Source organism: Flavobacterium defluvii, from assembly GCF_900129555.1.
Classification (GTDB): domain Bacteria; phylum Bacteroidota; class Bacteroidia; order Flavobacteriales; family Flavobacteriaceae; genus Flavobacterium; species Flavobacterium defluvii.
The window spans coordinates 1-57,671 of sequence record NZ_FQWC01000001.1; the positions used below are offsets into that span (position 1 = coordinate 1).

Sequence of the window (57,671 nt, forward strand, 5' to 3'; positions counted from 1 at the left end):
GATTTTAGATTTTAGATTTTAGATTTTAGATTTTAGATTTTAGATTTTAGATTTTAGATTTTAGATTTTAGATTTTAGATTTTAGATTTTAGATTTTAGAAAAAAACCTCGATCAAATTAAAAATTTGATCGAGGTTTTTTTCTATTTCTTTGAACCTTTGTCTCTTTGTCCCTTTGCCCCTCTGAACCTTAAAAAAACTATTCTCTCGGCCTTCTCTTCCCTCCTTTTTCAGATCCTGTAAAGTTTCCGATTTTATAAGCTACAGAAAACATTACATAACGTCTTAAAACTGTGTTTTCTTCATCGCGAATAGCCGTTGCGGAAATGGTTCTAGTGGCACTTAAATTTTGGTTTAAAACATCATACACTTTAACTTTTGCGTAAAGCTTTTTATCTAAAAATCCATAGGATATACTAGTATTCCATAAGTAAAAATCTTTTTTAAAATCACCCGATCTATTAGAATTATAAATATATCCAAAATCATTTCCGAAAATTAAATTTTCCGGCCAATAAGTTGTAGTCTGTAAATTAATTCGGTGAACCACATTTGAAGTGGCATCTCTTGAATAATTTTCGTATTTAGACTGATTGTATGATAAATTATAAGATGGCGCAATAGTTAATATTTCTCCATAATCATAAGACAAATAAACTTTTGGCGTAATTGAAGTTGATTTTGCATTATATAAAACTCCATTTGTAAATCCTTTATCAAAAGAATAACCGGCATTTAATCCTAATCCATATCGTAAAGTATGTGCACCGGATTTTACAGATTGGTTCCAGTTTGCACCAACAGAAGCATTATAAACTCCGGAAATATTGACATAAGTTGTAGTTCTTTTTCCGTTTTCATCATAAATTGAAGTCGAAACAATATCATTATCATAATAATCTCCTTTTAAATACACACTATAACCGGAACGCGAACGAAAATCGTAATTTTTAAAATTGAAATTAATGCTGTTTTTTTCAACCGGATGTAAATCCGGATTTCCCACAATTGTATTCAACGGATTATTCAGGTTTACAACTGGCATTAACTGCGCTGCAGATGGCAGTGCATTTGAATAATCATATTTAAAAGATAAATTTTTAGAACGGTTGAATTTATATCTCAATATAGCAGTCGCAAAAGGCAATACGTATTTTTTACTTAAATCTGTCGCATTATTTAAGTATAATGAATGATTATCAAAATTTACAATCGAAGTCCGGCTGTCTAGATTTAATGTAAATTTATTTTTTTGAAGCGTAATCCCAACTTTTGGTGTAACCGAATTTTGAACTGAACTTGTGTAATTACTCAAAGCCAAATTCAAATCGCTATATTCCTGTGTAGCGGGATCAAAATTAAAAGTCTTTTCGTCATTTATTGTTGTATTCCAATCAAAATCAGATCCAAATCTTACTCTTAAAGAATCTGTAATGGGTTCGGTATATTCGATATCTGCCGAATAAGCATCACTACTATTTCTCTTTTTTGTAGTTTGATTTCTTTCGTCATTTGGCTGATTGCCCTGATAGAAAATAGTTTCAGACAGATTCAAACCATTCGAATCGCTATTTGTGTTATTATTGGTAAAAACAAAACTTAAATTTCGGGATTTCTTTTCAAATGTTTTATTGAAGTTGATTGTGTTTCCAAAATTCAGATTATCACTTTCAGCATACGATTTAGAATTACTTTCGTTTAAAGCATTTCCGTTTTCATCTTCAGAAAAACTATTTGAAGTCGAATTACTGTTTGTTCTGGACTGGTTTAACTTTGGCGCAATCACAATTCTCATACTCGGATCAATTTTGTATTCTAATTCAAAATTGACATTGTTTCCTGTACTTTCATTTCTCGTTTTAGATTCTGCCTGAGTAATAATATTTCCCGTTGGCAGGAAACTAAGCTGATTTGATTTGCTGTCGTTATTATTAATTGTATTCGAAAAATTATAACTTCCCATAGCCAGCAGGTCTTTAGTCCAATCATCAGAATAGTTAACTCCGACTAAATTGGATTGTGTTATTCCTTTTCCGCTTCCTCCAGAATTCGAATTTCCTCCTCTTCCGCTGCTGTTTCTACCGCCTCCCATATTATCAAAAACGTCATCCATAGAAAATCCGGTCGAATTGATATTATTTGAAGAAGCCAGCAGGCTAATTTTCTGTTTATTATTAAAGTAATTTAGGTTAACATTGGCTTCATAGCGGTCATCAGTTCCGTAACCGCCCATTACTTTACCAAAATAACCTTTGTTTTTCTTTTCATCAATAGTAATATTAATGCTCGAAAAATCTGATGTCGATTCTTGTTTGGCCAATTCTTCTTTCTTGGTTTTAAAATCAGAAACCTGAACTTTTTTAATAATATCTGCCGGTAAATTTTTGATGGCAATTGCTCCGTCTTTGTCAAAAAACGTTTTTCCGTTTACCAAAACCTGATTGACTTCTCGACCATTTACAGTAATTTTTCCATCATTGTCGACATCAAATCCCGGTAATTGTTTTAATAAAGTTTCGACGTTTGAATCCGGGCGGACTTTATAAGAAGCGGCATTAAATTCTAACGTATCCTTTTTAATCGTTATTGGTGCAGCTTCCGTTTTAATAACAACATCGTTTAAGGCATTTACATTCTCCAGCATGTAAATTTTACCAAAATCTTTGCTTTCTGTAAGTCCTTTATATTCCTCAAAATAGGTTTGATATCCCATATAACTCACCTTCAAAAAAACAGATTTTTCATATTTTTTGATATCCATTCTAAAAGCACCGTTTTTGTCTGTAGTGGCATATTCGATAACGGTAGAATCTTTTATAGTAGTAAAATAAACTGTTGCCATTTCCAGTGGCAACTGGGTATTGACATCTAAAATAGTGCCTTTTAAAGTAATATCATTTTGTGCACTGGCAGCAAAGACGAAAAGGAAGAAAAATGATAAAAATGAATAAATTCTGGTCATAAATATTTGGTTAGTTAGGTAGTTAGACTGCAAAAAACCAAAAAGGTTTAATTGTGTTTTTAACATTTATCCAGATAATATGCCATTTAAACATCGAATAAAAAGAAAGCCCTCAAAAATGAGGGCTTTCTTTTTATTTTTCTCTGATATAAATATCAATTGGAACTCCTGCGAAATCCCAATTGTCACGAATTTTATTTTCCAGATATCTTTTATATGGTTCTTTAACGTATTGCGGCATATTGGCAAAAAATACAAACTGAGGGGTCTGCGTTGGCAATTGCATGCAATATTTAATTTTTACATATTTTCCTTTTGTCGCCGGCGGCGGATAAGCTTCAATAACTTTCAACATATATTCGTTGAATTTTGAAGTTGGAATTCTTTGTTTTCTGTTTTCAAAAACCTGAACAGTTGCTTCTAATGCTTTTAATAAACGCTGCTTAGTTAAAGCCGAAACGAATAAAATTGGCACATCTGTAAATGGCATTAATTCTTTACGGATTTTTTCTTCGTAATCGCGGCTTGACATAGTATCTTTTTCTACCAAATCCCATTTGTTTACCAAGATTACAACCCCTTTACGGTTTTTCTCAGCAAGCCAGAAAATACTCTGATCCTGACCTTCAAAACCACGAGTAGCATCGATTACCAATATACAAACATCTGCATGCTCAATTGCTCTTACAGAACGCATTACAGAGTAAAATTCTAAATCTTCTTTAACTTTTGCTTTACGACGAATTCCGGCAGTATCAACCAAATTAAATTCAAACCCAAAACGATCAAATTTTGTATCGATCGCATCACGAGTTGTTCCTGCAATATCGGTTACAATATAACGATCCTGTCCAATTAATGCGTTGATAAAACTAGATTTTCCAGCATTCGGACGACCTACAACCGCAAAACGTGGTAATTCTTCTGCAACTTGTACTGGTTCTGGTTTTTCAGGAAATGCTTCAATTAAAGCGTCTAATAAATCTCCTGTTCCGCTTCCAGAAATACTCGCGAAAGTATAATAATCTCCTAAACCAAGATTATAAAACTCCACAGCATCTTTTTCGCGCATTGCGTTATCTACCTTATTTACAGCCAATAAAACTGGTTTTGTTACTTTACGAAGTAATTTTGCAACCGTTTCATCCATTGGTGTAATACCTTCTTCAACATCTACAACAAAAATAATAACATCGGCTTCGTCGATAGCAAGTTCTACTTGTTTACGAATTTCACCTTCAAATACGTCATCAGATCCGCGAACGTATCCTCCGGTATCAATGACAGAAAACTCTTTTCCGTTCCACTCGCTTTTACCATAGTTTCTATCACGGGTAACCCCAGATACTGAATCTACAATAGCTTCTCTTCTTTGTATCAGCCTATTAAAAAGGGTTGATTTCCCTACATTAGGTCTTCCTACTATCGCAACAATGTTATTCATTTTTTTTGAATTTTAGACTTTAGAGTTTAGATTTCAGATTTTTAGCTTCCTAAAAATCTAATCACTTGTAACCCAAATGCCTTATTTAAATTTTTTGCAAAGGTAGTTAAAAAAAGTTGCTAAGATGCTACGTTTCTAAGTACCTCTATTTTTGTTTCAAATTTCAGGTTTAAAGTGTCAAGTTTTAGGCTCTGGAGTTCAACTTGAAACCTGAAACTTGAAACATTTATAAACTATTGATTATAACCAAATCGTTTCAGCATATTAGCATTGCTTCTCCAGTTTTTATTCACTTTTACATACAGTTCAATATGAATTTGTTTTCCGAAGAATTTCTCTAAATCGGCACGTGCATCGGTTCCTACTTTTTTAAGAGCAGCGCCTTTATGTCCGATGATAATTCCTTTTTGAGTATCGCGTTCTACCATAATTACAGAACGAATTCTGATAATATTATCGTCTTCAAGGAATTCTTCTGTTACGATTTCTACTGCATATGGAATTTCTTTGGCGTAATTTAAAAGGATTTTTTCACGAATGGTTTCGTTTACAAAGAAACGTTCAGGTTTGTCTGTTAACTGATCTTTAGGATAATAAGCCGGAGATTCTGGAAGTAATTGGATAATTCTGTCAAAAACTTCCGGAACATTAAAATTTTGAAGTGCCGAAATTGGGAAAATTTCTGCATTTGGCACTTTTTCCTTCCAAAAAGCAACCTGTTCTTCTAATTGTTCCTGATTTGAATTGTCGATTTTGTTTAGTAATAACAGAACGGGAATTTTGGCATAAAAGATTTTTTTAAAGAAATCTTCATCTTTTAAGTTCTGCTCTCCTATTTCGACCATGTAGATTAAAATATCAGCATCTTCAAAAGCCGATTTTACGAAGTTCATCATCGATTCCTGCATTTCGTAGGCCGGTTTAATAATTCCGGGAGTATCTGAAAGTACCAGTTGAAAATCTTCGCCATTTACGATTCCTAAGATTCTATGACGTGTTGTTTGCGCTTTTGAAGTGATGATTGATAACCTTTCTCCAACAAAGGCGTTCATTAGTGTCGATTTTCCAACATTTGGATTTCCGATGATGTTTACAAAACCTGCTTTATGTGACATTTGCGTAATATTTATTTTGCAAAGGTAGTCATATCAAGTTAATACGGAAAATAAAACTTTTTTTTAAATTTTCGTTGGAATTCTCAAAAATCGGCGTATCTTTGCACCCGAAACATCGCGGGATAGAGCAGTAGGCAGCTCGTCGGGCTCATAACCCGAAGGTCACAGGTTCGAGTCCTGTTCCCGCTACTAAGACAAAGCTTCAGAGAAATCTGGAGCTTTTTTGTTTATGGTTTCTGTTTTGCTGATAGCATTATAATTCGTATTTGACAAATCATTCAAAATACAAAAACAACTTCCCTTCAAAGCAATTATCTAAATCAGTTGCAGTATTTTTTAACTGTCACTATTTGTTAATTAATAATTCTCTTCTTTTAACCTTTTGTTTCTATCTTTCTTTTGGGAAATATAAATTCGATTACTGATTAACGATACAATTAAAATGAGTATTCCAAAAAACAAAGCCCCATTACCATCAATTGATTCCGCATTCATATTAGTTCCTAAACGAGTTTTGTAAGGCTGACCTGTTGACAAAATATTATTTAAATTCATATAAATACCAACTGCAAAAAGTATGAGGCCGATAAAAAAACATAAACCAGAAAATATCTTAGTTGAGTACATTGCAATTGATTTAATTTGTTGGGAATTTGTTAACTTATATATGACAAAATCACACAAAACCACCCACTTTTAATTGATAAGAATGACATGCGTCATAATTTACTTTAACCAAATATATTGATAATTCTTTAGGTAAATTATTCTTGTCGATTTTTTAATTCAAAATTTAATGCTATGAAAAGAGAAAAATATCTAAAAACAGGAATTGAAGAGAGTTTATTAAAAATCTAATTCTTAACATTTAACTCGTTGGGTTCATATCCGCAGCGGCGGACACAGGTTCGAGTTCTGTTCACGCTATAACAAAGAGAATCAGGAAATTGGTTTTCTTTTTTATTTTCTAAATATATTCGTTGAGACAATGAAGGTAGTAATTTAGATAAGGATTACTTTTCCCCTGTTGGTGTGCGAGTCCCGCTGGTGCCACAATTTTTATTTTTTCAGGGCGAAACATACACAGAATTTTTCAACATACAAAATACAACCATCACAAAACATTTTTTCTCTATCTTCCCAAAATAAAATTCTCCAAAAATGAACCACCTGTTTTCAATAAAAAAATCATTTTTATTCAGCTTTGTTATACTGATAAGTTATTTTTTAGTTTCTTTCCACTTAAAAAATACAGAACCAACCACTGCTGACAAAATCAAAAAAGTGCTTGTTTTTTCTAAAACTAACGGTTTCAGACATGAAAGTATTCCTGCCGGAATCGCAGCGATAAAAAAACTGGGACAGGAAAATCATTTTACGGTAGATGCTACCGAAGACTCTCTGGCAATTAATCCTAAAAACTTAAAGCAATACCAAGCCGTTATATTTTTAAGCGCCTCAGGTCATGTTTTAGGCGAAAATCAAAAGTTGGCTTTGCAAAAATTTATAGAAAAAGGAAATGGTTTTGTAGGTATACATTCGGCTACAAACTGCGAACCAGACTGGTCTTGGTATACACAAATGATTGGCGGAATTTTCGAAGGACATCCTGAACCGCAAAATGCTAAACTCATTGTTGTGAATCACGAACATCCATCTACAAAACATCTTCCGGAAATTTGGGAACGAAAAGACGAATGGTATAATTTCAAATATTTAAATCCAGACGTAAATGTGCTTATAAAAATTGATGAATCTTCATATAAAGGTGGTAAACACGGCGATAATCATCCTTTGGCGTGGTATCACGAATATGATGGCGGCAGAGCATTTTATACTGCTTTAGGACACAGTCCTGAAAGTTATAGTGATCCTCTTTTTGCACAGCATTTGCTTGGTGGAATCATGTATGCTATAGGTAAATAAAGTTCATACTTTTGTTTTATTCAAATTCTGTTTACGCTCACAATAAAAGAACGTTGAATGAAACGTATCAATTACATCAATGAGAAAATACTCCATCCGCAAAGAATTGAAGAAATTATCATTAAAACTTTAGATGTACTTTTTAAATATCCTGCATTTTTAAATTTCAAAAAGATAATTACTGCTATTCCTGATGCAATTATATCCATACTAGTTAAGAAAAAAGCATTAGCAATAAACTTAGGAAATAAACTAAGATAAGCTGTTTTGGTTTCTTCAAATTCAGTGTATTTCGTGCACATGTATATCCACCAAATTTTATTTAAGATGCTAATTATTAGCAACACTACGCCAACAATATAAATAACCGATTTGTATCTAAAATTCATATCTATCTATTTTAAAATTAGAAAACCTCAAAACTGCACAATTGTGTGACAGTAATGAGGCCCGCTAAATACTATATGTTAGTCGATTCAAATTGTTTAAGATCTCGGGTGTTTTTTTGTACAGCAAGAGCAGAAAACAATCCTAATACAAACGACATTCCGAAAAATCCTCTTTCACTTAGTAATAAACTGGCGTTCCAAAGTCCAATTATTAATAATACTATCGAGGCTATGGTACTAAACCAGCTTATACTGTAATATAAATCGGTTACGGGTATGCCTTCAAGTCTGTCTCTTACACTTTTTTGTACTGATATTACAGAGAAAAGACCAAAAAGGAGAATCGTAAAATAGTATCCTTTTTCATTGTAAGCCATAGCTGAATTATAAAGACCAATACAATACGAGGTCATACCTATAAGTAATGTCATCCAGGATGCTCCTACGAAAGCAGCACTTGGTTTTAATGGACTTGATCCATTATTTAATCTTGCATTTTTTAATTCTGAATTGTTGTTTAATTCATTTGATTTTAGCGGTTCCATATTTTTTATGTTTTTTATAATTATGAAGCAAATGTCAGAATCAAACAGGAGTTGTGAAAATCAATTTATTTAAAAAACTGACGATATAAATTTTTAATTAATTATTTTTACCCTCATAAAACCCTAACTTATGAATGCTTTACAGGAAATATCAAACATGATGAATGAATCAGAAAAAAAGGCATTTACACAATATCTTTCAAAAAAAAATAAGCGCAAAGATACAGGTAATATAGAATTATTTAATTCTTTAAAAACTGATGATATAAAAATTAAAAAATATATTTCAAAGGATAAAAAAAGTTCTGATGCCTATCATGCTCTCAGGAAAAGACTTTATGACAATATGATTGATTTCATGGCAAATCGAAGTTTTGAAAATGATACCTCACAAGAAAACACAATTCTTCGCCTTATAGTTGTAAGTCGTTTATTTTTTGAACATAAATTGATAAAAACAGCTTTTAAATGTCTTGCGAAAGCAGAAGAAACCGCATTAAATATTGAGCACTTTAGTCTTCTTAATGAAATCTATCTGACCCAGATACAATTTGCCCATTTTAATTTATCAGAACCAATCGAAAAAATAATAGAGAAATTTAAAGCCAATAAAAAACAGCTTGAATATGAGCAACAGCTTAATTTAGGTTATGCAGTTTTGCGTCGCGAACTTGCTGCTATTTATCACGAAAGCCGGATAGTAGATTTTCAGGCACTTATAAAAAATACAATTGAAACACATGGAATATCTTTAAAAGAAGGATTAACTTTTAAATCTCTATATCAAATTCTGTTTATTGCAAACGAATATGCTTCTATAAACAACAATTTCTCACTTATTCAGCCTTTTGTCATTAAAAGCTATCGATTTATTAGTAAAAAAAACGATTTGATTGATAGACATTTATACTATCATATATACATCTTATACTTTATTGCTAACTTTTATTTTCGAAATGGTCAGTTTACAAAATCTTTGCACTATCTTAATTTAATGTTTTCAGAGCTTCAGAAACAATCAGGAAAGTATTATGAACGTTTTTGTCTTCGATATTTTTTATTATTAGCCTTCAATGAAAATTATCTTGGTAATGCTCAAAAAGCAATAGAAATTGCAGAGAAAGCTCTTTCTTCAAACAAAAAAGCAGATCCTAATGATAGTAACGATATTCGTCTTATGCTGATCGTTTTTTATTTACAGCAAAATTCCGGTCGCAATTCTATAAAAGAAATGGCAAAATTAAACCATACCGACAATTGGTATGAAAAAAAAATGGGTATGGACTGGACTATCAAAAAGTGTCTTGTCGAAATCCTTTTACATGTAGAACAAGAAAACATCGAACTGGCTATCTCCCGAATAAAAAGTTTTAAACGACGATATAAAAAATACCTTTTGACGGTAAATGAAGAACGTGTTGTTCAATATCTTTTATTTGTAGAACAATATGCCATGAAACCTGAAATTATACAAACACAAAAATTTCAAAAAGCAATAGAAGATTTTATAATTACTTCTCAAAACGGTCCTAAAGATATTTTAATCATGAGTTTTTTAGCCTGGTTATTGGCAAAAGTGAGACGAAAAACGATTTATCAAACAACCTTAAATCTCCTTACGACCTACTTCCCTACTGCATAGTCTAATAAAAAATTAAGAATTGAGACTCTATTTTCTCCTTAACAAATTAAAGCTTTTAAGAAATATCTGAAGTTTTTTTAACCATACTGAAATATTTTTTATTTATAAACCATTAATTTTTAACTTCTTAAAAACAACCACAAAAATTTTTAAAAATTCTTTTTGCACATTCCAAAAATAATTGCACTTTTGCACCCGCATTAGAAAAGCAGGTCCGTTCGTCTATCGGTTAGGACGCCAGGTTTTCATCCTGGTAAGGGGGGTTCGATTCCCCCACGGACTACTTATCAGAGAAAAGCTTCAGAGAAATCTGGAGCTTTTTTTATTTTCTTAAAATCACTTTTGTAAGGTTAACCAGTCAAAAACCTACTTATAGCATTAAATACTATTTTCTTAGTCGCTTTACTTTCTAATTAGAATATGTTTTTTATAAATTTGCAGCAAAATCCGCAGCAGTATTATTCGCAAAAATCACAATTACAACAAGCGAAAATCTCTCATTTTTTCATTAAAAAGAATAATTTAACGACACAATGCTAAAAAAACACAACCCCCTTATTTTAATTTTTACCTTTTTAAGTTTATTTTTTTCCACCAATTCATTTTCTCAAAAAAGCCTTTATGCCGGAATTGAAATTGGACGCAGAGCTATCAAAGTCTCTGTTCTGGATGTAAACAACATCAGAAAAGCTGATTATAAAATTCTTTCGTTCTGGACAGAAAGAATTCCTTTTGCAGATCATATTGCTGCTAACGGCGAATTGACTCAGGAAGATATTGACAGAACTACTGTAATTGTTACTGATCAATTGAATAAAATAAGAGCCGAACACAAAATTCTTGAGGAGAACATCTTTATCGTAGCCGCTCCAGTTTTTTCATCTGCACGCAACGTTGATGTTTTAAAAAATAAAATTACAACTCTTACAAATAAAGATCTTGAAATCCTTAATGTAAACACAGAAGCTAAAACACTGGTAAAAGGTGCTATGCCTCCGGTTGATTATGCTAATGCTTTCTTACTTGATATTGGTGCACAAACTACTAAAGGCGGTTATATTGATGAACTTGAAGACAATAAATTAGAGTTTATACCTCTTGAGCTTGATTTCGGTACAATGACTCTTACTGATGCCGTAAAGAAAACAGTTGTAAATCCGTCTCAGGCAAATGATATGTCAACTTATCAGGAAAAATCTTTTGATTTTAACTCGATTCTGCGCAAAAAAGTTCAGGAAATGCTGGACAAAAATCCTCCTTTGGTAAAAAAAGATAAAATATACTTATCTGGTGGAGCAGTTTGGGCTTTTGCAACTTTATACTATAACGAAAATGTAAAAGAACATTACGTTTCTTTAAGCCTGCAGGATGTTATCGATTATGATGCTATTTTGAAAAATAATTTTGTCAAGTTTACTAACCTTGCAAAAACAAATAAAGAAGCTGCGAGAGTTTTGAGTACATACGATCAAAAATATCTTATTTCTGCAAATAATATCCTTGTAGCCTGTTTAGAAAGTATTCCGAATTTAGAAAACAAAAAAGTTTTCTTTGTTAAAGAAGGACAAACAATCTGGCTTATCTCATTTATTGCAGATCGCTCTAAAAAAGTAAATACAAATTTTTAAATATCATTTCTTCAATCATAATTATCAAAGAGAACTTATTAAGTTCTCTTTTTTTATGCCGTAAAATCAACGTTTTTGAGCTTTTTTACCACAAAGAACAAACATCAAACAACTAACTGAATTTCAGTAATTTAAAAAGTAAAAATACGCTAAAAAAAGGGGAAAATTCCCCTTTTTTTATAGCTTCTCATTGTTCTAATTTAGCCAAACTATAAGCCTTGTTTCTATTACAAGTTTTAACCAAAGCCAGAAACCCCCATCTCTCGTTTTTTAATCTGCGCCGTGAAACTGATTTCTTTCGGTAAACTTTCATATAGTATTATTATAAAATATTACAAGATGATTTATGAAGTTATTCAAATAATTGCAGAACAAGTAAACAACTATCTCGACGAAATTGGGCTAGAAAAAAGTGTTGTACCTGAAAACATTGCTTTTTTAGAATCCCACAATGATGATATGGAGAATCCGTTAGAAGACAGTGTTATACTTACGCTAATAAATATAGATGAAGAATCAACTTTAAAAAACTTCCCAAATCATACTGTCAAAAACGATAAAACAATTTACCAAAACAGTATTATCAATTTAAATCTGTATTTGCTATTTAGCGCTAATAGAGACAAATACATCAATTCTCTTAATGATATTTCAAAAATAATAGCCTTTTTTCAGGGTAAAAAACTCTTTACACAAGCCAATACTATTTTCAACAGAAATAATGTCGCAATGTCTAATATTGACAACTTCAAATTTACTGTCGAACTCTACACTCCCACTTTTGAAGAACTAAATTATATCTGGGGAACACTTGGCGGCAAGCAGCTTCCGTCGGCTTTATATAAAGTTAGTATGATCCAGATTGAACGCAATATCGCTCAGGGCGAAGGACAGCTTATAAGCAAAGTTAAAGGTGTAACCAAAACAAAAGACCAGTCATGAGTTTTTCTATTACATACGGATTGTTGTTTGAAGTAACGCTGTTTCACAATTATTTTCTGAACAGCGGCGAAGAAACTTTTGCAGGCATGTCTGCTGCAAATAAAGAAAAAATGCTGCAAAACTTTGGTATTAGTGCATTTACAACAATAGAACCAACACTTGAAACCAATGCTATACTGAAAAACTACAAAATGATATTCAAAAAAACCAAAACCGGTTTTAGAGTATACATCAAAGTTAAAGAAACAGATGAAACCGATCCGTTTATAAAAACTCCTTTAAGTCTAAATTTGAAATTTTTAATTGCAATCAACGATTATCAATTTGAAAATTACACCAATCTAGACTTTGTTCCAAATCAGGTATTCTTATTTAGTAATGCTAAACCGGCAACAGAACCCGCTTCATTCGAATATCTTCCAAAAATAAACGACAACAAATTAATTTCAGATGCCTTTTTAGTATCCGAAGAAACTACTGCCAATTTAATTTCGGCACTGCATACATCAGAACAGCAAGATATCTTCGGAATTGTTTCCTTAAACCTCAAAGGCGACAATGTTCCCGGAAATATTGTAACGAATGCAGGCAAAATACTGAGTCCAAATTTCAAAATCCATTTTGATAACCGAAAAACACTTTGGAAATACATCAATACAAAAACCGCTGCCGAAATTGAGACCAATGCACCAAAACCATTAACACGTTCTGGTTTTGTCGAACTCGACCCTCTTACCGATTTTACTCCGGCAGAACCGGCAGACAGCCATTATCCAAATCCATCGGTAAAATCAATTACAAAAATCAATGGTGATTACTACTCTGAAATATTTATTTAATAATTAAAAACAATTAATCATGGCAACAACTTACAAAACACCCGGGGTATATGTTGAGGAAATCGTAAAGTTCCCTCCTTCCGTTGCCCAGGTAGAAACAGCAATTCCGGCCTTTATTGGCTATACCGAAAAAGCTGTTAAAAAAGTAGATAACGATTTGAAAAACATTCCTACCCGAATTACTTCTTTACTGGATTACGAAACGTATTTTGGATTTGCCTATCCAGAAGATACCATAACAGTAAATGTTACCGATGTTGTAACCGACAATGTTATAACCGAAAGAAATATAGTGGTAAATCAGCCAAGTGCTCCAAAACCATTTTTAATGTATTATTCGCTTCAAATGTATTTTGCAAACGGCGGAGGCCCATGCTATATCATTTCTGTAAATAGCTATGAAAATAATACCGGAAATCAAAACACTGTTCTTTTTGATGATTTAAATGATGGATTGGATTTATTAAAAGCTGAAGACGAACCAACTTTAATATTGTTTCCAGATGCAAAAGCATTAAGTGCCGATGAATTTTATGCCTTATATTCAAATGCCTTAATGCAGTGCCACGATCTTCAGGACAGATTCACTATTATTGATACTTATACCTCAACTGATGTTGGAGCAGATTCTCTAACATTAAGAGGCAAAATTTCTCTTGAAAAAGATTATCTGAAATACGGAGCTGCTTATTATCCTTATCTCGATACTATTCTTGATTATCGATATAATGAAGATGATATTTTAATTACACACATTACCAATGTTCCTGATGCTATTTCTACAGCTTTGAGCGAAGTTCAGGGTATCCTGACAACTATTCCGCTTACTGTTACTAATTTAATTGAAGTAACTGATGATGACACAGATGGTACAAACGATTTAATTGAAGGAAGCATTGCAAATGTCCTAAAGTATATTGACGATGCCACAGGATATGATAACACAGGAGCCGGAACATTTACGGTGGCAAAAACAGTCGCTTTCGTTCCTCTTTTAGAAACGTTAACAGGACATTTGGGTACTTTAATTTCGGCTAAAGAAAAAATTCAAAATGCTGCGAATTCCGCCATTGCATCTGTAGAAGAAGTTGCCGGAGCAGGAAATGATCTTCAAACTGCATTGAATACATTTGTTGGTTTATTCGAAGGCAGCAACAAAATAGAAAAAGTAAGAGACAACCTTGTTGATTTAACTGCAAAATTAAAGGCCGCAAATACCCCTTTAAAAGTACAGCAAAATGTAAAAACCAATACTACAAACGTAATTTCAGAAATTGCAAAACTTCTTGCTTTTAGTGCACCTGCATCAATTACAGACTTACCGGATAATACTTTAGCTATTACAACTGATGTATTAAATCTTTCTTCAGGAACAGATGATATTGTAACCTTAATTGAAAACATTAAAGATGAAATTACACTTCTTAATAATACTGATATCAATAATGGCGCGATGAACGGCCGTTACCTTGGCGATATTGAAGGTCTAGATAATAAATCATACAATGCTATAAAAGCAGAGATTTTAGCACTTCCGCTTACACTTCCTCCAAGCAGCGCTGTTGCCGGTATTTATGCCCGTGTAGATTCTAACAGAGGTGTTTGGAAAGCGCCTGCAAACGTGGGCATAAACTATGTAGTAAAACCAGCTTTAAAAATAACTAATGTCGATCAGGACAATCTTAATGTAGATACCGTAGGCGGTAAATCCATTAATGCTATCAGAAGTTTTACAGGCAAAGGAACCTTGATTTGGGGATCAAGAACGCTGGCTGGTAATGACAACGAATGGCGCTATGTTCCTGTTCGACGTTTCTTTAACATGGCCGAAGAATCCATCAAAAAAGCAACAGAGCAGTTCGTATTTGAACCTAACGATGCCAATACCTGGATTAGAGTAAGAGCCATGATCGAGAATTTCTTAATTCTTCAATGGAGAGCCGGAGCACTAGCCGGAGCAAAACCAGAACAGGCTTTTTATGTGAGAATTGGTTTAGGGCAAACAATGTCTGCTTTGGACATTCTGGAAGGCCGAATGATTGTTGAAATCGGAATGGCAGTAGTTCGTCCGGCTGAATTTATCATTTTGCGTTTCTCTCACAAAATGCAGGAATCTTAATTAAAATATCAACATTAAAAATATAAATCATGAGCTATCCGCTACCAAAGTTTCATTTCTCAGTTGACTGGGGTGGAACAAAAATAGGGTTCACAGAAGTTTCCGGATTAGACGTAGAAACTGAAGTAATCGAATACCGTCAGGGAGCAAGTCCTGAATACAGTAAGATTAAAATGCCAGGCATGCAGAAATTCTCAAACATAACATTAAAAAGAGGAACTTTTGCAAGCGACAATGAATATTACAACTGGTGGAATACAGTAAAACTAAACACCATAGAAAGAAGAGACATTACAATAAAACTTCTAAACGAAGAGCACGAACCCGTAATTACATGGAAAGTAAAAAATGCATGGCCTACAAAAATTCAATCGACTGATTTGAAAGCCGATGGAAATGAAGTTGCTATCGAATCTATGGAATTGGTTCACGAAGGTTTATCTATTCAAAATGACTAGTCATGGCTAATTATTATCCACCTGTTGGTTTTCATTTTTTAGTTGAATTTGAAGGTCTTGGTTCGAAAGAAAAAGATCATCAGTTTCAATCGGTTTCCGGTTTGTCTGTCGACATAGAAACCGAAGAAATTGCCGAAGGTGGAGAAAACAGATTCAAACACAAGCTTCCGGTAAAGACAAAATATCCAAACCTGACTTTAAAAAGAGGAATTCTGATTGATTCTGTAGTTATTGACTGGTGCAGAGATGCCATAGAAAACTTCTCTTTCAAACCCGTAAACCTGACAATCAAACTGCTGAATGAAGAACATCAGCCTTTGATTTCATGGAACGTTGTCCATGCTTATCCTGTAAAATGGGCCGTCGAAGATTTTAATGCCGAAGAAAGCAAGCTCGTTGTCGAAAGCTTTGAGCTTACCTACAATTATTTCACCTTAATTAAAAGTTAGTTATGCCAATAGAAATAAAAGAGCTTCACATTAAAATTAACGTGAACGAAGGATCAAAACAAGCGCCTCCGCCCAATGCTCCAAAAAGCAAAGACGAAGACCCTGTAGCTGAATGTGTAGAACAAGTAATGAAAATCATCGAACGTAAAAAAGAACGATAGCCATGCCAGGAGAATTAGAAAAACTAAAAGTAGTTGCATATAGTGACCCGGAATTCAACAACAAAATTGCTGATGGCGAATTTTCTACGCTGATGAATCCTGAAAAGTATACCTATCACTATAAAATCGAAACCGATGAAACTCAGGCTTCTGGAACAAGTACGGTTTCTCCAAGGTTCAATAAAAAATTACCTGAAAACCTTGAACTCGATTTTGTTTTTGATCGTTCCGGAGTAATTAACGGTTACGCAAGCTCGAATGATGGGATTATCGATGACATTGAGAAATTCAAAAAAGTCATTTTGGATTACAATGGAGATGAACACAAACCCAATTATCTCGTGATTTCCTGGGGAACATTGCTTTTTAAAGGTGCTTTGACAGAAATGGATGTTGAGTTTAAACTCTTTAAACCCGACGGAACTCCAATAAGAGCAGTTGCAAAAGCAAAGTTTCAGGGTTTTGTCGAAGATAATCTGAGAGCAGCCAGAGAAAATAACAAATCGCCAGACTTAACACATTACAGAACAGTAAAAGAAGGTGATACGCTTCCATTAATGTCGTATCACATTTACGGCGATTCTAAGTATTATCTCGAAGTTGCGAGAGTCAATAACATAGTCAATTTCAGAAAATTAAAAACCGGACAAAAACTCTTTTTTCCACCATTACAAAAACAATCCTGATGAACAACAGCGGAGTCATACAAACCAGTAAAAGCGCCGATTTAGTAACGCATAAAATTTTAATTGAAGGAACAGAGTTATCGAAAACCTATCAAGTAAAAAGTATTGTGGTACAAAATGAAGTAAACAGGATTCCTATGGCTCAGATTGTTTTGATAGATGGAGAAGCTTCTGAAAGAGATTTTAAATTGAGTAATGAAGATCTTTTGATTCCCGGAAAAAAAATTGAAATAACTGCCGGTTATCATAATGATGAAGAAACGATTTACAAAGGCATCATCATCAAACATTCGATTAAAATAAAAAGCAGTGCTTCTTTACTCATTATCGAATGCAAAGACGAGGCCGTAAAATTAACTATCGGGAGAAAGAGCAAGTATTTTTATGATGTAAAGGACAGCGAAGCTTTCGAAGAAATTATTGATGCATACGGATTGGATAAAGATGTTGAAGCAACAAATTTCAGTCACAAAGAACTGGTTCAATACAATACTTCCGATTGGGATTTTGTAGTTTCAAGAGCGCAGGCAAATGGTAAACTTTGTTTTGTCGAAAACGGAAAAATCAAAATCAGTAAACCTGATGTAAGTTCATCGCCAGTCGAAACCGTTACTTTTGGAGCAACTTTACTTGATTTTGATGCCGAAATTGATGCCCGAAATCAGTTTGCAAAAATATCTTCTTACAGCTGGAATTATACCGATCAGGAATTGGTAGAAGTCGAAGGAACTGATCCCGCTGTAAATTTAAACGGCAATCTTTCTGTTTCTGATTTGTCTGATATTATTAAACTTGAAAATCTCGAATTACGTCACGGAGGTGCCATTACAGAAGTTGAACTTCAGGATTGGGCGGATGCTAAATTATTGTTTCAGCAATTATCGAAAATTCGCGGAAGAGTAAAATTTCAAGGCATTCCGGCTGTAAAACCTAATACCATAATTACACTCGAAGGCGTTGGCGACCGATTCAACGGAAACGCTTACATAACAGGAGTTTTTCATGAAATAAATGAAGGAAACTGGACTATCGACGCGCAGTTCGGGTTAAATCCGGAATGGTTTTCAGAAACGTTTGACATTCATACACCAACAGGTTCGGGAATAATTCCGGCCATAAAAGGACTTCATGTTGGAATTGTGACTCAGTTAGAAGAAGATCCAAATGGTGAAGACCGAATTTTGGTAAAAATTCCAATTATCAACAATGATGAACAAGGCATTTGGTGCCGCGTGGCTTCGCCGGATGCAGGTGATAAAAGAGGTGTTTTTTTCAGACCTGAAATTGAAGATGAAGTAATTGTGGGATTTATAAACGAAGATCCCAACAATGCCATCGTTTTAGGAATGCTTCACAGCAGCGGAAAACCAGCTCCAATTACAGCTTCTGATGACAATCATCAAAAAGGAATTGTAACCCGAAGCGAAATGAAAGTTATGTTCGATGATGATAAAAAATCCATCGGAATTGAAACTCCGGCCGGCAAAAAAATTACGCTCGACGAAGATCAGGGTATCATCAAAATTGAAGACGAAAATTCAAACGTAATTACGATAGACAGCAACGGAATAAAAATGGAAAGTGCCGGAGATATTGAAATAAAAGCAACCGGAGATGTAAAAATTGAAGGAACAAATGTTTCGCTAAAAGCCAGCGCTCAGTTTAAAGCAGAAGGAAGCGCAGGTGTAGAAATGTCATCGAGTGCCACTGCTATTCTAAAAGGAGGTATCGTACAAATAAATTAAGTTATGGGAGCACCAGCTGCAAGAATTTCAGATATGCATGTCTGTCCAATGGTTACCGGAACTGTCCCTCATGTGGGCGGCCCTATTTTACCTGCAGGCGCACCAACCGTATTAATTGGCGGAATGCCCGCTGCCTGTGTTGGTGACATGGCCACTTGTTCGGGCCCGCCCGATAGCATTGTTGCAGGTTCTGCAACGGTTTTAATTGGAGGCAAACCTGCTGCCAGAATGGGCGATTCAACAGCTCACGGCGGCTCAATAGTTGCCGGATTACCAACAGTATTAATTGGTTAGTTATGGAAACAGCACAAGATTTTTTGGGCATTGGATGGAGTTTTCCTCCTGAATTTAAAAAAAGCACCAAAGCAGTTACAATGCTCACTGACGAGGATGATATAAAAAGCAGTCTGGAGATTTTGCTTTCGACTAAAATTGGCGAACGTATAATGCAGCCCAAATACGGCTGTAATATGGACGAACTGCTGTTTAATCCATTAAACCGAACCTTAAAAACGTTTGTTTCTGAACTGATTAAAACGGCAATTTTATATCACGAACCAAGAATTGATGTTGAAAAAATCGACATCACACAAGGCGATGATTTGAGCGGCGAATTATTAGTAATTATCGATTTTAAAGTTCGCGCTACCAATTCAAGAATAAATATGGTTTATCCATTTTACAAACAAGAAGGAACCAATTTATAAATGTTTAAAAGATGAGTAATTGTACTACTATATTGAGCGTTTTGGCTTCTAATGGCAGCGACCAAAAGCAGCGTTATATCAGTGCGTTACAGCCTGAAAACATTCGCCTTAATGATTTTGAAATTACAGACTGGATTTTGTTTGCCCATAATTTTTCTGAATATGTAAATTATTATGATACTTCAAATCCGGAAAAACCTTCAGGCGACTGGAGATCTTTTTTTGATTTCTTTAAATGGAACGGCGAAAAGCCATCTATAGAAAATCAAATAAAACTGGACAGAGTTAAAAAAGAACTCACAGATTTAATTGAAGAAAACAAAAAAGAATTTGCCATTACACCGCATTTAACTTTGTTTCTTACTTTTTTAATGCTGCTCGAAAACAGTAAAAAAAGATACAACAACCTTACAAAACGTCATCTTGATTTTTATTATAAAGAAATTCTAAATCTTGACAAACTTCCTGCAACACCGGATAAAGTGTATATGATTTTTGAATTGGCAAAAAATGCTGTTCAGGAAAGAATCGAAATAAAAACAGGATTTGACGGCGGCAAAGATGCTTCTGGAAAAACGAGAAACTATTATACAAACAACGAATTAATAGCTAATAAAACCATCGTTTCATCTTTAAAAAATGTTTACAACGATGTTGCTTCAAAAAAAATAAAAGCCAGTCCAATTGCCAATTCTTATGATGGCCTGGGCGGCGCTTTTCCAGATAAAAATAATACACAATGGTGGCCTTTTGGTTATATCGATGAAACGAATATTTTACCGGAACTGCCAAATGCAAATATTGGTTTTGCGGTGGCCTCTCCTATTCTTTTTTTGGCAGAAGGCAAACGAAGCATTCAAATGACTTTTACTTTTCATGATAATATTACTGCAAACGTAACGGCTGCAACAATTAAAGAATGTTTAAGTCTTCAGTTAACCACAGCAAAAAAATGGCTTGAAATTGCAGAAATCTCATCATCATTAACGATAAAATCCGGCAGTACTTATACTACTTCTATCAGCGGAAAAGTTATGAAAATTGCTTTTCTCTTAGATGAAAGTGCAGATGCCATTACGGCTTATGATCCGAAAATATACGGTGAAGAATTTGCAACAAATCTACCTGTTGCAAAATTCTATTTAGACATCACAAAAACAAGTGGTTATGACATTTACAAATCATTTGCAGAAAATCAGTTAGAGAGCATCGTCATTAATGTAGATGTTCAAAATATTTCGAGTGTAGTTTTAGAAAACGATCACGGATTAATCAATGCTGCAAAACCATTTTTCCCGTTTTCGACACAGCCAGTAGACGGGTCTAATTTTTTGGTAAAATACAGCGAAGCTTTTGCTAAAAAGTGGGAAAATATCAATATCGATGTACTTTGGAAAAACACTCCTGCCGATTTTGTAGAACATTATAAAGCCTACAAAACATCTGCCTTAAGTACTATTAGCGTAGGTACATATAAATCCAGTGTATTGAATTCTTCTAACGGATTTGTAAGTACTGGAGGTATCGTAACATCAAACAGTTATTTCCAATTTCAGCCTGCAGTTTTGTCTGATAATATATGGCAGAATTACGGAAGTGCTGCTGCTTTATTCACCTCAACAAGTCCGTTTAAAACGGCATTAAATGTTACCAATTCTAATTATGCCACAGAAAAAAATGGCCAGTTAAAACTAACCTTAACAAAATCATTTTTACATAGTTTATACCCGAAAATTTATGCTCTGGCACTTTCTACTGATGATGATAATGTAGTCGTTCCAAATGAACCTTACACACCGCTGGTTGAAAAGCTTGTTTTACATTATACTGCTGTAGAAACTACAAAATTTGTAAAAACAGGAACACAAACTTTTGAAGAAGTTTATACCAAAAACAGAGCAAAATTATTCCACATTCACCCTTTTGGATATTCAGAAGAACACAGTTATCTCAAATCACTTTTGGATTATGTAGAAAACGAAAATTCATATTTACTGCCAACATATTGCAAAGGCGGAGAATTGTTTATTGGTTTAGAAAATGTCGAAGACTTACAACAGATAACATTACTATTTCAGGTATTAGAAGGAAGCGAAAATCCAACAACACCCTCTTTTACAGGAAAACAAAAAATAGAATGGTCGGTTTTGGGAAATAACGAATGGCGTATTCTTAATTATGCTGATATTCTATTAAATGAAACCGACAATTTATTACAATCGGGAATTTTGAAATTCAGCTTACCAAAAGAAGCTACTCAAAATAATACAAGACTCCCTAAAAATTATATTTGGCTTAAAGCCAAAATGCATAAAAAATTCGATGTTGTCTGCAAGATGATCGGTATTCATTCGCAGGCAGTTTTGGCCTCTTTTCAGGATAATTCTAATGATTTATCGCATTTAAATTCCGGATTACAAGCTGGAACAATATCAAAACTCCTCCAAAGACAAAGCAATGTAAAATCGGTTACGCAGCCCTACAATAGTTTTGACTATAAACCCGAAGAATCAGATCCCGAATATTACAAAAGAATCAGTGAACGCCTTCGTCATAAAAACCGAGCCGTTACCATGTGGGATTATGAACATATTATTCTGCAAAAATTTCCCGAACTGTACAAAGTAAAATGCCTTAATCATACTTGTGATTGTTCATATCAATCGCCGGGAAATGTAACGCTGGTAGTAATTCCGGACACGGTAAATAAAAACGTTTTTGATATTTATCAGCCGCGCGTAAGTACAGCAACACTTAACAAAGTCAAAAACCATATTGATAAACTAAATTCTCTGCATGTAACTACTTATGTAATTAATCCAAATTACGAAGAAGTTAAAGTTGATCTGAAAGTAAAATTCAAACCAGGTTTTGATGAAAATTTCTATCTGCAGCAGCTCAATTCAGATATCATAAAGTTTTTATCGCCATGGGCACTCGACAAAAATATCCCTATTGTATTTGGCGTCAGCATTCACTTAAGCCAGATTATCAATTACATCGAAAAACTAGGTTATGTTGATTTTCTGCAAGATGTAAAACTTTTAAAAAACGGAGCCTTATCTGATAAAATTGCTGCTCCATCGAACCCAAAATCGATTTTAGTTTCGGCAAAAAATCATTTCATAAGCACCAATGTTATACAATGTACTGTTAACACCATAGAACCTCAGGAAGAATGTCAACTATAAACCAACATATCAGCATCGCAAAAAATGTCAATTCTAATGATGACATGAGTTTTGAATTTCTTCGAAAAAAAGGAATCGAATACATTGAATCATTAGGAAGTCAGTTTTGGACAGATTATAACACGCACGATCCCGGAATTACGATTCTAGAAGTGCTTTGTTATGCCATTACCGATCTGGGCATGAGAATTAATCTGCCAATCGAAGATTTGTTAAGCAACAATTCTAACCCAATTGACGAACAGTTTTTTTCGGCTGCGGAGATTTTGCCAATGCAGGCCGTTACAGCACTTGATTACCGAAAAATTTTAATCGATATTGATCCAAAAAGAATCAAAAACTGCTGGCTTCAAAAAACAACTAAAAAATTATTTGTGAATTGTAAAGAAGCCAAAATTTCGCTTAAAAAAGAAGACTTTTCGGCTACACCAGAAGCTTTTATTAAAGAATCGCAAATCAAAGGATATTACAATATTCTGGTAGATTTTGATGAAAAAGATCTGGCTAAAAAGACTTTGCTTAAATCTCAGATAATCGAAAAATTTCACGCAAACAGAAACCTGTGTGAAGATGTTTTAGAAATAAAAGAAGTTGAAATTCAACCTATTGCCGTTTGTGCTTTAATCGAACTTGAGCCAGAAGCAAATGAAGAATATGTTCATGCCTTAATCACTTTTGAGCTAGAAAAATATTTATCGCCAAGTATCAAATATTATTCGTTAGCCGAAATGTTTGCAAAAGGTTACACAACCGATGAAATCTTTGAAGGGCCTTTTCTCGATAACGGTTTTATTGATTCTGCCGAATTAGAAAATTCGTCTTTAAAAACAGAAGTCCGCCTTTCGGACATTATGCAGATTATCATGAATATCCAAGGCGTAAGCGTAATTAAAGACATTTCGCTAAACAATTGCGATGCTATAGAAACTCAAGGAAGCGTTTGGAATATTTGCATTCCTGCAAACAAAAAACCAAGTCTTTGCAATAAAAGCACTTTCAATTTCAGCAAAGGCGTTCTGCCGGTTACGGTTAACAAAACAAAGGCAAAAAAATATCTTGAAGATTTAAAAGAAGATTTTGCGTATTCTCAGCAAAATGCTGCTAAAAACAGAGAAATAAAAATACCACAGGGAAGAATTGTAGAATCTGATTTTTATACCAGCGTTACCAATAATTTCCCTGAAAATTACGGCATTGGCGAAATTGGACTTTCAGAATCTGCAAGTGCAGAACGAAAAGCAAAAGCCAAACAATTAAAAGGTTATCTGCTGTTTTTTGATCAAATTTTGGCGAGTTATTTTAAACATTTAAGCAATATAAAAGAATTGCTTTCTCTAAACAGCGATTTACCAAATACATATTTTACTCAGCCCATTTCTGATATGACAGGTTTTGAGGAAATTGTAAACGATAAATATTTATCTGCAAGTGAAGAAAAGCTAAACGAATTGCTTTTTGGCGACTTAGACGATTCTATTAAAAGACAAAACCAGATAAAAGATCATCTTATTGCACGATTTGCAGAACGATTTGCAGAATACGCTTTTCTAATGAAATCCTTATACGGCGCTGCTGCAGATGAAATCGTACTGCAGAACAAATCCGATTTTTTAATCAATTACGATACAATAAGCGGTAAAAGAGCAAGCGGATTTAATTATTTCAATCAGCCTTTATCCAATCTTTGGAACACTTTTAACGTAACCGGATTAGAAAACCGTATTGCTGGTTTATTAGGAATTAAAGGAGACAGAAATCCAGATACGGGAAAAAGAGGAATTAAAAGAAAAAATATCTCTGATTTGTTTGTTCAGCTTTACGATCCAAGTCCGGGCGTGGCTCCAAATCTTTTTAGATGGAGAATCAGAAACAGTCTGAATAAAATAATCTTAACCGCTACCGAAGATTATGAAGATCAACTGAAAGCGATCAAAGAAATGTATTTTTCGATTTTGAAAATTTACGAAACAACCGAAAAGGAAATCGAGCATGCATTTGAAACACTTTTTGAAAACAGGGCAAACGGAATTCCTTTTAAAGATACCGTTATTAACACTTTTGAAGTAATAGAATCCGACACTCATAAATATTCGTTTCATATCATAAATCCGGAATTTGTTGATGACCTCAGCAATCCCGACAGGATTATTGCCCGTCAATACAAACTTCATCTCACATTAGAAGATGTAAAAAAGGCAATGCTTGACTTGCTAAAATTCTTTAAAGAGGAATTTAGCGATGAAGGAATTTTTCTGGTAGAACACATTCTTTTGGTTCCAAATCCAGATGAAGCAATTGATGATACGTATTACATACCGATATGTGTGGACGATTGCTCAGATACTTGCTGTACGCCCAATCCATATTCGTTTAAAATCAGCGTCGTATTGCCCGGATATACATACCGCTTTGCCGATGTTGATTTTAGAAATTTTGCCGAAGATGTAATCCGACAGGAAATTCCGTCTCACATTCTGGGAAAAATATGCTGGATTGGATATCGAAAAGATCAAATCACTCCAAAAGATAATGACTTACTGGATTTTGAAAGGGATTTTAAAAATTTCCTTTTGGATAAAACGAAAAATAAACAGGATGCTTTACCAAAATTCATCAAATCATTATCAAAATTAAACTCTGTTTATCCAACCGGCACATTATACAATTGCGTCGATGAAGAAGAAGATATTTCAGGAAAAATAGTATTAGGAAGAACAAATTTAGGAACAATATAAAAATACAAGGTCATGGCAACAAAACTTACTACCATTACAGGACAATATCATAGTTACGTAGCAGATCAGGTGTTAACACACTATCAGCTTAATGAAACTATCGATTATTTTGATGACCAAAACCGATTGAACAGAATCTCTCTTACTGGTACAGGAATTGTATGCGGTCTTCAGGTATCGACCAATGCCGGCTACACTACTGTAAGTATAACACAGGGAACCGGAATTACGACCGATGGCGATTTGATAAAATTATCAAAAAAACCTGATTCTGCTGGTCAGGCGCTGGCAACTGCCATTAAACAAAAATTGTCCTCAATTGATCTTCAAAAGATTGACTATAAATCCTATAAACCTTTTGACACCGATAAAGGCAATTATCCGGCTTTTAAAAACAATAGTAATGCACTATTGCCTATTTGGGAATTACTGCCTGAAAAAACACCGGGAACTGCTCCTGAAACTGGTGAATTACCATTAACGAATTTTGTTAATCTAAAAAATCATGTCGTTTTATTATATCTTGAAAGTTATACAAAAGATGCTGCTTTGTGTGATGAGGTTGATTGTTCTAACAAGGGTGGAGAAGAAATTTTTAATCTGAGAGTACTTGTAGTTAACCAGGCAACTGCAAATATTATTATTGGTAAAAGTCCGTCGCCGGAAAGAGATCCTCTTTATAATAAATATGATGTTTTTCAAAAATACAGTGCGCTTGAAGAATTGGGTGTAAAAAAAGTAATACCAACATTTAACAGTACTTCAACAGCCACTAAAATAAAACAGCTTTTTAATGCCGTTGTAAACGATTCATCATTTCGAACAGATTTAATTACCAATTTAACTACGCTTCTTTCCTCTTTTGGTTTTACAGCGCAGCTTACCACAATTACAGCCCGCATCAATGCATTATTTACAATAGACCCAAATAATATTCCGGCAGATATTCATTACCGATACGATTTATTAAAAGATATTATAGCAACTTACAAAGAGCTGAAAGATCTTTTTATTCAGATAAAATCAGAATGTAATCCGCCGATAAATTCATTTCCAAAACATTTATTTTTAGGATTTGTAGAAGACAATAATCGCTTTAAAGACTACAGACATCAATTTTATAAAGCATCTGTTTTAGATCAAAATAAAACTTTCAGCAATTTTGAATCTTTGGTCAGAAGACTAAAAGGCATTTTAGAAAATTATCAGGTAACTGCCAATAGTATTAAAATAACGCCTTCAAAAACGATGGGAAAACTGGGTTCAAAATCGGTTCCGTATTACTACAATGTCGATGATAATTTACTGCATGCCTGGGATTATGAAAAAAGCAGCCTTTACATTCATAAAACCAATTTTAGTTATCATACAACCAATTTAGCAAACGAAGATTATATCAAAGCGCCGCTGGGTTATTGTATCGACGATTATGATTTTTACCGAATCGAAGGTTATTTAAACGACAGTGTCGATGATGTTAAAACGTTTTTAAATACTAAAAAAATAGAATACGGACTTGATTTTGATTTTTATATTCTGGATGTAGTCGAAAACGCTGCCGATTTAAAAATTTTATTCAACACCAATTATTCGTTTGAACACAAAGCCGGCGTAAAAAAAGGCGGTACTTTATTGTTATTAAAATCCGGAACGACATTTATAACTGATTTTTCAATTGAAGGAAAAATAAGTCCAGATAATGGTTTGGGCTGCTGTACAATTATGGGCTGCCTCTATCCCTGGATTAGTTCTTTGCGCTATATCAATAATTTATCAAGAAGTACAAGAGGAACACAAAGCCGACGTATTGAAATGCCAACTCATTACAAATTAAGCATTAAAAAATATTCTATAAATGGAGTTAATTTAATCACAAACAGAGTTTTAGTAAATATTCCGCTGGATCAGATCCTTTCACGTCGTTTGCATGTCGTTATGGAAACACTAAACAACCTTTTCCCAACAGGTCTTTTATTTGATTTTATCGAAGAAGAAAAAAAACTGAGAATTATGCGACTTGAAAAAGACGTTTTTGAATTTGAAGTTCAGGATATCACACTTTCAAATTCTGCTCCAACTTACACTTTTACTGAAAACGGTGTAACCAAAAATGGTAAACTATTCTCTACAAACAAAATAAGCTGTGCAATCGTGAACTCACATAAAGCTAATATTTATAAAAAAATCCACGCTAATTACGATCCGATTAATAAAGACGATGACGATTTTGGACGTTTTAATGACGATTGGAGCAAATTTGAATATTTAAGAGGACGATTGAGATATCATCAACTTACCAGAGAATGGAAAAGATTCCCAAAAACGCTGGAAGATTTTTATACCATTCCTATGAATTATGAAAGCCAGGCAACTGAAGATACAATCGTAGCCGATGATTTACTATCGATTGCAACCCAAATACGAAACATAAATAAAAATTACACGGATATTTATATCGGCGGCGACTGGGTAAACGGAAACTGGGTTAATCCTACTATGCAGGATTATTACGAAAGAAATTATACTAATACCGACGATGAGTTGATATTATTTATGAATTTGAGAAAAAAGATTCATAATGAACAAAACGTGAGTAAATATATGATTCATATTGATACCACAAGAGCCGTAAAAACAGAAGAGTTTGATGAATTACTAAGCAGATATGAGAAAAGAGCAGAAATCTATTTCTACAAACCTACTACAGGCAACTTCATTAAAATTGAAGAAAACCGTATGAGAAATTTAAAAAGAGTAACTAAGCCGGTCGTTACTAAACCAATTGTTACTAAGAAAGATACCAAAGGAAAAGGTGATCCAAAATAAAAAAGCTTGAGATTTATATCTACACGATACATCTCAAGCTTTAATGGGGAGCTGCTATCAATTACGACAACTATCTTTTCCCAGTATAACCTCTCGGTCAGACACAAATGTAGGAAAAAGTTTTTAAATACCAAATAAAAATGATAAAAAATTCACATAGTATCCAGAAAGTTTTTTTAGAAATAGACACGAGCTCAATGCAAACGGCTAATTCTATCAAAAACAACCTTGCTGTGTTCCTGCAAAACGAAATGTTTCCGCTAATTGAAAAGCAGTTTAACCAGATAAAAAGTATTGACAATCAGATAATTCAAATAGAAAAATTAGAACTATATATTGAATCAAATACAGGAAAAAATGATGTTTCTTTTACTAATTCTGAAACAAAAAATGATATAAAAAACCGCATCGAAAAAGAGATTGAAAAAGCTTTAAACGAATTAAAAAAGACTTCTAAAAATGAAGAAAAAAACCAACCTGAATGGCAGGAAATTTCTCTAAAAGATAAACAAATTAAAACTCTGCTTTATTTTATAGAAAATGGAAATATGCCGTGGTGGATTTCTAAAGAAGATGAAATTCTTTTTTTTAAAGAATTAAACTTTAATGAGCTTCAAAACGATACTTTCCAAATTGCGTTTCAAAAATTAATTCGTCAAAAAAAAGTTCAAAAGAGAATAATAAATCAGTTTTCAAATCAGGAAATCGTTTTTTTGAGTTCATCAGCAATTTCAAAAGCAGAAACTCAGCAAACAACAATTTCAACAAACCGTTTATTACAATTACTCAATCAAAAAACGCACAGTTTTAAAGTGCTTTTCTGGGAGTCAGTTTTTGATTTTTGGATCGAAAAAAAACCAATTCACCTCATCAAATTCTATTATCAGGAAGAAGCACAATTTTCATCAAAAAAAATCTCTTTTGAACTTTTTATACAAAACATAAAAACATTTGTACCGCTTGATTTTACTAATGAAGAACTGTTACAAACCAAAACAGATTATTTAGCTTCTGAAAAAGAAAATTCAGTTATAAAATCTAATTCTGATTCAGAAAAAGCAGAAAAAATAATAGAACCCTTTTTTGAAAATGAGATACGAAAAGACGAATTAATGGTAGAAAACGATTTTCAGCAAGAGTTATATATCAGCAAATCAGAATCATGTTATGTACAAAATGCAGGATTGATTATTCTGCATCCCTTTTTAAAAGAAGTTTTAAAAAGCTGTCGCGTAATGAGTGATGAAAACATTCTTTTAGACAAAGAACTGGCGGCGCATATTATGCATTATGCCGCAACAAAAAGAGAAAATGATTACGAACATTCAATGCTTTTTGAGAAGTTTTTATGCGGAATCCCGATGCAGGAATCTATACAAAGAGAAATTAAAATTGAAGACTGGCAGAAAGAGCAGGTCGAGGAAATGTTAGAATCGGTTGTTCATCACTGGTCTGCTTTAAAAAACACATCTACAGCTGTTTTAAGAAGCGAATTTTTGCAGAGAGAAGGTAAACTGGACTGGAGCGAATCGAACCCAAAACTTACAATTGAACGAAAGACACAGGATCTTTTGTTAGAGAAAATTCCGTGGAATATCAGCATCGTAAAAATTCCGTGGATCCAAAAATTAATCTACACCCAATGGTAAAAATTTATAGTCATGAGAGCATTTGAACAACGTAAAAAAAATAATCCTGCGAGCGGTAATGCCTTTTTTGAACCAAAAATTCAGAAAAAACTAAAAACCGGTACAGCAGGAGACCAATTTGAGGTAGAAGCCGACAAAGTTGCTGATAAAGTGGTGAATAAAAATTCGGCTGGCGGCGGAATTTTGCAGTCGAAAGAAAAAATACAGCAAAAACCTATTTCGGAAACCATTACTTCTGTTCAGGCAAAAGATATGAAGGAAGAAGAACCAGTTCAAAAAAAGTCGAATAAAAAAGAAGAAGATAAACTTCAAAAGAAAGATAAGAAAGATAAGGAAGAAGATAAACCTGTTCAGAAAAAATCTGACAAAGAGGAAGAAAAACCAATTCAGAAAAAATGTGCCGAATGCGAAAAGGAAGAAAAAGTTCAGAAAAAAGACAAAAAAGAAGAAGAAAAACCTGTTCAAAAGAAAGGTCAAAATTCTGAAACTGAAATTCAAAATAATGATTTAGAAGGAAAACTGAACAAATCTAAAGGAAGCGGGACGGGTATGGACAAAAAAACAAAAACAGAAATGGAATCCGGTTTTGGTTCTGATTTCAGCAATGTAAAAATCCACACCGATGCACGTGCCGTACAAATGAGCGAAGAACTTGGTGCGCAGGCTTTTACCAATGGAAACGATGTTTATTTCAACGAAGGAAAATACAATCCAAATTCACGAGAAGGAAAACATTTACTGGCACATGAATTAACGCATACTGTTCAGCAGACAGGAAATAAACAAAAATCCGGTACGATTCAAAAATCATCTATGGAAAACCATAATGAAGATTTGCTGGCAGAAAGACCAGAAAACCCACAATTTAAAGGCAATCCTCCACTTGAAAAAGCAAACGATAATCAAATGCTTATTTCAACTGGACAAAAAGGGCAATATATTGCAGAATTACAAAATGGACTGATGCAAACCGGGCAAAGTTTACCAAAATTTGGTGCCGATGGAGATTTTGGAAGCGAAACCCGAAATGCCGTGATTGGTTTTCAGACAGATAATCATTTGAACAAAATTGACGGTATTGTCGGTCCGGAAACAATGGGCGCTTTAGACAATAAACTAGTAGAGCAAAAAGGAGGAAAAAAAGGCGGATGTGAAGACACTGTAAATTTTCAAAAAGGACCTTTCTTAAGTGAAGAAAGTGCCGGTTTTTTTAGTACTAAACAATGTCCGAAAGTTACAATTACAATAAACGCTACTGCACAAATAGTTAATTTTCATAATTGTGCTACTTTAAATATTAGCATAGATCATGTTCAACGAACCAGAAGAACCATACAAATTGATAACTCTGGAAAAGGTCATTTTCAGGAAACATTTACTTTAAGAAACCATACAGATCTACATAAATTATTTTTTACGATGCCTTCAGATTGTAAAGGTATGGGTGATACATTCACCGTTAGCGGAAGTATTCATCGTCATTCATAAATTATTTTTTTATAAAAATGCCAGCTTTCAACCAAAAATTAAAACCAAATGTCTCTACTCAATCCGCTTTTACTTCAAGACGGAGCGAGGATTTTTTTGGTGTTCAGGCAAAACTCAATATTGGTAAATCGAATGATAAATATGAAGTCGAAGCCGATAAAACTGCTGATAAAATAGTATCAAATAGTTCAAAAAAAACGGCAGAACCTTTCTTTAGTTCTTCTACGATACAAAAAAAGGAAAACAAGGAAAATGAAATTCAGGAAAAACCATTAGCAGAAACCATTACTCCTGTGGTTCAGCTATCGCCAATTCAAAAATGCGATTGCCAAGATGAAAATGTTCAAAAAAAGGAAGATGAAACTGAACCTGAAACAACTGTAAATTCTGGTTTTGAAAATCAATTAAACAGTTCAAAAGGCAGTGGTACTCCACTTTCTAAAGAAACTAAAACAGAAATGGAATCTGGTTTTGGAGTCGATTTTAGTAACGTAAGAATCCATAATGATTCAAATGCCGTGCAAATGAGTCAGGAAATTGGAGCGCAGGCTTTTGCGAATGGAAATGATATTTATTTCAACGAAGGAAAATACAATCCAAATTCCCAATCCGGAAAACATCTTTTAGCGCATGAATTGACGCATACGGTTCAGCAGGGAAATAAACCAAAACTACAAAGACAAGTAGTTCCAGAAGAAAGTTCCCCTCCACCAAGAGTTGAGCATAGAATATCTACATTATTAAGTTCCCTTATTGAATGGGATGCCGCCGGATTACTGAGTGCTCCGTATTTACCTTATGATGTTCCAACAATACCGCAAATACCTGTAACACAGGAAGAAGCCGCTTCTATGGCAAGCGCCGCTCCAGCACTTATAGCAGGGTTAACCGCTCCATCTGCAGCGGCAGCAACCGGAACAGGATCAACTGGAGCAGCAGCAACCGGAACAAGTGCATTAGAAACAGCCGCTGCAAGATGGGGTTCGGCATCGGTTATTGAAGGAGGAGCTGCACTGGCAGAAGGAGGAGCTACAGCAGCAGCTGGTGCAGAAGCCACTTCTGTACTTACTAGAATAGCAATGTTTTCTGCCGAGGCTGCACCTCCAGTTGCTTTCTTTACCATTCTATTATGGCCAAGTTCTACTGCACCTCGCTGGATGGATGAGTTAAACCCAATAACTGGAGGCCCTTATGCATCTCCAAGAGAATATGACTGGGTTAACCGGTTATCTCCTGCTCAAAGAGACTATTTAGACTATCTAAATAGAGCGAGAAGAATGACACCAAGAACAACATCTGATGAAGAAACAGATCCAAGAATAGAAATTGTTCCGTTACCAGATCCAGCACCGCAGCCAGAAGAAGATGATAATAGAACAGGATGCAAAAGCAGAGAGATTACTAGATTAGGAGGCCATGCAAGACATGACGCTTATGCTACAAAAGTATCCGGCAGACAATATGATTATAATCTATGGCCAGGTCCTCCATTTTTAGCTATTAATTATGATGGACAAACAAGTCATACAGTTGTTTGGGAAGTTAAAGTTGGTTTTGGCTGGTTTTTTAACCCTGCTATGATTAGTCTTAGAGATCTAACCTTAGCACGATTTGATGCTCAGAAAAACTTTGGCGTTTTTGTTGCGCAAAGATGTGCATATTATCACATGTGGTCTATACCTGATCGTCATGTTGCTTTGTTACTTAATACTCGTTGGGGAGGATACCCTCCTGTTTTAAGCATCCCAGAATAATGAATAACAACAATTTTACATATAACCGTTTCAAAATTCTAAGCAAGAAGCAATCTGATTTAGAATTATCAAAAAAACTTCTGGCAGTTATCAGCGAGCTAGAAAAACATGATTATGAAAATAAAACAGTAAAATATCTTGGTGACCAATACTTCGAAAATGAAATTTCAGTAGATGAAATTTCAAATTATCTTAGTAAAAAACAAGATGATATAATAGTATTTAGCAATGAGACTAAAGAATTCAACATTTTTCTAACTGAAGAAATATGTGGAGACGGAATTTATGATTGTTTATGGTTTTCTTTTAATTCATTAATAAATGATTTTCCGAAAACACCTGATTTAAAACCTTTTTTTGAGTTATTAAAAAGCATGTTTAATAGCTTTAAAGGATTATATGCATATAGCGAAGATGAACAAATACTTCAAGTTTATTTTGCTGAAAAAAGTTATAATCAAGTTATATCGCAATTACCTTTTGAATATCAAAAATTTGTTCCTAGACCTAATCTTGATATTATTAATCATTTTAATATTCCTGCGCATTATACAATTAACAAAATTGATATTACCCAAGTACCAAATGGTTTTTGGTGGATTAACTTTTTATCAAAAAATCAAATCGAAAATTTAAACTTAAATAACTCTGAAAACTCTGATTGGTATTATATAGAAATGGTCAATAAAGATTGCAATATGTATGTTTTAACAGAAACTTTTTTAAACATAAACAGCAATGACCATCTTTATAAATTACAAAATTTAATTATTAAAACTGAACTAATTTCTAAACAGGAAAAATTTAAAAAATGAGTGTTTTTGCCAAAACTTCAGCCGGAAAAAGCAATCTCAATCCTCATAACAAAGGAAATGAGAAGGGATCTTTTTTTGGTGTTCAGGCAAAACTCAACATTGGCAAATCAAACGATAAATTTGAAGCAGAAGCTGATAGTGTGGCTGATAAAGTTATTTCAAATAAAAAAAACACAGCTCCTGAAGCATTTTTTACACCTTCGCCAGTTGTTCAAAGTAAAGCTTCTGCCGAGCTAAATTCGCAAAATAAAAATGGCGAAATTCAAAAGAAAAACGCTGTAGAAGGAATCTCTACAGTTGTTCAGCCAAAACTAAAAGTAGTTCATAATAAAGGAGCAAATTCGGATTCTTTTTTTCATGCTTCGCCAGTAATGCAGAACAAACGAACTGCTGAAATTCAGAAAAAAGATAATCCGGAAAAAGAAGTTCAAAAAAAGCCAGAAATCAAAAAAGTTGTTCCGGTTGTTCAATTGAAATTAGAAAAAGAAGAATCTGTTCAAAGTAAAATTGAATCTCCTAAAACAAAAGATAAATCAAATGTTTCACAGCCTGTAATTCAACAGAAAAAAGAAGAGGATATTCAGAAAAAAAATGCAGTTGAGAAAGTAGAAACAACTCAAAATAAAACTGAATCTGTACAAACTGAAAAGCCAAAAACCAAAGAAAAAATTCTTCCTCCAAAACCATTAATTCAAAAGAAAAAAGAAGAAGAAATTCAGGCTAAAGAAGAAGAGGAAATTCAGGCTAAAGAAGATGAAAAAGAACTCCAAATGAGTTCAGCTTCAGATACACCTTCTGACACTTCAAACTTAGAAAGTACCTTAAACAGCAGTAAAGGCGGCGGAAGTCCATTATCCGGAAAAGTAAAAACCGAAATGGAATCCGGCATTGGTGCCGATTTCAGCAACGTACGCATCCACAATGATTCAAATGCAGTTAAAATGAATCAGCAATTGGGCGCTCAGGCTTTTGCAACCGGAAACAATATTTATTTTAACGAAGGAAAATACAATCCAAATTCGCAGGATGGCAAGCATTTATTGGCTCACGAATTAACACATACTGTACAGCAGGGAGCAGCTATTAGAAAAAAACCGGAACCAATCTCCCCTGCTCCGGAAATGATTCAGGGGTCGTTCCTCGATTTAGTTCCAAACTGGATAATCGATCGGGCACGACACATTCCCGGTTATACTCTTTTTACTGTTATTGTGGGTTACGATCCGTTACGTCAGGTTGATGTTGAACGAACTCCAATTAATCTTGTAGAAGGTTTAATGGGTCTTATTCCATTCGGAACTGCCATTTTCGATAAGCTTCAGGAATATGGAATTCTACAGCAGGTTTTTGACTGGGTCGAAGGAAAACTTGGAGAACTAGGATTAACTATTGACAGCATTTTGGATTTAGTTGAAGATGTTTGGCATCAATTATCTTTTCCTTACAGAGGCATCATAGATTTAATTACTGAAAAATTCAACGAATTAGTTAACAGAATTACCTCATTTGTAAGCGCAACTGTAGATCAGGTAATTACATGGATAAAAGAAGCTTTGATTGATGTTGCTGAACCTATTTTGGCAGAAAACAAAGCCTGGTCATTAATCAAAAAAATAATCAAATATGATCCGTTACGCGACGAAGAAGTTACAGCAACAACTGTAGAAATATTAGAAGATTTCTTAATACTGATAGACAAGCAAACAGAATTGGAGCAAATGAAAGAAAAAGGAACGCTCCAGAAAACAGCCGACTGGCTTGATACTCAGGTTGGAACTTTCACTTCTTTATTAGGCGAACTCCGCGGACTTATAACGGCCGCCTGGGATGCGATTCAGCCGTCAAACTTAGTTAATATTGCTGACAATCTTTCTGCACTTGCTGCTCAAGCTGGAGGATTCCTGCAAAGAGTATGGGATTTTGCTTCGGGCGTAGCACTCAAAGTTTTAGAACTTGTTAAAGATTCGCTTTTAGCATGGCTTTCTTCTCAAGCCGCTACTGTTCGAGGTTATTCACTGATAAAAGTAATTATTGGCCGCGATCCTTTTACTAATGAAACGGTTGAGCGAACAATTCCTAATGTAATCAGAGGATTTATGAGTTTAATGGATGGCGGGGAAGAACAATATGCTCAAATGGTAGAAACGGGTGCAATTGCTCGAATTACAGGTCAGATTGAAGCGGCTGTAGCCACTTTAAACATGACTCCACAGGCTATTATTCAGCTTTTTACTGATCTTTGGAACTCATTTACAATTGATGATCTTATTCATCCGCTTGATGCTTTTGTCCGAATTATCGAAAAATTCGGCGAACCAATTGGACGTCTTATTGCTTTTGTTGCAGAAATTATCCGAATCGTAATTGTCGCTATCCTCGAAATTATGAATTTCCCTTTTGACTTAATCGGAAATATCATAACGAGAGCCATGCAGGCAATTGAAGATATTAAAAAAGATCCTATTGGTTTCCTTAAAAATATACTGCGTGCCATTAAACAAGGTTTCGTTCAGTTTTTTGACAACATTGTTACGCATTTAATTAGTGGTGTTACGGGCTGGTTAATGAGCGAATTGAGAGATGCCAACCTTCCTGTATTGACCGATTTTTCTTTACGAGGCGTGATTTCGTGGGTACTTGAAGTTCTTGGAATTTCGATGGAGAAAATATGGGAAAAATTGGCTGCTCATCCAAGAATTGGTCCTGCACGCGTTGCCCGAATCCGCGGAATGATAAATACGCTAGAAGGAATCTGGACTTTTATAAAAGATGTTCAGGAACGTGGTATGGCTGCTATTTGGGATAAAATTCAGGAACAGCTTAGCAATCTATGGAATACAGTTCTCGATGCTGTGAAAAACTTTATCATGGAACGCATCATTAACCGTATTACAGCGAGACTATTAAGCATGTTAGACCCAACAGGAATTATGGCTGTGATAAACGGCGCCATGGCGCTGTACAATGCTATTCAAAGTTTTATAAAATACCTGCGTGAAATGCTCGAAGTTGTCAATTCGTTTGTTAACGGCGTGGCCGATATCGCAAAAGGAAATGTAACAACAGCCGCAAACTACCTCGAAAGAACCATGGGCGAAGCCATGCCAATTGTAATTGGATTCCTTGCGAATCAGGTTGGTCTTTCAGGAATTGGAGCGAGAATTGGCGAAATGATTATTTCTGTTCAGCAAATGGTTGATGAGGCATTAACATGGTTAGTGAATCAGGCTGTAGACAGAGGAATGGCTTTATTGGACAGAGTGATGGGAAGAGGTGAACCTGAAGCGGCAACGCCTTCGGGACCAATAGCGGGAGCTCTAGCTGAAATTGATTCTGAAACTGAAAAAGAAAATGATGAGGGAGAAGTTACTGCTGAAGAAGCTCAAGCCATTAAAAATAAAGTCAATACAGATCAGTCATCTGTCATCAATATTTCTTCAGTAACTGATGGCGGAGAGACTTGGGATTATAATTATGTTCAATTAATGGCTTATCAAAAACCTAAGAAGAAAAAAACAGAAATTAAACCTCCTGTATTGGATCAAGGAAGATCAAAGACAGTCGTCGTGGATCCGTTAACTAACCTTGCACCTCAAGGAGGCAGTACCGCAGGAGGAAGAGTTAACAGAAATGTTATTGCCGGTAATACTCACATTGACACTCATATTGCAAAAAATGCTGGGAATCAATCAGAAGCAAAAGGAGTGCATATATTATCTGCGAGTTTATTTGGACCAGCAAGTAATTGGAATCTTGTTTTTGGATCTCAATCTTTAAATACAAACATGGATAACGGACCAGAAACTATTGGCAAAAACAATAAAAATAAAACCTTAAAATATTCGATGACTGTAAATTATTATGAAAATACAAGGAATGATGCTGTGTTTTCATTACCATCACCAAGCCCAGCTCAACTTAGACTAGCTTTAGGTTTTTATATTGCGGAATCAATTACTGCAAAAGTTGATGAAGTAAACGGAACTACAGTAACATCTCTATTTGATAATGATGTGCCTGGAAGTTTTCCTAATCTAGTATCAGTACCTGCTCTTGCACCGGAAGTTTTAATTGTAAATCTTCTCAATGCAAATAAAATAGCCGGAACCATTACTATCGGAAGTGATGTATATACTAAAACAAGTTTTACTAATTTCTTACAAATTGCAAGTAGTTTGCAAAGAGATAATACAACAATATCAAATGCTCTACAAACATTAAATGTTCCTGGGGGCGCAGTAACCAAACATGGAACTAATTATTACGTAAAATGAAAAAAAAATATTCTAAAGAGGTAGAAGAATTATTCTCATACGGAGAAACAAATCTTACAATGAATTGGCCTAATTATGTCAAAGAATTAGGTTTAACAAAAGAACATGCAGATGAATTAATTGACATTATAGACAATTCTGATCTTAGCCATGCAATCTCGGGTTTTACAGTAGAAGATTTTGCACCAAGACATGCTTGGAGAGCATTGAGCCAACTCAAAATTAAAAAAGCTGTAAAACCGCTTTTGGATGCTTTGACAAATAAAAAAAATGAAGAAGCATTTGATTATCAATATGAACTTCCAAAAGTATTGGAATTAATTGGACCAGAAGTTATACCTGAATTAGAATTATTTCTCCAAAATGAAAAAAACGAATGGAATTTTAAAGTTATCATATTTAAGGTATTAATTGAATTCGCTATTCAAAAACCAGCTTGCAGAGATTATGCAATGATAATGTTTAATGATTTGTTTATAAAATATCATAGTAATCGCATTTTTATCTCGCGACTTCTAAATGAGATATTCAAAATTAATCCTATTGAATATGAATTAATAAAAGATATTGTCCTTAAAGACAAATATGATTTTTCAACTATAGATCAAGAAAAACTTATGCAGTTTATAAAAGAAACCAAATTATTTGATCAGAATAAAAACAAATAGAAAAAGGAATTATTATACTTAATTTGATCACAATGGAAACAATCTTCACATACCTAAAAAACCAATTCATATTTCAACTCGATACACTCTTTCAAGTTGAAAATCCGATGGAAAAACCTGTCTTAAATCAGCTTGATTCTAATGGTTTTATTGATGAATTTATTATCGAAAATAATCTCACTGAAACTGATATTCTCATTTTAGGATTAGCTCTGGTTCCACACATGAAGCCTGATTTTTTAAGCTCCATTATTGCCGAATATTTACCAAATGGCGGTGAATTACCTGAATTTGGCGGAATCAAAACAAAAAACCACCGCGGGATTTTACCAACGGGCGAAACAGCTCAGTTTTTAATTGCCGGAAATGATCTCGAGGAACGAATTTCGTTTTACAATTACCTGCATAACAGCTCTTTTCTCTATCAAAAAAGAATCATCAAATTAGAATCTGTTCCAAATGGTGAACCTAAACTGAGTGGTTTATTGATATTAGAAGATGAATATATCGAGAAATTCATAACCGGAAAAATTCTGAAACCTCAGCTTAGCAGTAATTTCCCTGCCCAGTTAATCGAAACTCAATTAGACTGGGAAGATTTAGTTCTCAATTCTAATACTTTAAATCAGATTAAGGAAATAGAAACCTGGCTTAAATTCAATGAAATTCTGCTTCATGAATGGAATATGAAAACCAAAATAAAACCGGGTTTTAGAGTAATGTTTTACGGCGCACCGGGAACGGGAAAAACGCTTACGGCTTCACTTTTAGGAAAATATACCCAAAGAGATGTCTACCGAATTGATTTATCGATGGTGATTTCGAAATACATTGGTGAAACCGAAAAAAATCTTTCTTCGCTTTTTGACAAAGCGGCAGACAAAGACTGGATTTTGTTTTTTGATGAAGCCGATGCTGTTTTCGGAAAAAGAACCAATGTTAGAGACGCTCACGATAAATATGCCAATCAGGAAGTTTCATATTTATTGCAGCGCATAGAAAATCATCCCGGATTGGTTATTCTGGCTTCTAATTTTAAAGCCAATATTGACGCTGCTTTTACACGTAGATTTCAGTCAATAATTGAGTTTGAGGTGCCAACTTATAATGAACGTTTACAGCTTTGGAAAAATAATCTGCCGCAGGGAATTAAAATTGCCGAAGATGTAAACCTCAACGAACTCTCAAAAAAATATGATATTACAGGAGCTAATATTGTAAATATTATTCAATATGCCTGTTTGAGAACTTTAGAGGATAAAAACGAAAGTATTAATCTTAACCATCTACTTCAGGGAATTAAAAAGGAATATGCTAAAGAAGGGAAAATGATGTAAATATTATTCGATAGTACTATATTCTTTTGTATTTACAACTTTACCATTGACAATTTTTTCATAAATATTTTTATAATGTGCAACCGAATCGTTTTCACTAACATCTGACTTGGTTATAATTTCAGAATATTTTATTGTCCCATTTTTATTAAAATAATGCTTCTTGATAATTTCATTATCCAGAGTAGATGAACTTGTCGAAAGTATTCTATTCGCATTATCTATTCTTTCTATTACATTGTCGGACAGTTCTTCTGAAAATTCAAATGATTTTGTTTTTTTGTCAAACAAATATATATTCACCTTGTCTGTTGTGGCGTTACTCCCTTGGCTTGTGATCAAAAAATCTTTAAAGCCATCAAAATTTAAATCCTGAAAATGTTCGTTAAAATAATCTTCTGCATTAAAATCATTTCCCGATTTAAAATAATCAGAATAGCTTAATAAAATCCGCTGTGTTTTATAATCTCTTAATTCTATTGTTGTTGCTCCAGAAACAGAATCAATTTGTTTCCAGTTACATTTTATATCATTGATGCTAAAAGGTTCACTTATTTTTACAGAAGTATCTATTTGGGTTTGGGAAAGTTCTTTAACTGAAACCTTATCTTTGCGATCTTTTTTTAAAGAAACATTTTCTGCCGTATTTCTAGAGCTCATTAAAAGTAAAATAATAAATATCGAAATAAGATTTTTCATTTTTAGATGTTTTTAGAATTGAATCTAATAAATGATAAATCTAATTGATTTTTAAGTACAAATCTTCATTTTAAAATTATATCTGTTCTTATTTTTACTCAAACTGGCACGAGCAAGATGCTCGTGCTAGCGGGAGAATTGTATTTTCTAGTAAGCATTTCTTCAATTGCCTCTAGTTTTAACTAGAGGAATCTGGGAAAGTTCTAAAAAAGGCTTTAGCCAAATGCGCTTTTAGGCTAAAGCCATGTTGAATTAATTTGTGTCCCTCTAGTTAAAACTAGAGGCTATTAATATTCAATTGATCTGCAATTGCTGCTACATGTTCTTCATCAGTTCCGCAGCAGCCGCCAAAAACATTTAAATGCGGAAAAGAATCTTTTAAATCCCGATACTCTTTTCCTAATTCATTTGGAATTCCTCTGTCTAATTCGGTAGCTTCATCGAGCTCGGCGTGGCTTTTACACGAGGCATTGGCTCTGATTGCTCTTATACGTTTTACCCAATTTTCGTTTTGATTTTCTTTAAGTTCGTTTAAAAAATGAGTGGGATGCGCGCAATTTATCATATAATATATGGGCGCAATATTTACATTTTGATCTACTTTTTCGATAGCTTCTTTTAAGCTCATGCCTGTTGGGAGTTTTCCATCGGTTTCGACCGTAAAAGAAATAACAACGGGTAGATTAAATATTTCAGCCGCTTTTACAATTCCGATAGCCTCTTCGACATAATTCATCGTCATTGCCGAAACTAAATCAATTTTAGTGTGGCTTAAAGCTTCAATTTGTTTAGAATGATAAAGTTGTGCTTCTTCAGCATTCATACAATTTTCAGGAACATATCCATCGCCGCGCGGACCTATGCAGGCACTTATAAGAATCGATTCGATATCATTTTTAAATTCTGCTTTTAAATCGGTCAAAAGTGCGACTGCTTTTTTATTTATTTCAGCTAAGTCATTTTTAGAATAACCAATTTTTTCAATCCAATCCGGATTGGCGCGCCAAGTTGGAGCTTCTAAAATAAAATTGGTTTTGTACTTTTTGGCGATTTCTAAATATCGGATATAGTAATTTTTAATCGCATTATATCCTTCTTGATTCTTTAATAAATCAAAAGCGGCAAAACAAGGAAGATCAAATCCTTCCAGAAAAACCAATGTTGTTTCGAGTCCGCCATCTGTTAAAAAAAGATCATTCGATTCATGGGGCAAAATAGTTCCGTTCTCTTTCATTTTCTTTTCACATTTAAAACATTAAACAACTAAAAATCAACTAAATACATATATAAAATTACAAAAAACACGTTCTAAAAAACAATAAAACCATTCAAATTGAATGGTTTTATTGTTTTTAGCTTTTCAGGTTTTACCAACCCAAATAATATTTTGGACTCAACCATTTCGGACGTTTTAATCCAAAATGCTGCTGTAACATTTTTTCGGCTTCGCAAAAAGCACCTTCCACCCAGCCCTGCTGATCTGAATAGGCTTCTCCACAAATATGAATTTGTTCACTCACAACTGGTTTTCGCATATATGGCATCACATTTTTTACAGAATATCCGGCTTTCCAGGCATGATATCCGGCTCCAAAAGGATCATCTGTCCAGTCTTTAAAATAAGTTACATACGGATCCGGAATCGTCACTTTATCACCATGAAGTTCACGAAGCTGATTCATTAATTCGCCAACCATTAATTTAGTGGCCTGAACGTCATTTAGTTCGTGCAATTCTTTTAACGATGCTGATTTAGCCGATTTTACCTCAAAAAGTACCTTATCATCAGAAAGTGCTTTCCAGAATGTCTCGGTTTCCATATCTCCGTAACTTCCTAAAAGCATGGAGTTATCGGTTTTAGGATCGGTTCCGAAATAGTAACATTGTCTCATTGGCAAATCAGTAATCGAATGCCCGGAATCAATTCCGAGTTCTTTCCACCACGGATATTTAAAGCCCATTAATATTTTAAAAGCCGGCTCCATAATTACAGAGCGAATGTTTTTATTTAAAACCGAATTTTCGTTAATATCAAAAAAGAAATTATTCTGATCTAAAAGTTCAAGCGATTTTCTCGGCATTGCCAAAACTAACGAATTAGCATACACTCTCCATTCTGAATTGGTTTTTAGATTCAGAAAAGTCAGTTCGTATTTATGTGTTTTTTTTGAAGAATGCTCTTTCGTAAAAGTCAGCAGTTTATTTTCAGACCAAATAGTAGCACCTTCATGTTCCATATAAGAATTGGCAATGGCGTAAGCAATACTATCATAACCTTCTTCGATAGTTTTGTAAATGGTTCCTGCAGAGAAATCTCCCACCATATACGGAAAAGCTTCGGCAGAATTCCAGTTGATTGTGTTAGAATAATATCCACCCGCATTGGCTAAAAACTCATAACCTTCCTGCGAAACCTGATCTTTAATTAAATTCCAAAATCCCAGATCATTTACTTTACGTTTGTTATAAGGTGATTTTGGAAAATTATAAACCAGTTTCGGTTTAATATCGTCCCAGTCTCTGCTGGTTAATTCAAACGAATAATCGTAAATCGTATCGCCTTTTATAATTTTGCTTTTGTATTTTTTCTTCACCCACGGATCGGCCATTAAAACATCATAAATAATTTTATTAAAAAGCTGATCTGAACTAAAACCGAAATCTTCATCATTCAAATAATATCTCGTTGGCAGTTTCTTACCATCGGCCTGAGCCACATTCCAGGCATCTTGTTTAAAACGTTCTTTTCGAAGATACATTAAGAGTTTTGAAGAATCTCCCATCGGAAACGGAACCGGAGTCATTTTATCCTGCAAAACCGGTTTACGCTTTGTTGGGTCTTTTTCTGTTAATGGATAACCTTCGATTAAGGTTGTCACAATTTGCTGCGAAGTCAGGTAGCGCATTCCGCCTAGTTCTCCCCAGAAATTCATACCCGGCATAATTACAGATTCAAGCCTTCCGCCCAGTTTACTGTTCATATCAAAAATTTGTACTTCGCTGGCTTTGTATTTTTTATCTGTAACCAAACGATAAGCGGTGTAAAGTCCCGAAGTTCCGGCGCCAATTATGGCTACTTCTATTTTTAAATCAGGATGTTTTCCTGTGTTTAAAGGTGTATTTTTATTCATAGTTTTATGTTTTTTAGATTGCTTTAAAGTATTTGCGTCCTAATTGGAAAGGTGAAATATCAAAATCAGTATGTCCGTCTAAAGCCAGATCCGACATGATTTTTCCTAAAAACGGAGTAAACTTTGCGGCCCAACCCGTGGCATATAAAACAATGTTTTTGTGATTTGGAACATAGCTGGGCGCAAAATCTATCAGTAACTCTTTGTTTGGTATTTTACTCAAAGCGATAAGGCAGGTTGAGGTATATTCTGGTTCTATGGCTAATCCAGTCATGTGATTTTGTACCCAGTCTGAAGTATAATCCAGTTCCTGCGAATTTGGAATTAAAGTCCTATCGCCCGGTTCTTCAAGCGGATTGATGACAAAGTCCGGCGCTACGCGAATGTAATCCGGATGATCCCAATCGACTGAAGGAAAACCATAAAACTGATTTCCGTTTTCGCCAATTGCATTTTGAAATACGAACCAGGTTGGGTATTGAATATTCGGATCGGTTTTTCTGAAATAAGCCGATGACATATTCCAGTAAGTCGCTTCTATTTTAAAATCTAAAAGGTTGATTACGCTATTGATATATGGACCGGGAATTATCGCCAATTTTTTGGCAATGTAAATTCCGTTTGGCGTTTCGAGTTCAAAAAGAGCTCCAATTTGGTTTATTTTAAGAACCGGAGAATTCTCCTGAAGCTGGACGGTTTCTTCTTTTTGACAAAGATTTAAAAGCGCTTCATTTGTTGCCCTGAAGTTGATGCTGGCGCCGTCTGGCTGAAACAATCCGGTGTAAGTTTCAGGCAGGTTTTTAAAATGGTATTTATCTTCGATTTCTTTTGCTGTAAGCGTTGTATAAGGAACGTTTAGAGCTTTTAGTGATTCTTCGGCTTCGGCAATATTCCCTTCTGTAGAATGTACCTGAGGATCTCCAAACCAAAGTGTGCCGACTTTATCAAGTAATTGTGTATTGCTTGCTTTTTCCAATTCGTCCCAATACGGCTGCGCGTCTAACGCCATTTGCACCATATATTCTTCCGGATACGGAATCCTGAACTGACGCGAAACTCCTGCTGAACTTCCTAATTGGTTTACAAATGTAAATTGCTCCAGTACTAACGTTTTGGCTTTTCGTTTTCCTAAATGATAAGCTGTTGCCAAACCTATTGGGCCGCCGCCAATCACAATTACATCATAGTTTTCTCTGTTCATTATATTGTAGGTTAAGTAGTTTATAGTTGTTTTGGATTTCAACTCTAAATTACTTGAGATATAAAATGAACTTTAAAAAAATGACACCAAACGGGGATTTTTGGTTATGAAACGTGTGTAATGGGATTGAAGATTCTATTGTATTCATTGTAAAGATTAGGATAAGCATCTGAAGTCAGCAAAGTGGGAATTAGAGAAGTATAAAAAAGAATTATATAAATCATCTGTAAGACTTAGTTGTAATTTTAAGTTATCCGAGAATGCGAAATTCGGAAATTGACTTAATTATTAATATAAACTGATTTATATGACATTCGAAAATTACTCTTATATACCTGAAGATTTTACAGATAACATAACATCTTACGAAGAACAATTGTTATTGAATTATGATGATTATTTAGAAGGTGGTTTTTCAAATGCAATGGCAGTTCATAACCACTACAACTTAGAATTAGAAGACCTGGAAGACGATTTCGAGTCTGAATATGATGAAAATGACTGGGAAGAAGAAGATCCTAATGAAAACCTTTCAGGAGAATATGATGAGAATGAGGAACAACCCGGAACTTTTGAAATGATAAACTAAAGCGGTTAAAAAAATATGTTTTTAAATTTATTTGTATTGTTGAAGTTATAAAATGCGGAAATGTTTGGTCTCTTATTAGATATCTTTCTTTCATTTTATTTTTTTACAAAATTATGAGATTAAACTTTCTATTTGTATTTAAAAACTAAGGGGGAAAAGCCAGAGACTTTTGAGAACTTTTTAATTTCTAAAAGCAAAAAAAATGCGCAAAGTCAGAGACATTTGCGCAGTTTTTCAGTTGAACTCTTCGCAGGGCAAGGGGAAATTTTTAATTAAGACTCTTCGCTGAACAAGTTTACCTACATTGTTATAAAAAAACTAGTCTCAAACACTATCTCTTTTTTTTGTTACTCTTTTTATAAATTTCCAATTTTCGTCATAAATTGCTATCTCTAAATCTTGATTTTCCAGAACTAACATATCAGCTCTTTCTTCAGCTTTTTTGAGATTTTCAAAAGAAATATGTGGAAGATTATCAGCATCTGTTTCTACAAATCTAGTTTTTCCATCTAATTCTAATACTATTCCAGTTGCTATTTCGCACAATATAATGTAATACATAATTTATTTATTAATCCTCTTTTAAATTAACCTTTTTAACACTTGCATTATTCACTTTTCCTTTTACTAAAACTTCAGCTTCGCTCACAATTTCCCCCAGCTCCGCAAAGTGTTCAATCACGCTGCGCAAATGTCTCTGACTTTGCGCCAACTTTAAATCTTCATTTGAAAACGAAAACCTCTAAAAGTCTCTGACTTTAAACGACATTTCAATATTGATTATAGCGAACAATTGATTTTTTATCAAAAACATTAACTATCAGATTATCTGCCTTCTCTATTTGTAACATACCTGAATCATTAAGATAATTACTTGCGCTTGAATAAATATAATCTGATGCCTTGACAACCAATCCGGCCTTTACAGGGTTTAAATGTATGTAATCTAATTTAGACCACATAAATTCATTTGTATAAATTTCTTCAGCATGATTTCCGTATTGCCAAAATTGATATTCTTTATTTCTTGAATGGCTTTGTGTAGCTAATTTAAAACGTTCCAGCATCCATTCTCTTCTACTTTCAGGGCTATTTTGAATTTTTTCGAGAATATTTTTTGCTGTAAACTTTTTAAAATCTCTTATTAAATCTGATAATTTTCCATTTTCAGACTGAATAATTAAATGTATATGATTACTCATAATTACGTAACCATATAAAATCATTCCTTTATTCTCAATGCAGTATTTTAAACTTTCAATTACAATGTCTCGATAACATTGACGTGTAAAAATATCTATCCAGTCTACAACTGTTGGAGTGATAAAATGTGGTAATCTCTGATCTCTTATTATGTATCCTTCTTTCATTTTATTTTTTTACAAAAATATAAGATTTAACTTTCTTTTTTTATTTAAAAACTAACGAAAAAAGTCAGAGACTTTTGAGACGTTTACCAATTTATAAGAACAAAAAAATTGCGCAAAGTCAGAGACATTTGCGCAGCTTTTCAGTTGAGCTCTTCGGAGAGCGAGGATCAAAAGCATTTATAACATTATTTACTACATATACATAAGGAGACAGATTTACATACTTCGTAGCCAGTGGATACAAAACATCTGATACATTACTAAAATTTTTTACTCAAATTTTATTCCATTTTCTCTCACGGGATAACCTAAAATTAAAGACTTAACTACAAAATGCTTATCTTTTTCTATAATTTTTGACTTATCAATTATAATTATACTTTTCAATATCTTCTCAGATAATGAATCATTTTCATAAGTTTTCGATGTAAACTTAGCCACAGTTGCAAATTTAATTTTCAAAGTATTTCTTTCTTTAATAAATTCTTTATTTTTTAAATCTGGAATTAAAGGAAAAGTATCCTTCTCGATGACTAAAAAAAGATTATTAAAATTACTGCTTGTGGAATCTGTATCCTTAAATTCAACTATCGTCGTTAAATCAATATCAAACGATTTTGATTGTTTTTTGATTGAATCATATAATAATTCTTGAGAAATTACCTTTTGACTTTTTGTTGAGTTATTTGTACATCTTTGAAAGATTCCAATAGCAAATATTGCTATTGGAATTAAGATTATTTTGTTTTTCATTCTCCTCTTTTTTTATAGTAATCAAACATATCTTTTAAATGTTCTGCAAAACTCGGTGTTATTTTATTTTCATATTTTTTCAATTCATCAGTATAAATAGCTGTATGCTTCTTATCTGGATTCTGCAAATGACCAATTTTTCCTCCTTCATGGTCTAATGTGGCAGTAAAGTTATTTTTATCAGTTAGCAACGAATCAACTTTTCCATCTATTAAATTCACTGTTACAGTTGAACCTTTTGTATTCATTAAAGTTTCACTACCATAAACATTTGGAACACTTCCAACTCCGTCATTGTATTTTTCAATGGTATATGAAGTCAAGCCACCTTTAGATTCTCCTGACACAGCATCTGCAACCGATATTTTACCATTATGTACATCTTTAAGGTTAACTGAAGCATCACTTGCATAATGACCAGCTATTTTCGACAAAGATGAATAATTTGATTCATTGAAAGTATAATCACTTAATTTCACTTCAAAATTTGAAGCAGTAGCAGGATTGTTTTGAGGCAAATCAATTACAATATTATTCGTTGTTCTAGTGTCAGTATATAAAAAATTACCTGCTGTATCAAAATGGTCATCAGGTGGTGTTGCCATCATTCCATCTGGGTCAATAAAATAAACAGGATTATTGAGAGCGTAAGTATAAGGATTAAATCTTCGTGACTTTTCAGCTAATGGGTCATAATTCATCCAACGACCCAATGCAGGGTCATAATTCCTCGCCCCATAGTCGTAGAAGTTAAGCCCCAGCTCGTCTTGAAGCTCCTTGCCATTGTATTTATACTTATTCTCAACACCACTTTTAACATTATTATATCCATTTTGTTTTAAACCAAAAGGGTAGTAGTTATTCTCCTCCTTAATAACAAGAGTTTTATCATAACTTAAACGAATGTTACCTAGATGATCTTTATACTGATAAACATATTTATAAGATCCTGATATTGGTTCTACATAACCTTCTGCAGTTGGGAAGAATTTCAATGCTGCATTCTCATATTGATAACCTCCCAAATAATCTGTTGTGGTAACATTTGCTGGCGAAGTAGCAGTTACTATTTTTTGTACTTTTTGTCCTGCAGCATTATAAAGATAAACAATATTTCCTGTTGTGGCAAAAGTTATTTGAGCAGGAAGATTAAGATTATTGTATGTTATTCCAGTTATATTTTTGTTATTGTCTTTTGTCATGTTACCATTGGCATCATAACTATAATCATCAACCGTATTGGCAGCACTGTCGATAAAGCCATTTACTTTTGAAGCTGTTGGTGCATTGTCTACCACTTTTGTAAGTTGGTTGATTTGGTTTGATGTTCCATAGCTATACACTAAATTGTCAATTTGTGTCACCACAGTTTCGTTATTACCATTACGCATTAAAGACAGAATGCTTCCGTTTTTATCGTAGGTTAAACTTTCATTATAAGCATTATTTGTTGTAGCTGCTCTTTGGAAAACAGCATCTTTTAATCGGTTTAAATTATCATATTTATACCCATAAGAACGAATAACTGGTGTCGTTTCTGAGGCACTTGTCCAATAAGTTTCCGCAATATTTCCATTATATAATGCTTTTACTCCTGTAATGCCACTTGATATTGTGTTATAATTTATTTTAAACGCAAATTGATCTTTAGGATCTGTCCCGTTTGTTAATGAATTAATATCATTGATATTGGTCATCCAGCCACGAATATTATAAGTATAATTAATATTTTGGGTTGGAGCAGCTGTTGTGTTTCCAACTTTTTTAGAAATTAACTGCCCTAACTCATCATATGTATTACTTGCAATAAGTTCAATTGTTCCACTATTTATTTGATGTGTCTGAGTCAATAAACGATCCTGATTAGAATATGTAAAAGCATCCTTAGTCATTAATTCAGTATCTGTACTTAACCTTTTATGTCTTGTTATGCTATACTGCAGCTGTCCTGAGAACGGATTAAGTTTGCTGTCTGTATACGTATAACCTCCTAAGAAATTTTGTGTGTAAGTACGAATAGGTCTTGCTTTAGCATCATAAAGTGTATAAGCAAGTTCGTTTCTGTAAGTTGTACTATTTTCTAATATCCTTGTCCAGCTTCCTGTGGCTAATCCAATAGGTTTTTCTGTTGTTGCTGTTTTTGTGTTATAATATACATTTTGTGTTTCAACAGAAGCAGGAATTGTTGGTGCATTTGGATAATTATAATCATCAAAATAATTTACTGTCAAGACATGATAACCAGTAGTTGGCCAGGCAGCAGTAGTATATCTGAAAGAAACACCATTGATAGTGGTATTCGTTGCTGTAGCAATTTTGGTTTCGCTAAAATTGGCAGTATATCCATTTTGAGTATCCTGTAATGTTTTTCTATCTGCACTTGTAACTGTTCCAGGCAGCCATGCTGTAATTATAGGACGGTTTAAAGCATCATATTTGGTTATTGAGCATCCTGCAGAAGTGATATCAGTAAATGGAGACAAACTTGGCCCTGTCGCTACTGACCTATCCAATTTGTCATAAACAATAAACTCCCATTGCTTTCCCGGTAATTTTTTTTCAACTAATCGATTTCGATAATCATATTTGTATTGATAACATAAATTATCTAAAACCCCTTGATTGCTTACAATTGTGGCACTAAAAGTACTTCCTGCAACCGCATTAAAACCCGGCAGTAATCTAATTGAATTTGTTGCTGTCAATTGCAAAGAGCTTCCTGAATTTACTACAGTAGTTGACGTGACATCATTTTGCGCCGCTACAGATGTAATTAAGTCCGCCGCTTTTGGAGGAATAACATAGGTTAGATTACCATACGAATCATATACATAGTATGTATCATGTTTTACTCCGGCATCATATGTACGTTTTAAGATTAACTGTCCCTCTTTGTTTTTAAACTCTACAGTTGATCCGTTTGCTTCTGTTGGAGATGCTGTAGTGTTTTCATCATAAGTTATGGTTTTATAAAGCTGATTAGCTGGATAAAATCCATTTCCTGTTCCATAATTTAATGATATATCATACAATCCTAAACTAGAATTCCATGTTGCATATGCCAGAAATAATTTTACCTCATTGTCAACATTTGTCTTATAATCCATTTTAATTGTATGGTTATTGGCAAGAGCCCAATCATTTCCTGGAGCAGCCTGCTGTAATACACGACTTAAAGGTGAAGCTTCGAGTTGTTTTTCACTAAATGGATTATTATTCGCAGCTCCGTAGTTAGTTTGATACTGCGAAATTAAATTAGGAATTAATGTTGCCGGATCAATATAACTGAGATTATTTTGTGAAGAAGCAAACGGGAGATATTCTTTTGTCTGTCTGCCAAAATCATCATATTCAATAGGTGTAACAATGTCTTTTCCAGTTGCTGAAGATTGATAAGCATTTTTTTGTACCGGCCTGCCAAGTCCATCAAAATAAGTTATATTTTGATTTGCCTGAAGAATAGTCGGTGTTGATATACTTGTGGCAGTAGGAGTTTTATAAGTTACATTTTTTATCGAATTGCGATTTAATAAAACAGGTATTAAACTATTGCAATTAGCATTTGTACCTGGAATTGTTGGACAATTATCAGTATTATCCAAAACATAATTCCCATTAGGTTTTGTACATTGTGCAGCAATAAAATTTGAAGGATCTCCTAAACCATCCAAATCTTCATCATAATACCATGTCTGTGCATCTGAACAGGCAAGATTCTTAGTAAAACTAAAATAACATCCATACCATTGTGTTGGAGGATTCTTTAAATAAAAAATCAAAGCATTATTTTCAATTTTTGCTGCAAAATTTGCTAATGGGTTTCCTGGTGCAGATGATAATTGTCCCAATTCCATATTAGGAAGTGCAGGAGAAATTGTCAAAGTCGCAACAGTACCTATTTTTAAGTAACTTAAATTACTCCAAGCAGCAGAAAGATTAATAGTTAATATATCGTTATTTATAGATATTGTACCACCTCCGGTACCACTTTGTCCATCATTGTTTAGATTAGGAACTGTAATGTTTTGTGTGTAGTTAGGATAAATTCCAGCCTGAATTTGACCAAAAAACATCAGCAAAACGAACACTAAGTAGTAATTGTATTTTTTCATCATTTTCAAATTAATTTTGGTACTGGTATTTATTTTCAGATAAAATATTGTTGTCTTTGTCTTTTACATTTATCAGCCTTGCAAATGAATCGTAAGTATAAGTGATCTTATCAAATTTTGGATCTGTTATAGTACTTACGCCAACTAACGGTATATGAGTGTATGTGCTAATTGGACTATTTACTAAACTACTGTTATCCCTAAGACTATTTATAGCTGCTAAATTACTCTCATTATAACCATCCAAAACTGTTGTTGTTATTCCTAAAGCAGCTGCAACTTGTGAATAAGTAGCATTTTCAATTTTCGCAATAGGAAGTGTCTTTCCATACCCCCAAAGTATAGTTACACTTGTGCCATTCTCCAAAGTGTATTGCAACGTGTTTCCTTTTGCATCATATTTGTCTATAGTAACCTTTTTTTCTGGAGCTGGATAGCTTATACTATTTATTCCTTTTACTGCAAAAATATATTTAGGTAAAATTAAATTTGAAGTTGTAGCATCTTTTGCATACTGCGTACTTTGCCTTGTTAATAACTCAGTATTTTTACGGCTTTCTGTTACCAATGGAATACCAGTCATCTGAGCAGTAGTCATTGTGCTTTCAATTGGTAAAAGTTCTGGATTATCATTGGCATAATAATATGTCGTCGACAATTCATCACCATTACTATTTATAGTTGCAGATTTTCTTGTTTTTCCCTGACTATTGTATGTCAATGTTTCTGTCGTAGTAACTGCATTGCCATTAAAATACTGTTTAGAAACGGTACTGCTTGGCATATACCAAATTGCTGTAAGTGGATAAACGTCGTATTGATATTGAACCCCGTTTAAAGGACTATCGTTAAAATAAGCACTAATAGTACCTCCGGCATAGTAATCAGTTCCACAAGGTATTCCATAACTACCAAACGATTTTAAAACAGGTTTTATTCCAAAAAAGTTTACAACAGGCTTTATAGGATCATACGTATAAGTCTTATCTGTCAACAGAGTACCGGTATTATTATAAGTTTCTTCCTTACTAATTAATCCATTTAATAGATTTGGGATACTAGGCAAACCTGTTTTTGTTTTATTAGGAGTGTTGTTATAATAAAATGTCTTTTTTCCAATATTGTTAGCTTCTGTATCTTTAATGTCTATTTCTTCGACCTTATCATAACCAATAGGATTTCCCCCGCCAATTCCAAAATCATCAGAAGACAAACCTATTTTTTTATAAAACCCAATATACTCATAAGCATTACCACTAGATACTCCTCCTCCGGTTTTATTACTATATCTCAGCATTGTTAATGGCTCAAACTTGTTAAGCAATTTCCCTCCATAATACTTAAATTGCTTATTTGAAGTTACCACACCAAAAGCCGAATAATTTTTGATTGATTTAATTCGCATTCCACCCTGGTTACTGAGGGATGTATCAACGCCAGTATCATCATAATAGTAAAATCTTGAATTAACAGATGAAGAATGATATAAATTTTCAGCATAATTTAAAGCATCAGGCATAAATACTTTTACTGTATAAGTTACACTTGGATCAGGATCATAAGGAATTACCATTGTTTCATCCCATTGTTTTCTGTTATTACTTGTAAACTCTGTATTTAAAACCGTAGACAGATCCCATCTTTTTATTAAAGTTGTTGTTGGCGTTCCGCTTACTGTTTTAGTTTTAGTAAATTCTATATAACATCCCGACATTTCTGCATAAGTCCATGCCGCACGATTTACATTGTATGCATCTATTATATTTGAGAAAACAATTGTTACTTCCCTTGTTAATTTAAATTGTTTTGTAACAGTATTTACAGCGTCATTATTATCTAAAAGATAAATATTTTTATTGGCCGCAGTATTTTCATAAACCTCAGGTATAAATTGGTTTGAAAAAGAATTAGGTTCATATTCAAATTGAGTAAAACCACCAGTTGGATAAGTAATTTTGTTAAGCATATAGGCTCCAGCATATGCATTATCAGTATATCTGTTGGCTGAATTATTACTAAATTTAAAGTATGGTTTTTGAACTGTACTAAAAGTTTCATCCAGATCATAATGAAAATAATCTAAATTAGGAATGTAAGTGGTATTATTTTGTCCATTGTAGTATCCCCAAAAATCTACTGCGAATGAATTTTTTTGAGGCAAGAGAACATTCGTATTATAGTTAAATTTATATTCTGGCTTACTATTATCTGGTGTAGTATCCGTATTATAACCAATCTCTTTTACAGAGTCAAGCTTCAATCTTTTATTAAGTTCACCATAAGTTGAATTCCCATTATAGCCTGTAGTATTGTTAGCAAAATAACTATAACCAAAATTATAAGATTTAATTTTAGTATTGCTTACAGTTGAGACAATGTCTATTGATTTCAATCTTTTAATTTTTGTAGATGATGTAGAATTAATATCATCTCTATCCTCTAAATTAAAATTAATTGTTGCCGTAGGACTTACTATTTTAGTTAATGTTTTTTTATTACAATTAATAAAAGAAAAATGTTTCTCTAAAACTGAAGTCTGACCCATCAATGAAGATGGCCCTTGAAAATCAATTGATTCCGTATAAAAATAGTTTATAGTCTGCTCATTTATATACGTGTAATTTATTGTTTTGCCATTTGCTAGTACAATTTGACCTAGCTTAAATGTATATCCTGATATATCAAACATATTGTTAGCATGAGAATCCTCTAATACATTAAAGTAATATACATTCCCATCAATTGTTCGTGCTGTAATACTTGTAGAAGTTACCTGAAATGTTACATCCTCCCCTTTGTTATCAAGAATTACAACTTGATTAGTGTCTGGATTGATGTAAAATCTACCTGAATGACCATTAAAATTATATGAGAAGATATCAGGCTGTCTTTTACCTCCTATCAAATCATTCATTGCACAATAAGGATCCCAATACCCATGATTTCCATCTTCAAGACATGGTGATGAACTTGCGGCCATAGATCTTCCAATTTCATTTAACGAATAATAATCTCCAGTATAAAGAAATCTATTTTTAAATGTATTTGTATCGGCATCTGTTGCACAAGTGTATTGTTGATTTCTTTGAATATCAACTTCTCCACGTATTTCAATAGATATAGTTCCTTCGGGGCTTAAATCCCATCCTAAGCCAACCCAGGTTGCTTCATCGGCTACTTTAATTCCAGAACTATGGTAACTTAAAGTTATTGGAATCTCAATACCATCTTCTTTAACAGAGTATAAAGGAACCGATATTTCTGGCGTGCCTGTATAGTATCCAACAGGAATATCGCCGAATCGCCCCAATAATGCAGCTTCAGGAGATGAAGGAATACTTAATTTTGGTGAATAAGTAGAAATGTTTTGCGAATACAAAGTACTCAAACCGAATAACAAAAAAAACAACGTAAATACGCTGTTTTTTTGTTTTATTAAATAATTACTAATAGATTTCAATTTGTTTTGGTTTCTAATGGTCATATAATTAGCTTAATTATTATAAACTTGTACTTGGTGGATTTTGAACACAATATTAATGCATTTTTTAGTGTTAATTTTTTGTTTTTTGAGAAGACAAAACCTCGTTATAATTTTATTTATTTTAACAATTGAAAATCAGTTCAATATTATAATTTTGATAAGTTTTTGTAATGCTAAAAATGTAAAAAAACAGATTAATTATGGCTAAAAAAAATCAAATCTTATTCCGCATGCTAATCTATATAATTACACATTCATTTTTTACGGAGTTTCCGTATTATTACATTCTATGATGAGGAAAAATGTCTTCATTAATTTTGTAATTAGAGCATACGCACTTTTGCTAAAATAAAATCTAAATAAAGTTGAATTATTTTTTTAGAAGTCACTTTTTAATTTACTAGCTAATAACTAATCAATTCATTACCAAAAAAAAGTACAAATTGTGAATATCTATTTTACTAAATCTTCATTTATTTTCCTGTAAAATCTATCTTTGGCATCCTTATAAAAAAATAGAAAGAATGAGCGCAATTTGGTACGAATGCAAAGTAAAATATAGAAAAACAGATGAAACCGGAGGCCAAAAAGTTTTAACAGAGCCTTATCTGGTAGATGCAATTTCATATACAGAAGCTGAAAAAAGAATTAATGAAGAAATGGCGGCTTATATTAGTGAAGAATTTAAAATCACAAATATAAAAGTGGCCAATTATGCTGAAATTCATCCGTTTGAAAATGCTGACCGCTGGTTTAAATCTAAAGTTTCCTTGATTGCTTATGATGAAGAAAGCGGAAAAGAAAGAAAATCAAACATGTATATGCTGGTTCAGGCAAATGATGTTAGAGAAGCATTTGACAATACAATTCATGTAATGAAAAACACAATGGGCGAATATTCAATTCCAGCCATTTCAGAATCGCCAATTATGGATGTTTTTCCTTATTTCAGCGGTGAAGAGGAAGAAACAGAAATGCTCGAAAGATTCAATGCTCTTAAAGCTTCAAAACCTGTAAAAGCTGATGAAGAAATCATTGATCACATGGAATTTGAAACCGTAGAGGAATAAAATTAAACGAAGCTTCAGAGAAATCTGGAGCTTTTTTATTTGCAAATAACATCAAAAATAAAATCCTATCTTCGTTATACAAAACCATTTACAACCAAACCAAAAACTCCATGAATAAAAAAACACTTATTTTAATTGGGTTTATCATTTTAAAATTTGTCCTGCAATATGCTTTAATAAGTCCCGAATATGATTTGCAGCGCGATGAATACTTACATCTCGATCAGGCAAATCATTTGGCCTGGGGTTATTTATCTGTTCCTCCAGTAACTTCCTGGTTTTCTTATATCATATTATTACTTGGAAATTCTGTTTTTTGGGTAAAGTTCTTCCCTGCTCTTTTTGGTACTTTGACGCTTTTAGTTGTATGGAAAACAGTTGAACTTTTAAAAGGAAATCTTTATGCTTCAATTTTAAGCGCGCTTTGCATTGTATTTTCAGCATTATTAAGAATCAACATGCTGTATCAGCCAAATTCATTTGATGTTTTGTGCTGGACAACATTTTATTATATTCTCGTTCAATATGTAACTACCGAAAAACCAAAATGGCTTTATATTGGAGCTGTCGTTTTTGCTTTCGGATTTTTAAATAAATACAATATACTTTTTCTGCTAATTGGACTTTTACCAGCACTTATACTTTCTAAACAAAGAAAAATATTCACAGAGAAAAAATTATACTTCTCTTTAATTTTAGGATTATTATTGATCTTACCCAATTTATTATGGCAGTACAATAATCATTTTCCGATTGTACATCATATGAA

At 33.6% G+C, this 57,671-nt stretch carries 42 protein-coding genes and 2 tRNA genes (1 of these 44 running past the window's edge); 29 read left to right on the forward strand and 15 right to left on the reverse strand.

The window, feature by feature from the left end; all coding sequences use genetic code 11:
- Window positions 1–198: 198 nt before the first annotated feature.
- The 3 genes from BUC29_RS00005 to era form a co-directional block, all read right to left on the reverse strand.
- A complete protein-coding gene (locus tag BUC29_RS00005) occupies window positions 199–2,961 on the reverse strand; it encodes an outer membrane beta-barrel protein (RefSeq protein ID WP_073412219.1) in 2,763 nt (920 codons plus the stop codon).
- A 133-nt stretch (window positions 2,962–3,094) separates the two neighbouring features.
- Window positions 3,095–4,405 carry a ribosome biogenesis GTPase Der gene (der, locus tag BUC29_RS00010; RefSeq protein ID WP_073412220.1) on the reverse strand — a complete coding sequence of 437 codons (1,311 nt, stop codon included), beginning with the start codon at window positions 4,403–4,405 and terminating at the stop codon, window positions 3,095–3,097.
- A gap of 233 nt (window positions 4,406–4,638) precedes the next feature.
- Window positions 4,639–5,520: a GTPase Era gene (era, locus tag BUC29_RS00015; RefSeq protein WP_073412221.1), complete on the reverse strand. Its 882-nt coding sequence runs from the start codon at window positions 5,518–5,520 to the stop codon at window positions 4,639–4,641.
- 116 nt (window positions 5,521–5,636) lie between these two features.
- On the opposite strand from era, the gene BUC29_RS00020 reads away from it, so the two are divergent.
- Window positions 5,637–5,709: transfer RNA gene (locus BUC29_RS00020), tRNA-Met, on the forward strand.
- A gap of 168 nt (window positions 5,710–5,877) precedes the next feature.
- On the opposite strand, the gene BUC29_RS00025 is transcribed toward BUC29_RS00020, so the two are convergent.
- Entirely contained in the window at window positions 5,878–6,147 is a 270-nt protein-coding gene (locus BUC29_RS00025; protein ID WP_139260359.1) for a hypothetical protein, read from the reverse strand.
- Window positions 6,148–6,681: 534 nt separating this feature from the next.
- Between BUC29_RS00025 and BUC29_RS00030 the strand changes: the two genes are divergently transcribed.
- Complete coding sequence (locus tag BUC29_RS00030) at window positions 6,682–7,446, forward strand: ThuA domain-containing protein (RefSeq protein WP_073412223.1); 765 nt, start codon at window positions 6,682–6,684, stop codon at window positions 7,444–7,446.
- Between the two features lie 57 nt (window positions 7,447–7,503).
- Window positions 7,504–7,707, forward strand: coding sequence for a hypothetical protein (locus tag BUC29_RS00035; protein WP_073412224.1), 204 nt, complete (start codon window positions 7,504–7,506; stop codon window positions 7,705–7,707).
- Window positions 7,708–7,906: 199 nt separating this feature from the next.
- Here BUC29_RS00035 and yiaA read toward each other — a convergent pair whose 3' ends face one another.
- The gene (yiaA, locus tag BUC29_RS00040) at window positions 7,907–8,380 is read right to left on the reverse strand and encodes an inner membrane protein YiaA (protein ID WP_073412225.1); all 474 of its coding nucleotides are present in this window, start codon (window positions 8,378–8,380) and stop codon (window positions 7,907–7,909) included.
- Between the two features lie 130 nt (window positions 8,381–8,510).
- On the opposite strand from yiaA, the gene BUC29_RS00045 reads away from it, so the two are divergent.
- The 23 genes from BUC29_RS00045 to BUC29_RS00150 all read left to right on the forward strand — a co-directional run bounded on the left by BUC29_RS00045 (window position 8,511) and on the right by BUC29_RS00150 (window position 40,493).
- Entirely contained in the window at window positions 8,511–10,022 is a 1,512-nt protein-coding gene (locus BUC29_RS00045; protein ID WP_073412226.1) for a hypothetical protein, read from the forward strand.
- Window positions 10,023–10,233: 211 nt separating this feature from the next.
- Window positions 10,234–10,305 (forward strand) — tRNA-Glu (locus BUC29_RS00050).
- A gap of 250 nt (window positions 10,306–10,555) precedes the next feature.
- Window positions 10,556–11,650 (forward strand): Ppx/GppA phosphatase family protein, encoded by a 1,095-nt coding sequence (locus tag BUC29_RS00055; RefSeq protein ID WP_073412227.1) that lies wholly within the window; start codon window positions 10,556–10,558, stop codon window positions 11,648–11,650.
- Between the two features lie 339 nt (window positions 11,651–11,989).
- Window positions 11,990–12,592 carry a Pvc16 family protein gene (locus BUC29_RS00060; RefSeq protein WP_073412228.1) on the forward strand — a complete coding sequence of 201 codons (603 nt, stop codon included), beginning with the start codon at window positions 11,990–11,992 and terminating at the stop codon, window positions 12,590–12,592.
- A complete protein-coding gene (locus tag BUC29_RS00065; RefSeq protein ID WP_073412229.1) occupies window positions 12,589–13,431 on the forward strand; it encodes a hypothetical protein in 843 nt (280 codons plus the stop codon). Before BUC29_RS00060 ends, BUC29_RS00065 begins: the two co-directional genes overlap by 4 nt.
- Window positions 13,432–13,450: 19 nt before the next feature.
- Window positions 13,451–15,550 (forward strand): phage tail sheath family protein, encoded by a 2,100-nt coding sequence (locus BUC29_RS00070; protein ID WP_073412230.1) that lies wholly within the window; start codon window positions 13,451–13,453, stop codon window positions 15,548–15,550.
- A gap of 29 nt (window positions 15,551–15,579) precedes the next feature.
- On the forward strand, window positions 15,580–16,008 hold the full coding sequence (locus tag BUC29_RS00075) for a phage tail protein (RefSeq protein WP_073412231.1): 429 nt from the start codon (window positions 15,580–15,582) through the stop codon (window positions 16,006–16,008).
- Between the two features lie 2 nt (window positions 16,009–16,010).
- A complete protein-coding gene (locus BUC29_RS00080) occupies window positions 16,011–16,457 on the forward strand; it encodes a phage tail protein (RefSeq protein ID WP_073412233.1) in 447 nt (148 codons plus the stop codon).
- 2 nt (window positions 16,458–16,459) lie between these two features.
- Window positions 16,460–16,618, forward strand: coding sequence for a DUF5908 family protein (locus tag BUC29_RS21430; protein WP_167369511.1), 159 nt, complete (start codon window positions 16,460–16,462; stop codon window positions 16,616–16,618).
- Window positions 16,619–16,620: 2 nt separating this feature from the next.
- Entirely contained in the window at window positions 16,621–17,304 is a 684-nt protein-coding gene (locus tag BUC29_RS00085; RefSeq protein WP_073412235.1) for a CIS tube protein, read from the forward strand.
- Complete coding sequence (gene vgrG / locus BUC29_RS00090; protein WP_073412236.1) at window positions 17,304–19,049, forward strand: type VI secretion system tip protein VgrG; 1,746 nt, start codon at window positions 17,304–17,306, stop codon at window positions 19,047–19,049. The genes BUC29_RS00085 and vgrG overlap by 1 nt, the downstream gene beginning before the upstream one ends.
- A 3-nt stretch (window positions 19,050–19,052) precedes the next feature.
- Entirely contained in the window at window positions 19,053–19,343 is a 291-nt protein-coding gene (locus BUC29_RS00095; RefSeq protein ID WP_073412237.1) for a PAAR domain-containing protein, read from the forward strand.
- Window positions 19,344–19,345: 2 nt separating this feature from the next.
- Window positions 19,346–19,756 carry a GPW/gp25 family protein gene (locus BUC29_RS00100; RefSeq protein WP_073412239.1) on the forward strand — a complete coding sequence of 137 codons (411 nt, stop codon included), beginning with the start codon at window positions 19,346–19,348 and terminating at the stop codon, window positions 19,754–19,756.
- An 11-nt stretch (window positions 19,757–19,767) separates the two neighbouring features.
- Complete coding sequence (locus tag BUC29_RS00105; RefSeq protein WP_073412241.1) at window positions 19,768–22,947, forward strand: baseplate J/gp47 family protein; 3,180 nt, start codon at window positions 19,768–19,770, stop codon at window positions 22,945–22,947.
- The gene (locus BUC29_RS00110) at window positions 22,935–25,682 is read left to right on the forward strand and encodes a hypothetical protein (protein ID WP_073412243.1); all 2,748 of its coding nucleotides are present in this window, start codon (window positions 22,935–22,937) and stop codon (window positions 25,680–25,682) included. Before BUC29_RS00105 ends, BUC29_RS00110 begins: the two co-directional genes overlap by 13 nt.
- A gap of 12 nt (window positions 25,683–25,694) precedes the next feature.
- Window positions 25,695–28,508: a hypothetical protein gene (locus tag BUC29_RS00115; protein WP_073412245.1), complete on the forward strand. Its 2,814-nt coding sequence runs from the start codon at window positions 25,695–25,697 to the stop codon at window positions 28,506–28,508.
- A gap of 140 nt (window positions 28,509–28,648) precedes the next feature.
- Entirely contained in the window at window positions 28,649–30,157 is a 1,509-nt protein-coding gene (locus BUC29_RS00120) for a contractile injection system tape measure protein (RefSeq protein WP_139260361.1), read from the forward strand.
- Window positions 30,158–30,169: 12 nt separating this feature from the next.
- On the forward strand, window positions 30,170–31,645 hold the full coding sequence (locus BUC29_RS00125; protein ID WP_073412249.1) for an eCIS core domain-containing protein: 1,476 nt from the start codon (window positions 30,170–30,172) through the stop codon (window positions 31,643–31,645).
- A 17-nt stretch (window positions 31,646–31,662) separates the two neighbouring features.
- Window positions 31,663–33,399, forward strand: coding sequence for an eCIS core domain-containing protein (locus tag BUC29_RS00130; RefSeq protein ID WP_073412251.1), 1,737 nt, complete (start codon window positions 31,663–31,665; stop codon window positions 33,397–33,399).
- On the forward strand, window positions 33,399–34,214 hold the full coding sequence (locus BUC29_RS00135; RefSeq protein ID WP_073412253.1) for a hypothetical protein: 816 nt from the start codon (window positions 33,399–33,401) through the stop codon (window positions 34,212–34,214). The genes BUC29_RS00130 and BUC29_RS00135 overlap by 1 nt, the downstream gene beginning before the upstream one ends.
- Window positions 34,211–38,488: an eCIS core domain-containing protein gene (locus BUC29_RS00140; RefSeq protein WP_244160727.1), complete on the forward strand. Its 4,278-nt coding sequence runs from the start codon at window positions 34,211–34,213 to the stop codon at window positions 38,486–38,488. The genes BUC29_RS00135 and BUC29_RS00140 overlap by 4 nt, the downstream gene beginning before the upstream one ends.
- On the forward strand, window positions 38,485–39,156 hold the full coding sequence (locus BUC29_RS00145) for a hypothetical protein (protein ID WP_073412254.1): 672 nt from the start codon (window positions 38,485–38,487) through the stop codon (window positions 39,154–39,156). The genes BUC29_RS00140 and BUC29_RS00145 overlap by 4 nt, the downstream gene beginning before the upstream one ends.
- A gap of 32 nt (window positions 39,157–39,188) precedes the next feature.
- Window positions 39,189–40,493, forward strand: coding sequence for an ATP-binding protein (locus BUC29_RS00150; protein ID WP_073412256.1), 1,305 nt, complete (start codon window positions 39,189–39,191; stop codon window positions 40,491–40,493).
- A gap of 3 nt (window positions 40,494–40,496) precedes the next feature.
- Here the strand turns inward: BUC29_RS00150 and BUC29_RS00155 are convergent, their stop codons facing one another.
- From BUC29_RS00155 to BUC29_RS00170, 4 genes are all read right to left on the reverse strand, one after another.
- Window positions 40,497–41,192 (reverse strand): XAC2610-related protein, encoded by a 696-nt coding sequence (locus tag BUC29_RS00155; protein ID WP_073412259.1) that lies wholly within the window; start codon window positions 41,190–41,192, stop codon window positions 40,497–40,499.
- Between the two features lie 277 nt (window positions 41,193–41,469).
- Complete coding sequence (locus BUC29_RS00160) at window positions 41,470–42,426, reverse strand: homocysteine S-methyltransferase family protein (protein ID WP_073412261.1); 957 nt, start codon at window positions 42,424–42,426, stop codon at window positions 41,470–41,472.
- 133 nt (window positions 42,427–42,559) lie between these two features.
- Complete coding sequence (locus BUC29_RS00165; protein ID WP_073412263.1) at window positions 42,560–44,323, reverse strand: flavin monoamine oxidase family protein; 1,764 nt, start codon at window positions 44,321–44,323, stop codon at window positions 42,560–42,562.
- A gap of 13 nt (window positions 44,324–44,336) precedes the next feature.
- On the reverse strand, window positions 44,337–45,524 hold the full coding sequence (locus tag BUC29_RS00170) for an FAD-dependent oxidoreductase (protein ID WP_073412265.1): 1,188 nt from the start codon (window positions 45,522–45,524) through the stop codon (window positions 44,337–44,339).
- Between the two features lie 307 nt (window positions 45,525–45,831).
- Between BUC29_RS00170 and BUC29_RS00175 the strand changes: the two genes are divergently transcribed.
- Window positions 45,832–46,113 carry a hypothetical protein gene (locus tag BUC29_RS00175; RefSeq protein WP_073412267.1) on the forward strand — a complete coding sequence of 94 codons (282 nt, stop codon included), beginning with the start codon at window positions 45,832–45,834 and terminating at the stop codon, window positions 46,111–46,113.
- Window positions 46,114–46,437: 324 nt separating this feature from the next.
- On the opposite strand, the gene BUC29_RS00180 is transcribed toward BUC29_RS00175, so the two are convergent.
- The 6 genes from BUC29_RS00180 to BUC29_RS00205 all read right to left on the reverse strand — a co-directional run bounded on the left by BUC29_RS00180 (window position 46,438) and on the right by BUC29_RS00205 (window position 55,808).
- On the reverse strand, window positions 46,438–46,674 hold the full coding sequence (locus tag BUC29_RS00180; RefSeq protein WP_073412269.1) for a hypothetical protein: 237 nt from the start codon (window positions 46,672–46,674) through the stop codon (window positions 46,438–46,440).
- Window positions 46,675–46,684: 10 nt separating this feature from the next.
- Entirely contained in the window at window positions 46,685–46,825 is a 141-nt protein-coding gene (locus tag BUC29_RS21435) for a hypothetical protein (protein ID WP_167369512.1), read from the reverse strand.
- 58 nt (window positions 46,826–46,883) lie between these two features.
- Window positions 46,884–47,483 (reverse strand): REP-associated tyrosine transposase, encoded by a 600-nt coding sequence (locus tag BUC29_RS00185; protein WP_073412271.1) that lies wholly within the window; start codon window positions 47,481–47,483, stop codon window positions 46,884–46,886.
- A 270-nt stretch (window positions 47,484–47,753) separates the two neighbouring features.
- Window positions 47,754–48,236 carry a hypothetical protein gene (locus BUC29_RS00190; protein WP_073412273.1) on the reverse strand — a complete coding sequence of 161 codons (483 nt, stop codon included), beginning with the start codon at window positions 48,234–48,236 and terminating at the stop codon, window positions 47,754–47,756.
- Window positions 48,233–52,351 (reverse strand): DUF6443 domain-containing protein, encoded by a 4,119-nt coding sequence (locus BUC29_RS21085; protein ID WP_084538566.1) that lies wholly within the window; start codon window positions 52,349–52,351, stop codon window positions 48,233–48,235. The genes BUC29_RS00190 and BUC29_RS21085 overlap by 4 nt, the downstream gene beginning before the upstream one ends.
- A 7-nt stretch (window positions 52,352–52,358) precedes the next feature.
- A complete protein-coding gene (locus BUC29_RS00205; RefSeq protein WP_139260363.1) occupies window positions 52,359–55,808 on the reverse strand; it encodes a hypothetical protein in 3,450 nt (1,149 codons plus the stop codon).
- A 548-nt stretch (window positions 55,809–56,356) separates the two neighbouring features.
- On the opposite strand from BUC29_RS00205, the gene BUC29_RS00210 reads away from it, so the two are divergent.
- Window positions 56,357–56,902 (forward strand): DUF4494 domain-containing protein, encoded by a 546-nt coding sequence (locus BUC29_RS00210; RefSeq protein WP_073412276.1) that lies wholly within the window; start codon window positions 56,357–56,359, stop codon window positions 56,900–56,902.
- A 110-nt stretch (window positions 56,903–57,012) separates the two neighbouring features.
- Window positions 57,013–57,671 carry the start of an ArnT family glycosyltransferase gene (locus tag BUC29_RS00215; RefSeq protein ID WP_073412278.1) on the forward strand. The gene runs 853 nt beyond the window's last position, so 659 of the gene's 1,512 nt are visible here — the first part of the coding sequence; it begins with the start codon at window positions 57,013–57,015; the stop codon falls past the right edge of the window.

Coding starts and splice junctions, on each gene's coding strand:
- BUC29_RS00035 (WP_073412224.1), top strand. CDS start 7,504: ATGAAACGTATCAATTACATCAATGAGAAAATACTCCATCCGCAAAGA.
- BUC29_RS00135 (WP_073412253.1), top strand. CDS start 33,399: ATGAATAACAACAATTTTACATATAACCGTTTCAAAATTCTAAGCAAG.
- BUC29_RS00165 (WP_073412263.1), bottom strand. CDS start 44,323: ATGAATAAAAATACACCTTTAAACACAGGAAAACATCCTGATTTAAAA.
- BUC29_RS00180 (WP_073412269.1), bottom strand. CDS start 46,674: ATGTATTACATTATATTGTGCGAAATAGCAACTGGAATAGTATTAGAA.
- BUC29_RS00060 (WP_073412228.1), top strand. CDS start 11,990: ATGATTTATGAAGTTATTCAAATAATTGCAGAACAAGTAAACAACTAT.
- BUC29_RS00145 (WP_073412254.1), top strand. CDS start 38,485: ATGAAAAAAAAATATTCTAAAGAGGTAGAAGAATTATTCTCATACGGA.
- BUC29_RS00150 (WP_073412256.1), top strand. CDS start 39,189: ATGGAAACAATCTTCACATACCTAAAAAACCAATTCATATTTCAACTC.
- BUC29_RS00155 (WP_073412259.1), bottom strand. CDS start 41,192: ATGAAAAATCTTATTTCGATATTTATTATTTTACTTTTAATGAGCTCT.
- BUC29_RS00125 (WP_073412249.1), top strand. CDS start 30,170: ATGAGAGCATTTGAACAACGTAAAAAAAATAATCCTGCGAGCGGTAAT.
- BUC29_RS00175 (WP_073412267.1), top strand. CDS start 45,832: ATGACATTCGAAAATTACTCTTATATACCTGAAGATTTTACAGATAAC.
- BUC29_RS00110 (WP_073412243.1), top strand. CDS start 22,935: ATGTCAACTATAAACCAACATATCAGCATCGCAAAAAATGTCAATTCT.
- der (WP_073412220.1), bottom strand. CDS start 4,405: ATGAATAACATTGTTGCGATAGTAGGAAGACCTAATGTAGGGAAATCA.
- BUC29_RS00130 (WP_073412251.1), top strand. CDS start 31,663: ATGCCAGCTTTCAACCAAAAATTAAAACCAAATGTCTCTACTCAATCC.
- BUC29_RS00085 (WP_073412235.1), top strand. CDS start 16,621: ATGCCAGGAGAATTAGAAAAACTAAAAGTAGTTGCATATAGTGACCCG.
- era (WP_073412221.1), bottom strand. CDS start 5,520: ATGTCACATAAAGCAGGTTTTGTAAACATCATCGGAAATCCAAATGTT.
- BUC29_RS00210 (WP_073412276.1), top strand. CDS start 56,357: ATGAGCGCAATTTGGTACGAATGCAAAGTAAAATATAGAAAAACAGAT.
- BUC29_RS00055 (WP_073412227.1), top strand. CDS start 10,556: ATGCTAAAAAAACACAACCCCCTTATTTTAATTTTTACCTTTTTAAGT.
- BUC29_RS00030 (WP_073412223.1), top strand. CDS start 6,682: ATGAACCACCTGTTTTCAATAAAAAAATCATTTTTATTCAGCTTTGTT.
- BUC29_RS00100 (WP_073412239.1), top strand. CDS start 19,346: ATGGAAACAGCACAAGATTTTTTGGGCATTGGATGGAGTTTTCCTCCT.
- BUC29_RS00065 (WP_073412229.1), top strand. CDS start 12,589: ATGAGTTTTTCTATTACATACGGATTGTTGTTTGAAGTAACGCTGTTT.
- BUC29_RS00075 (WP_073412231.1), top strand. CDS start 15,580: ATGAGCTATCCGCTACCAAAGTTTCATTTCTCAGTTGACTGGGGTGGA.
- BUC29_RS00140 (WP_244160727.1), top strand. CDS start 34,211: ATGAGTGTTTTTGCCAAAACTTCAGCCGGAAAAAGCAATCTCAATCCT.
- BUC29_RS21085 (WP_084538566.1), bottom strand. CDS start 52,351: ATGATGAAAAAATACAATTACTACTTAGTGTTCGTTTTGCTGATGTTT.
- BUC29_RS00080 (WP_073412233.1), top strand. CDS start 16,011: ATGGCTAATTATTATCCACCTGTTGGTTTTCATTTTTTAGTTGAATTT.
- BUC29_RS21430 (WP_167369511.1), top strand. CDS start 16,460: ATGCCAATAGAAATAAAAGAGCTTCACATTAAAATTAACGTGAACGAA.
- BUC29_RS00190 (WP_073412273.1), bottom strand. CDS start 48,236: ATGAAAAACAAAATAATCTTAATTCCAATAGCAATATTTGCTATTGGA.
- BUC29_RS00025 (WP_139260359.1), bottom strand. CDS start 6,147: ATGTACTCAACTAAGATATTTTCTGGTTTATGTTTTTTTATCGGCCTC.
- BUC29_RS00160 (WP_073412261.1), bottom strand. CDS start 42,426: ATGAAAGAGAACGGAACTATTTTGCCCCATGAATCGAATGATCTTTTT.
- yiaA (WP_073412225.1), bottom strand. CDS start 8,380: ATGGAACCGCTAAAATCAAATGAATTAAACAACAATTCAGAATTAAAA.
- BUC29_RS00185 (WP_073412271.1), bottom strand. CDS start 47,483: ATGAAAGAAGGATACATAATAAGAGATCAGAGATTACCACATTTTATC.
- BUC29_RS00120 (WP_139260361.1), top strand. CDS start 28,649: ATGATAAAAAATTCACATAGTATCCAGAAAGTTTTTTTAGAAATAGAC.
- BUC29_RS00070 (WP_073412230.1), top strand. CDS start 13,451: ATGGCAACAACTTACAAAACACCCGGGGTATATGTTGAGGAAATCGTA.
- BUC29_RS00095 (WP_073412237.1), top strand. CDS start 19,053: ATGGGAGCACCAGCTGCAAGAATTTCAGATATGCATGTCTGTCCAATG.
- vgrG (WP_073412236.1), top strand. CDS start 17,304: ATGAACAACAGCGGAGTCATACAAACCAGTAAAAGCGCCGATTTAGTA.
- BUC29_RS00005 (WP_073412219.1), bottom strand. CDS start 2,961: ATGACCAGAATTTATTCATTTTTATCATTTTTCTTCCTTTTCGTCTTT.
- BUC29_RS00170 (WP_073412265.1), bottom strand. CDS start 45,524: ATGAACAGAGAAAACTATGATGTAATTGTGATTGGCGGCGGCCCAATA.
- BUC29_RS00105 (WP_073412241.1), top strand. CDS start 19,768: ATGAGTAATTGTACTACTATATTGAGCGTTTTGGCTTCTAATGGCAGC.
- BUC29_RS00115 (WP_073412245.1), top strand. CDS start 25,695: ATGGCAACAAAACTTACTACCATTACAGGACAATATCATAGTTACGTA.
- BUC29_RS00045 (WP_073412226.1), top strand. CDS start 8,511: ATGAATGCTTTACAGGAAATATCAAACATGATGAATGAATCAGAAAAA.